The sequence below is a fragment of the Stenomitos rutilans genome (assembly GCF_059505485.1).
Genome location: NZ_JCACKR010000159.1, coordinates 115,343 through 173,013, shown reverse-complemented (window position 1 = coordinate 173,013; position 57,671 = coordinate 115,343). Strand labels below are relative to the sequence as shown.

44 protein-coding genes (1 of these 44 cut by a window edge) are annotated in these 57,671 nt (G+C 50.6%); 26 read left to right on the top strand and 18 right to left on the bottom strand.

What is annotated here, in order from left to right; translation table 11 throughout:
- Window positions 1-610 precede the first annotated feature (610 nt).
- From AC5JLP_RS32155 to AC5JLP_RS32080, 16 genes are all read left to right on the top strand, one after another.
- Window positions 611-1,081, top strand: coding sequence for a rhodanese-like domain-containing protein (locus AC5JLP_RS32155; protein WP_496071942.1), 471 nt, complete (start codon window positions 611-613; stop codon window positions 1,079-1,081).
- 561 nt (window positions 1,082-1,642) lie between these two features.
- Complete coding sequence (locus AC5JLP_RS32150; RefSeq protein WP_496071941.1) at window positions 1,643-1,975, top strand: DUF6658 family protein; 333 nt, start codon at window positions 1,643-1,645, stop codon at window positions 1,973-1,975.
- A 488-nt stretch (window positions 1,976-2,463) separates the two neighbouring features.
- The gene (locus AC5JLP_RS32145) at window positions 2,464-3,141 is read left to right on the top strand and encodes a hypothetical protein (protein ID WP_496071940.1); all 678 of its coding nucleotides are present in this window, start codon (window positions 2,464-2,466) and stop codon (window positions 3,139-3,141) included.
- 112 nt (window positions 3,142-3,253) lie between these two features.
- Window positions 3,254-3,775, top strand: coding sequence for a DUF2231 domain-containing protein (locus tag AC5JLP_RS32140; protein ID WP_496071939.1), 522 nt, complete (start codon window positions 3,254-3,256; stop codon window positions 3,773-3,775).
- A gap of 228 nt (window positions 3,776-4,003) precedes the next feature.
- Window positions 4,004-5,101 carry a glycosyltransferase family 9 protein gene (locus AC5JLP_RS32135; protein ID WP_496071938.1) on the top strand — a complete coding sequence of 366 codons (1,098 nt, stop codon included), beginning with the start codon at window positions 4,004-4,006 and terminating at the stop codon, window positions 5,099-5,101.
- The gene (locus tag AC5JLP_RS32130) at window positions 5,098-6,372 is read left to right on the top strand and encodes a PucR family transcriptional regulator (RefSeq protein ID WP_496071937.1); all 1,275 of its coding nucleotides are present in this window, start codon (window positions 5,098-5,100) and stop codon (window positions 6,370-6,372) included. The genes AC5JLP_RS32135 and AC5JLP_RS32130 overlap by 4 nt, the downstream gene beginning before the upstream one ends.
- Window positions 6,373-6,463: 91 nt before the next feature.
- On the top strand, window positions 6,464-7,456 hold the full coding sequence (locus AC5JLP_RS32125) for a glycosyltransferase (protein WP_496071936.1): 993 nt from the start codon (window positions 6,464-6,466) through the stop codon (window positions 7,454-7,456).
- Window positions 7,453-9,399 (top strand): glycosyltransferase, encoded by a 1,947-nt coding sequence (locus tag AC5JLP_RS32120; RefSeq protein WP_496071935.1) that lies wholly within the window; start codon window positions 7,453-7,455, stop codon window positions 9,397-9,399. The genes AC5JLP_RS32125 and AC5JLP_RS32120 overlap by 4 nt, the downstream gene beginning before the upstream one ends.
- Before the next feature lie 26 nt (window positions 9,400-9,425).
- Window positions 9,426-10,154 carry an SDR family oxidoreductase gene (locus tag AC5JLP_RS32115; protein ID WP_496071934.1) on the top strand — a complete coding sequence of 243 codons (729 nt, stop codon included), beginning with the start codon at window positions 9,426-9,428 and terminating at the stop codon, window positions 10,152-10,154.
- A gap of 178 nt (window positions 10,155-10,332) precedes the next feature.
- A complete protein-coding gene (locus tag AC5JLP_RS32110; RefSeq protein WP_496071933.1) occupies window positions 10,333-10,968 on the top strand; it encodes a D-glycero-alpha-D-manno-heptose-1,7-bisphosphate 7-phosphatase in 636 nt (211 codons plus the stop codon).
- Between the two features lie 175 nt (window positions 10,969-11,143).
- A complete protein-coding gene (locus AC5JLP_RS32105; protein ID WP_496071932.1) occupies window positions 11,144-12,217 on the top strand; it encodes a bifunctional heptose 7-phosphate kinase/heptose 1-phosphate adenyltransferase in 1,074 nt (357 codons plus the stop codon).
- Window positions 12,214-13,449, top strand: a complete 1,236-nt coding sequence (waaF, locus tag AC5JLP_RS32100) for a lipopolysaccharide heptosyltransferase II (protein WP_496071931.1) — start codon at window positions 12,214-12,216, stop codon at window positions 13,447-13,449. Before AC5JLP_RS32105 ends, waaF begins: the two co-directional genes overlap by 4 nt.
- Window positions 13,446-14,276 (top strand): glycosyltransferase family 2 protein, encoded by an 831-nt coding sequence (locus AC5JLP_RS32095; protein WP_496071930.1) that lies wholly within the window; start codon window positions 13,446-13,448, stop codon window positions 14,274-14,276. Before waaF ends, AC5JLP_RS32095 begins: the two co-directional genes overlap by 4 nt.
- Window positions 14,277-14,283: 7 nt before the next feature.
- Entirely contained in the window at window positions 14,284-17,187 is a 2,904-nt protein-coding gene (locus AC5JLP_RS32090) for a glycosyltransferase family 9 protein (RefSeq protein WP_496071929.1), read from the top strand.
- A gap of 83 nt (window positions 17,188-17,270) precedes the next feature.
- A complete protein-coding gene (locus AC5JLP_RS32085; protein WP_496071928.1) occupies window positions 17,271-18,500 on the top strand; it encodes a glycosyltransferase family 4 protein in 1,230 nt (409 codons plus the stop codon).
- 148 nt (window positions 18,501-18,648) lie between these two features.
- Window positions 18,649-18,855 (top strand): high light inducible protein, encoded by a 207-nt coding sequence (locus tag AC5JLP_RS32080; RefSeq protein ID WP_496071927.1) that lies wholly within the window; start codon window positions 18,649-18,651, stop codon window positions 18,853-18,855.
- A gap of 103 nt (window positions 18,856-18,958) precedes the next feature.
- On the opposite strand, the gene AC5JLP_RS32075 is transcribed toward AC5JLP_RS32080, so the two are convergent.
- Window positions 18,959-20,095 (bottom strand): glycosyltransferase family 4 protein, encoded by a 1,137-nt coding sequence (locus AC5JLP_RS32075; protein ID WP_496071926.1) that lies wholly within the window; start codon window positions 20,093-20,095, stop codon window positions 18,959-18,961.
- Window positions 20,096-20,532: 437 nt separating this feature from the next.
- Between AC5JLP_RS32075 and AC5JLP_RS32070 the strand changes: the two genes are divergently transcribed.
- From AC5JLP_RS32070 to AC5JLP_RS32055, 4 genes are all read left to right on the top strand, one after another.
- Entirely contained in the window at window positions 20,533-21,552 is a 1,020-nt protein-coding gene (locus AC5JLP_RS32070; RefSeq protein ID WP_496071925.1) for an SDR family oxidoreductase, read from the top strand.
- A 108-nt stretch (window positions 21,553-21,660) separates the two neighbouring features.
- Complete coding sequence (locus AC5JLP_RS32065; protein WP_496071924.1) at window positions 21,661-22,377, top strand: SRPBCC family protein; 717 nt, start codon at window positions 21,661-21,663, stop codon at window positions 22,375-22,377.
- Window positions 22,378-22,445: 68 nt separating this feature from the next.
- On the top strand, window positions 22,446-22,820 hold the full coding sequence (locus AC5JLP_RS32060) for a hypothetical protein (protein ID WP_496071923.1): 375 nt from the start codon (window positions 22,446-22,448) through the stop codon (window positions 22,818-22,820).
- 69 nt (window positions 22,821-22,889) lie between these two features.
- Window positions 22,890-23,282, top strand: coding sequence for a hypothetical protein (locus AC5JLP_RS32055; protein WP_496071922.1), 393 nt, complete (start codon window positions 22,890-22,892; stop codon window positions 23,280-23,282).
- A gap of 106 nt (window positions 23,283-23,388) precedes the next feature.
- Here AC5JLP_RS32055 and AC5JLP_RS32050 read toward each other — a convergent pair whose 3' ends face one another.
- The 3 genes from AC5JLP_RS32050 to AC5JLP_RS32040 form a co-directional block, all read right to left on the bottom strand.
- Complete coding sequence (locus tag AC5JLP_RS32050; RefSeq protein ID WP_496071921.1) at window positions 23,389-24,129, bottom strand: LmeA family phospholipid-binding protein; 741 nt, start codon at window positions 24,127-24,129, stop codon at window positions 23,389-23,391.
- Between the two features lie 53 nt (window positions 24,130-24,182).
- A complete protein-coding gene (locus AC5JLP_RS32045) occupies window positions 24,183-25,382 on the bottom strand; it encodes a PAS domain S-box protein (protein ID WP_496071920.1) in 1,200 nt (399 codons plus the stop codon).
- 818 nt (window positions 25,383-26,200) lie between these two features.
- Window positions 26,201-32,896: a HAMP domain-containing protein gene (locus AC5JLP_RS32040; protein WP_496071919.1), complete on the bottom strand. Its 6,696-nt coding sequence runs from the start codon at window positions 32,894-32,896 to the stop codon at window positions 26,201-26,203.
- Window positions 32,897-33,351: 455 nt separating this feature from the next.
- Between AC5JLP_RS32040 and AC5JLP_RS32035 the strand changes: the two genes are divergently transcribed.
- Window positions 33,352-33,678 (top strand): hypothetical protein, encoded by a 327-nt coding sequence (locus AC5JLP_RS32035; protein WP_496071918.1) that lies wholly within the window; start codon window positions 33,352-33,354, stop codon window positions 33,676-33,678.
- Window positions 33,679-33,723: 45 nt separating this feature from the next.
- Here AC5JLP_RS32035 and AC5JLP_RS32030 read toward each other — a convergent pair whose 3' ends face one another.
- The 8 genes from AC5JLP_RS32030 to AC5JLP_RS31995 all read right to left on the bottom strand — a co-directional run bounded on the left by AC5JLP_RS32030 (window position 33,724) and on the right by AC5JLP_RS31995 (window position 43,949).
- Window positions 33,724-36,198: a hybrid sensor histidine kinase/response regulator gene (locus AC5JLP_RS32030; protein WP_496071917.1), complete on the bottom strand. Its 2,475-nt coding sequence runs from the start codon at window positions 36,196-36,198 to the stop codon at window positions 33,724-33,726.
- Between the two features lie 11 nt (window positions 36,199-36,209).
- The gene (locus AC5JLP_RS32025; protein WP_496071916.1) at window positions 36,210-38,354 is read right to left on the bottom strand and encodes an ATP-binding protein; all 2,145 of its coding nucleotides are present in this window, start codon (window positions 38,352-38,354) and stop codon (window positions 36,210-36,212) included.
- Window positions 38,351-39,358, bottom strand: a complete 1,008-nt coding sequence (locus tag AC5JLP_RS32020; protein WP_496071915.1) for a SpoIIE family protein phosphatase — start codon at window positions 39,356-39,358, stop codon at window positions 38,351-38,353. Before AC5JLP_RS32020 ends, AC5JLP_RS32025 begins: the two co-directional genes overlap by 4 nt.
- A 110-nt stretch (window positions 39,359-39,468) precedes the next feature.
- A complete protein-coding gene (locus tag AC5JLP_RS32015; protein WP_496071914.1) occupies window positions 39,469-39,849 on the bottom strand; it encodes an anti-sigma regulatory factor in 381 nt (126 codons plus the stop codon).
- 4 nt (window positions 39,850-39,853) lie between these two features.
- Window positions 39,854-40,264, bottom strand: a complete 411-nt coding sequence (locus tag AC5JLP_RS32010; RefSeq protein ID WP_496071913.1) for an STAS domain-containing protein — start codon at window positions 40,262-40,264, stop codon at window positions 39,854-39,856.
- A gap of 15 nt (window positions 40,265-40,279) precedes the next feature.
- On the bottom strand, window positions 40,280-41,134 hold the full coding sequence (locus AC5JLP_RS32005; RefSeq protein ID WP_496071912.1) for an STAS domain-containing protein: 855 nt from the start codon (window positions 41,132-41,134) through the stop codon (window positions 40,280-40,282).
- Between the two features lie 45 nt (window positions 41,135-41,179).
- Window positions 41,180-41,425, bottom strand: coding sequence for a hypothetical protein (locus AC5JLP_RS32000; protein WP_496071911.1), 246 nt, complete (start codon window positions 41,423-41,425; stop codon window positions 41,180-41,182).
- Window positions 41,426-41,516: 91 nt separating this feature from the next.
- Window positions 41,517-43,949: a galactose oxidase-like domain-containing protein gene (locus AC5JLP_RS31995; protein WP_496071910.1), complete on the bottom strand. Its 2,433-nt coding sequence runs from the start codon at window positions 43,947-43,949 to the stop codon at window positions 41,517-41,519.
- Window positions 43,950-44,407: 458 nt separating this feature from the next.
- On the opposite strand from AC5JLP_RS31995, the gene AC5JLP_RS31990 reads away from it, so the two are divergent.
- From AC5JLP_RS31990 to AC5JLP_RS31980, 3 genes are all read left to right on the top strand, one after another.
- Complete coding sequence (locus tag AC5JLP_RS31990) at window positions 44,408-45,760, top strand: cytochrome P450 (RefSeq protein WP_496071909.1); 1,353 nt, start codon at window positions 44,408-44,410, stop codon at window positions 45,758-45,760.
- A 157-nt stretch (window positions 45,761-45,917) separates the two neighbouring features.
- Window positions 45,918-48,110, top strand: coding sequence for a type I DNA topoisomerase (gene topA, locus AC5JLP_RS31985; protein WP_496071908.1), 2,193 nt, complete (start codon window positions 45,918-45,920; stop codon window positions 48,108-48,110).
- Window positions 48,111-48,407: 297 nt separating this feature from the next.
- Window positions 48,408-48,545 (top strand): hypothetical protein, encoded by a 138-nt coding sequence (locus AC5JLP_RS31980; protein WP_496071907.1) that lies wholly within the window; start codon window positions 48,408-48,410, stop codon window positions 48,543-48,545.
- A gap of 25 nt (window positions 48,546-48,570) precedes the next feature.
- On the opposite strand, the gene AC5JLP_RS31975 is transcribed toward AC5JLP_RS31980, so the two are convergent.
- The 6 genes from AC5JLP_RS31975 to AC5JLP_RS31950 form a co-directional block, all read right to left on the bottom strand.
- On the bottom strand, window positions 48,571-49,329 hold the full coding sequence (locus AC5JLP_RS31975; protein ID WP_496071906.1) for a lipase family protein: 759 nt from the start codon (window positions 49,327-49,329) through the stop codon (window positions 48,571-48,573).
- Between the two features lie 138 nt (window positions 49,330-49,467).
- Window positions 49,468-50,694, bottom strand: a complete 1,227-nt coding sequence (locus tag AC5JLP_RS31970) for a catalase family protein (RefSeq protein WP_496071905.1) — start codon at window positions 50,692-50,694, stop codon at window positions 49,468-49,470.
- A gap of 7 nt (window positions 50,695-50,701) precedes the next feature.
- Window positions 50,702-52,150 (bottom strand): Dyp-type peroxidase, encoded by a 1,449-nt coding sequence (locus tag AC5JLP_RS31965; protein ID WP_496071904.1) that lies wholly within the window; start codon window positions 52,148-52,150, stop codon window positions 50,702-50,704.
- Between the two features lie 141 nt (window positions 52,151-52,291).
- Complete coding sequence (locus AC5JLP_RS31960; RefSeq protein ID WP_496071903.1) at window positions 52,292-53,602, bottom strand: hypothetical protein; 1,311 nt, start codon at window positions 53,600-53,602, stop codon at window positions 52,292-52,294.
- 130 nt (window positions 53,603-53,732) lie between these two features.
- A complete protein-coding gene (locus AC5JLP_RS31955; RefSeq protein ID WP_496071902.1) occupies window positions 53,733-54,173 on the bottom strand; it encodes a hypothetical protein in 441 nt (146 codons plus the stop codon).
- A gap of 87 nt (window positions 54,174-54,260) precedes the next feature.
- Entirely contained in the window at window positions 54,261-55,178 is a 918-nt protein-coding gene (locus AC5JLP_RS31950) for a hypothetical protein (RefSeq protein WP_496071901.1), read from the bottom strand.
- Between the two features lie 524 nt (window positions 55,179-55,702).
- On the opposite strand from AC5JLP_RS31950, the gene AC5JLP_RS31945 reads away from it, so the two are divergent.
- A complete protein-coding gene (locus tag AC5JLP_RS31945; RefSeq protein ID WP_496071900.1) occupies window positions 55,703-57,475 on the top strand; it encodes a peroxidase family protein in 1,773 nt (590 codons plus the stop codon).
- Between the two features lie 139 nt (window positions 57,476-57,614).
- A protein-coding gene (locus tag AC5JLP_RS31940; protein ID WP_496071899.1) for a tetratricopeptide repeat protein crosses the window boundary here: on the top strand, window positions 57,615-57,671 show its beginning. 1,218 nt of this gene lie beyond the right edge of the window; the window shows 57 of its 1,275 coding nt (coding positions 1-57); its start codon is at window positions 57,615-57,617; its stop codon lies off the right edge, out of view.

Genomic DNA, 57,671 nt, shown 5'->3' with positions numbered 1-57,671 from the left:
TGGGTAACTTTCCATTAACCTGGCAATCAAAGATCTGACGCTGATTGGCTGACAAAGGTCTTGAAAGGCTGATGGCTTCATTACTCATCCGCTCGTGATTAGAATCCGAGCTAATGGTGCGAAACCCGTTTTGTTAGCCCGCATTTTCATTGCAGGGTAGGTGATCGCTAAAAATTTTGTCAATCAACCAGCTAGAGCAAGTAAGCCTAGCGTAAGAGTTTTTAAAGTGCCTTAGTTTTTTTACTGAAAATCACTAGCCGATGAAAACTTTGGTCAAAAGTCGTATTTCAAAAAAATAGGCTGGTATATCTTACCAGCCTAAATAGATACGGATTTTATGAGCTTGTTGTGCGATCGTAGTTGCACAAGATTATCGTAATGATGGCTAACCACTTTCTCATCAGCCAATTTAGTGATAGAGCACGACCTAATGTAAAACATTAAGGTATCTAGCAATACATAGCTTTGTTTTAAAGAAACACTTAGCTTGAGAATTTATATGCTTTTAATGCATATCCTAAAAGCGCTTCATTCCATAGGAAGACAAAGTCGCTGTGGTTTTTTTGTTACATTCATCAGTGATGCCATAAGTTAAAAGTTGGAGAACATCATGGAAAATATCCAAGATACGATTAAAGACGCAAAAGACGCACTGCCAAACGTTACGCCTACACCACCTGGCCTGAAGGCTGAGTCTTCCGCACATGATCTAAAATCTCGCTTGGAATGGGGTGAGCCTGCATTAACGATTCTCGATGTTCGCGATCGTGAATCGTTTAACAAAGGTCACATTATGGGAGCAATGCCCATGCCTCTAGATCGGTTAATTGACGGCGCACAAACTATTGACAAAGTGCGCGACATTTATGTCTACGGCGAGACAGAAGAAGCTACCACACAAGCAGCCTCAAGGCTGAGCGAAGCAGGTTTTCGCAATGTGGCAAAGCTGAAAGGTGGCCTTGAAGCTTGGAAAGCGATCGCTGGTTCTACTGAAGGTACAGAGGAAATTTCCCATCCTGGTTCTGAGGCTTATAACGTCGTTTCTCGTCTTGCACACCATCAGCAAACTCAGCACAAATAGAGTACACATACTCCGTTATGCTGAGCAGGAAGCGACTGGCGACTCAACGCTCTTTTACTAGCCTTTTACAAGGTAATCTACAATGATTACCTTGTAAATTGCAGCGATCGTTAAGGGCTTTGTAAGAGGTCTGACATGTGCCCAATCGTGTCTAACTCTGCATCTCACCTAAGTAACTGGTCTCCACAGTTAGGGCACAACCTCACTTAATTTAACATCTAACTTGAGTGAGAGGTAGCAAACGTATTTGAACTGTAAGGTTCGGAAATGTAGACGATGCGACTTTTTGGAGTGCGGTTAACGCGAGTGCTTATTTCGTTGTTTATAGACACTTTAGACTGCTCACCCATTTATATGTCATGCAATAGTCATACATCGCCTCGCCTGCTTTCTTATTTTCCCGTTCTCTGTAGTGCTAGAAAAGTAATTTGTCGGCAAAGTTTTGTGCTTATCGCATCATGTTGTGCTGGATGGGTTAACTAAGGCAGATGAGCTATTTGAAAGGTAGAGTCGATTTGAATCGCCTGCTTTTCAATTTAGCTGTTTAACTTAAGTGTAGAAATGGGAAACGATTTCATGAATGCGCTAGTCTCTTTTTGTAAAAAGATACATCTCGGTAGAATTTTTGCCGTTCTTGCAGCAAGCTTTGTTCTACTTCTAAATGCCGCCTGTAGTAACGGAAATGCGGTTGGTGCTCGCCCTAATAACCCACCTGTTCAAATGGGAGGACAGAATAATCCTCACAAAGTTGGTGGTGATGGCTATAGCGAGTATCAGATGTCTACTGATCCTGCTGTTACTAAGCGCGATCGTGCTAGCGCTTCAAAACATGGTCAGTTGATTCAATCTCTGATGATGAGCGCTCATTTTCAGATCGCGACGCCCAAGGTTTAGATGTAACTGGAACCTTCTCCAGAAATATAAATAGAGATCCACTGAAAGAGGCGAGGCAAATACCTGAGCAGCCTCAGACGGTCATTGATCGAAGTAATCTAAATGAAAGGATTTTGGAGAAGACAGGCCGAACATTTGAAGAAGCTTCTAAGCATTTAGCAGGTTCAACCGATCAGTCAATTGAGCAATCAGGAGCGGTACAGCAAGATTTGAACCACTAGGGCGGTTTTAAAACCCTCGGAAGCCCCCAACTCCCAAATTTTGGAGCCTACAAACCAGCTTCAAAGTCCCCTAGCATTGGGTGGTTAAGGCCCTTTGGGCATACAAGGAAAGGGGGCAGAAGCTATCAGCAATGAAACGATTGAGGTTTTAAAACACCGCCTAGCGTTTTCATTGCACTTTTAACAGCGTAATGTAAAGGCTCACGGACAATTTTTCCACGCTGTTAAGGATGGTTGACTCAGTACCAGTTGTAAACATTGACCAGCATGATTAACAAACAATGGAGTGACAGAATGAACAAGGGTTTTTCCTTCTTTAAGGATATCCAGTTGGAACGGATTTTGATAACTGCAGCGGTTAGTGTGCTGATGCTGTTTAGTACTGCATGCAGCCGTGCCACTGCGACTGATGCCGCATCAGTAAAAGCTCCGAGCGGTTCTAGTCCCAATCCTCCTGGGCAAGTGCAGCCTTACAAAGGTGGAATGAACAACTTTGATGATGTTGATCCCACCCGTTCAGATAAAAGCAGCGTTGATGCAAAAGCAAAAGCGTTAAAGGATCAAGTAGAACGTAACATCAACGAGAGGGGCATTGACAGCCCTGAGCAATACGTTAAAAACTATCGCAGTGGTACACCCATCAATGAGCGTGTTGAGAACATCGGTAAAGACTTAGGCAAAACTGCTGCTGATGTTAAAGAAAGCCTGCAAGAGGTTGGGGAGCGTGGCTCTAAGAACCTTGAGCGCAATGTAAAGAGCGCACCTGGACAGGCTTCACGCACGTTTGACCAGGCTAAACAAAACGTGAAAGCAGCCGGTGATGACGTTTCTCGTGGTGTTAAGGAACCCGTCAACAAAGCTGACAAAGTACTTGATCGCGCAGGTGAATACGCCCAAGATAAGGCAGATGATGCGGTTAACGCGGCTGCTCGTGCAGTTAATTAATTACCCTGAAACCACATCTTCTAAAGGTAATCCCCTTTAGGAGTAAGAGCTTTGAGGCCGGAACCTGAAGAGGCCAGTTTTTAACCCGATCGCGATTCTTTGAGGTAGAACTATGACCCAAACACCGAACATTCCGCCTGTGATTGAAAGCGATGAAAAGGAATATCGTGATAGCGGTGTGCCCAGCACAGTGGCGATCGCAGGACATCCATTTCATCCATTAATTGTTACCTTTCCCATAGCGTTTTTAACGGGTGCTTTGGGAACTGACGTTGGCTACTGGCTTACAGGTGATGCTTTTTGGGCACGTGCATCGTTTTGGCTCATTGGTGCAGGTATTGTTACAGGTCTTTTAGCGGCCGCAACAGGCATGCTAGATTTTTTGAAGATTGATCGTGTCCGCGAACATCAGGCAGGTTGGGTACACATGGTAGGCAATGTAGCTGTGCTTGCCTTATCACTGGCGAGTTTTGCTCTGCGGTGGGGCAACCAGACAGGAGCAATTCTTCCGACAGGGCTTGTCATTTCACTATTTGTAGCAACGTTGATTGGTATTACTGGTTGGTACGGTGCTGAACTGGTTTATCGCCACAAGGTTGCTGTGATCGGTTATGGCAGTAGGCACAGACCTTAACGATCGACTTCAGTCTGGCTGACAAAACTCAACTCATTAGTCGCCAGGAAAGCTGTTTCCTGGCGATTTATCATAAACAGATGTGACTGGGCTTGCCTTTGCTGATCACTAAGCACGTTTCAATCGTCCGCATCCATCAAATTTAAATCTACAGATAGATGTGAAAACCCCGTGAAACCGCTAAGCTGCTGAACATCTAGCGAATGAATTGAATTGAATAAAGCGATTATGCCCTATCGAATGCCTTCAAGAGGCGCAGTTTTCAACAGCGATGCTCTTGCTAATTTTAGACGTATTGCAGTGGTGCGATCGCTTGAGGGCCTGGGTGATTTCCTCTGTTTGATCCCGGCGCTGCGATCGTTGCGTGCTGCTTTGCCACAAGCACACATCACGCTAGTGGGATTGCCACAGACGCAAGCATTGGTGCATCGTTTTCATCAGTATCTTGATGCCTTGCTGGCTTTTCCGGGATACCCAGGCTTGCCAGAGCAAACACCTCACCTTCAGCAGCTTCCATCGTTCCTTGCAGCAGCACAAAATCAACGCTTCGACCTGGCGCTACAACTGCATGGTAGTGGCCTGATTACGAATCCATTGACCGTCTTGCTTGGTGCAAAGCATACGGCTGGCTTTTTTCTGCCTGATCAATATTGCCCTGATCCAAAGAGCTTTTTGCCGTATGTTGACAACGAGTCAGAAGCACGGCGTTATGTGCGGTTAATGGATTTTTTGGGCTTCCCTTCTCAGGGTGAAGCGTTAGAATTTCCACTCGACGAGGATGATTATCGGGCAATGGCTGCGATCGAATCAATTGCTTTACTTCGTCAGGGCCATTACATCTGCATTCATCCGGGTGCCAGTACTGCCGATCGTCGTTGGTCTCCAAAACGATTTGCGCTGCTGGCGGATGTATTGGCGCGGCGAGGGTATCAAATTGTGCTGACTGGATCGTCAGAAGAATTGCCATTAACGCAAGCAGTTGCCAGGTTTATGCAAGCTGCGTCGATTAATGTTTCAGGTTGTACCAGCTTAGGTGCGCTGGCTGTTCTACTCAAAGGGGCTTGCTTGTTGGTTTGCAATGATACAGGCGTTTCACACCTGGCAGCAGCGCTTCAAGTACCTAGCGTGGTAATCTTTACAGCTTCTGATCCAAAGCGGTGGGCACCATTAGATCGTACTCAGCATCGGGTGATCGACACTTCTAACGGTGGGACATTGGAAGATGCGATTGTTCAGGCAGAAATACTTTTACAACGGTCGTCTGTTTTTAGGAATTCCCCTTCTACAGCATCACACCTGGAACAGAACAAAGGAGTATCCGTATGACTCCTCCATTTGAGCAAGTTGCAACTGCCATTGCAGAACGGTTAGCTCAACTCTTAGCAGCAGAAGTTTCAGTGTTGAATGCTCAAGGTGAAACTGTGACAACCAGCAAACCCAATGAGTTGTTAGGTTCACCTCATACGATCGTCGCCACTAAGGACGTCAATACTCTGTGCATTCCCATTCATTTCAACGGGCAGGAGGGGAAGGTACTCATTACCCCTTCGGCAGAAAGTGAAGCCATTTCGTTTCGTCCGGCGCAGATGTTAGTAGAGTTGATGCTTCGCCAAGTGACCACAACAGCGCAACTCAATCAGCATGAGCTTAAAAATAAATTTATTCATGATCTATTACGTGGGTCAAACGCTAGTGAAATGGATCTGCTGCGAGAGGGGCAAATCCTGGGGATGGATCTCTCTCGTCCGCGTGCTGTCATTCTAATTGATGCTGCAGACTACATTCTGTCTACGATCGCGCTCAGAGAGTTTGAACCATCAGCCCAAATTTTGCGACGGGCACAGCTTGTCATCAGTAGCATCGTGCGCTTTTTTCACCTACCCAACGACACCATTTGTGCGTACATTGGGGATGGCGAAATTGCTGTGCTGAAAGCTAGCAGTACGCAAGATTTAGCTGCATGGACGAGTCGTGACGATGAGCCAAAGCACGTCGATCCATCCTGGGCCAATCTTATTGCGTTGAAACGGGCTGGAGCGGCTTTACTCGATCGCTTGCGCGGTGAGACGCAAACCACCATCAATATTGGGATTGGTCGTTATCATCCCACATTGAAAGGGTTGGCAGCTTCATACCAGGATGCACGAGCGGCTTTATCGTTGGGAAAGCGGTTCTCTGGTCAAAATCAGGTTCATTGCTTAGATGGCTTAGGCATTGCAGCGTTTGTTGGTCTTTCCCACGAACGTACCAAAATTGATCTGGCTAAATACCTGCTGAGTCCGCTTGATCAAGAAATGGAGCTGCTTGAAACGTTGGATGTCTTCTTTTTTGAAAATTGTTGTCTTTCCACAACAGCAAGTCGGCTGACAATTCACCGCAATACCTTGAGTTACCGCTTAGAAAAAATTACCTCGCTTACCGGGCTTGATCCACGTCGTTTTGATGATGCTATGCAAATTCGTTTGGCGCTTTTTTTGCGATCGTTTCAGGGTGATGCTAGCAAGTTGTGCAAATGCACAGTCGTTGAACACTGGGATCACTCGTATCTTGGGCAAACATCCGATGAATCTTGTCATGCAGCCGTTCATCATAAATAGTAACGATGAACTATGCAGTGAGGTTTGGTGACGGATCAACTGCGGTTCGCCCTGCCTTTAAAGTCAACAATTATTGATTTGGATGACATTCATGCGCCCACTACGCATTTTAATCTGGCATGTACATGGGAGCTATCTTTACTATTTGACTCAATCCCATCATCAATTTTATTTGCCTGTAAAGCCAGGTTATCCCGAAGGTTACGGTGGGCGCTTAGCAGGCTTTCCGTGGTCTGACACGGTGCATAATGTGCCTGCTGAAGCAGTACGTGATCTGGAGTTTGACTGTGTGCTGTTTCAATCGCGCAAAAACTATCAGGAGGATCAGTACGACATTCTCTCGGCAGCCCAACGTCAGCTTCCGCGTCTTTATTTAGAGCACGATCCTCCGCAGGAACATCCCACGAACACACGCCATCCAGTTGATGATCCAAACGTCCTATTGGTTCACGTCACACCGTTTAATGCCTTGATGTGGGATAGCGGTCGCACACCCACTTGTGTAATTGAACATGGAGTTATGGTGCCAGAGGTGCCGTATACGGGTGAACTCGATCGCGGTTTAGTCATTGTCAATGGGCTGCGATCGCGCGGTCGTCGGTTGGGTGCAGATATTTTCGAGCGTGTGCGACAGCAGGTGCCCCTGGATTTAGTCGGCATGGGCACCCAGGGTGATGGCTTGGGTGAAATTCCCCACGCTCAATTGCATGCGTTTCAAGCGCAGTATCGGTTCTTCTTTAATCCCATTCGGTATACGAGTCTGGGGTTAGCGGTCTGTGAAGCCATGATGATTGGCATGCCGATCGTCGGTTTAGCGACGACTGAGATGGTCACGGTGGTTGAAAACGGTGTTTCTGGCTATGTGGATACAAACGTCGATCGTCTAATAGAGAAAATGCAGCAATTGCTGGACGATCCAGCAGAGGCGCACCGTTTGAGCCAGGGTGCTCGTCATTATGCGGAAGCACGGTTCAACATCCAGCGCTTTACGCGTGAGTGGAATGCTGCTTTTGCGCTAGTGACCGGGCAGGGAGAACGGCAACTTGCCTCAACAGTCCAGACGTTAGTACGAGGTGGCGTATGAAAAGGCGACTTGCATTGATTAGTGAGCACGCTTCCCCGTTTGGTGTGCTGGGTGGTGTGGACAGTGGTGGGCAGAATGTCTATGTTGGGCAGCTTGCAAAGCATCTAGCTACAATGGGATACGCAGTGGATGTCTTTACACGACGCGATCATACGCTCTTGCCAGACGTGGCTGATTGGGTTGATGGCGTGCGCTTAATTCATGTGCCTGCGGGGCCAGCAACGCATGTTCGAAAAGAAGACTTGTTGCCCTATATAGCAGAGTTCACGGCGTATGTGCTTCAGTTTTGCAAGCGCCAATCAACACCCTATGACCTCATCCATGCCAACTTTTGGATGTCGGGCTTGGTGGCGGCTGATGTCAAGCAACAGCTAGGCATTCCCTTTGTGATGACGTTTCATGCTCTGGGACGAGTGCGGCGTTTGCATCAAGGCAAAGCGGATGAATTTCCCGATGAGCGCTTTGCGATTGAAGACCGGATTGCGGCTGAAGCGGATGCCATCATTGCCGAATGCCCTCAAGATGAGGATGATTTATGTCGTCTTTACCAGGCTGATCCCAATAAGATCGTCATCATTCCCTGTGGTTTCAATCCAATGGAGTTTGAGCCGCTCAGTAAGCCATTAGCCCGTGTTGCTTTAGGATTGCCTGCCGATGAGCGTGTCATTTTGCAATTGGGTCGTATGGTGCCTCGCAAAGGAATTGATACCGTCATTCGAAGTCTGGCGTATTTAATTCAGGAACACCAAACCCCTGCACAATTAATTATTGTCGGGGGCGACGCAAACGATTTTGACTCGCGCATTACGACCGAAGTAACACGGTTGAAAACGATCGCCGTTGAAACAGGAGTGGCCGATCGCGTTACGTTTGTGGGTCGTCAGGGCCGCGAGGTGCTGAAGTACTACTACAGCGCAGCGGATGTGTTTATCACCACGCCCTGGTACGAGCCATTTGGCATTACGCCGATCGAAGCAATGGCGTGTGGCACACCCGTGATTGGTGCGAATGTGGGGGGCATTAAATTCACCGTGCGGGATGGCGAAACGGGATATCTGGTGCCACCCAACGAGCCGACCGCGATCGCAGAACGGTTGGCGTATCTATATCAACAGCCTCAATTGCTCGCGACCTTTCGGCAGCAAGCCATTAAGCGTGCCAATGAACTGTTCACCTGGCAAACGGTTGCAACCGCAATGGCAAGTCTTTATGAGCGCGTCATTGTTGAAAACCAGCCAGAGCAGCAGTATGCTACTCATGCATTAGCATTGATCGATCGCGGCTTCGATGGAGCATTAACGGCACTGCGAACCTCTCGACAAACACTACAGGGTTCCATTTTAGAGGCGGCCGCCCTGTTAAGTGAGTGCTTTCAGCGGGGCGATAAAGTGCTGCTTTGCGGAAACGGGGGCAGTGCGGCAGACGCTCAACATTGTGCAGCAGAGTTTGTGGGTCGCTTTAAGTGCCAGAAGCGACCGGGCTTTCCAGCAATGGCGTTGACGGCAGATAGCGCTGTGTTAACGGCCTGGTCAAACGATGTGGGTTATGAAAACGTCTTTGCGCGTCAGGTGGAAGCCTTTGGTAAAGCGGGTGATGTGCTGATTGGCATTAGCACCAGCGGACGATCGCAGAATATCGTGCAGGCGGTTGCGGCTGCGAAAGTACAGGGAATGCATACAATTGCCCTTTTGGGTGGAGATGGTGGTGACGTGCGATCGCTGGTAGATCACTGCCTGTTGGTGCCATCGTCAGAACCGCAACACATTCAAGAGGTACATATTGTGATGATTCACCTTCTCTGTGAGTTGGTGGAAGAATGGTTTATCACAGAACCATCAACGGTTGTAAACCATCAGCCTTCACCTCATATTTTTGAGGCAGTGGAAAGGCAGCTTGGTAAGGCGATCGCGCCGGATCAATTCTCAGCCTCAATTGGCTATTGACAAGCATGACTAGTGAAGGAACCGACATGATGAACGAATTAACCGGAAAAGTTGCTTTAGTGACGGGTGGTGCGCGTGGGTTGGGTGAAGCCATTTGTCGCATGCTGGGTGCTGAAGGCGCGATCGCGATCGTGGCGGATCTGCGTGAAGAACTGGCCGAAACCGTTGCATCAGAAATTCAGGCCGATGGTGGCAAAGCCAAAGCCTTACGGTTAAATGTCTGCGATGAACAGCAGGTAGACGCCGCTGTTGAGCAAATTATTCAGGAATTTGGGCATCTGGATATTTTGATTAACAACGCGGGAACTGATGTGACCTTGCCCGTCGATGAATTGACGATCGCAGAGTGGGATCGCGTTCTAGCCGTCAATTTGCGTGCGCCCTTTGTCCTCTCAAAGCAGGTGTTACCCACCATGCAGCAACAAGGCCGGGGACATATTGTCAACATTGCTTCCACTGCATCAAAGCGTACCTGGGCAAATGCCTCTGCGTATCATGCAAGCAAATGGGGGCTTTTAGGCTTTAGCCATGCTCTGCATGTGGAAGCCAGACCGCATGGCATTAAAGTCACGGCTGTCATTGCGGGTGGGATGCAAACACCTTTTATTCTCGATCGCTTTCCCGATACGCCCCTAGACAAACTTCAAGATCCTAAAAATGTTGCCGATACCATTCGCTATGTGCTGTCTCAACCCGATGGAACGGTCATTCCTGAAGTGATGGTATTGCCGATGCAAGAATCATCCTGGCCTTAGAGGGGTGAGGCGTAAGGGGTGAGGCATGGGGAGAGTTGTGAGTTTTTAGTTGTGAGTTGTGAGTTTTTAGAAGTCAGAAGTCAAGAGTCAGGAGGAAACTCTACGCTGATGGCTGATAGCTGAAGTGAGGGATGAAGGATGAAATGGGTGGAATGCAGATGGGGATGAATGCAAGACGATGATGAATCAAGCGGTGTTTTTGGATAAGGATGGGACGTTGATTGAAGATGTTCCATACAACGTTGATCCGGCACAGATGCGTTTAGTGGCAGGTGCAGGGATAGGACTACAACAGTTGCATCAGATGGGATATCAACTGATTGTCATCTCTAACCAATCTGGTGTGGCACGCGGTTACTTTTCTGAATCGGCGTTAGCAGAAGTAGAACAGCGTTTGCAGGCGTTGTTGGCACCGTTTGATGTGTCGTTGGATGGCTTTTATTACTGCCCTCATCATCCAGATGGTACTGTGATGGACTATGCGATCGCCTGCGAATGCCGTAAACCTGCCCCTGGCTTGCTCATGCAAGCGGCTCGTGATCATGGGATTGATCTAACTGCTTCCTGGTTTATTGGCGATATTCTCAACGATGTGGAAGCGGGTCGTAATGCTGGTTGTCAGACGGTGCTGCTGAATAATGGGAATGAGACGGAGTGGCTACTATCAGTCGATCGCGTACCTCATTACATGACGGCGGATTTGGCTGAAGCGGCAGCAGTGATTGAGAAGGTAGGAGTCAGAAGTCAGAAGTCGGAATACCGCAAAGCAGAAGCAAGCTACAGGAGTCGGGAGGCAAAATTGGTAGGTTTTTAATGACCACGAATATCATGCTCGGAGTTAAAAACTAACGACTTAGGACTTACGCAGTCGCTCCCTGAATCCCCCAATCCTGGGGTACTTTGAGTCCTTGTGCCTCCAGTTTGGGGGTTGGGGGCTAGTTTTGCGAGAATTTGCGTAAGTCCTACAACTAACAACTAAAAAAGCTTTCATGGAAATGACTCTGCCTGCCTTAGTTCATTCTTTTACCGATCGCCGTGTGGTGGTGCTGGGTGAAGCGATGCTGGATAGCTACTTGATGGGTAGTGCTGATCGCCTGTGTCAGGAAGCACCTGTTCCGGTGGTGACGTTGAGCGATCGCCGGGATGTTCCGGGTGGAGCGGCGAATGTTGCGGTTAATCTTCGCGCATTAGGAGCGCAAGTGTCCTTTCTCTCGGTTGTTGGGGAAGATGAGAATGGCGATCGCTTACGACAAGCGTTAGCACACTGTGGGGTGAAAATAGATGATCTTCTCGTGCAGACCGATCGGCAAACGTTGGTGAAACAACGCATCATGGCAGCGTCCCAAATGGTTGTGCGGTTGGATCAGGGCAGCATTGAGGCGATCGCGCTTGAGATGGAACAGCAACTCATTGACCGACTGCACAAACTGGTTCCATCTTGTGATGCGATCGTGATTTCGGATTACAGCTATGGCCTGCTGACTCCGCGTGTGCTGGACGCGATCGCCGCACTGCAAGCCACCGCACCAAAATTACTGGTGGTCGATTCTAAGCGGTTGGCAAGCTATCGATCACTGGGTGCTACGGTGGTCAAACCCAACTATGAGGAAGCCTGTCGCCTGTTAGCTGATCCAGCAACAACATTGACAACGGCTGTGGAAACTCGGCTTGAGTTTATGGCGCGGCATCGTGAACAACTCCTAAACTTGACCGGAGCCGACATGGTGATTGTGACGCTGGATACCGAGGGTGCCGTGATTTTGCAGCGACAGCAAGCACCACAGCGGATTCAGGCGAAACCCACAACGTGCAGGCAAGCGACAGGTGCGGGTGATACCTTCATTAGTGCGTTGACACTGGCATTGGCAAGCCATGCTCCGGTGACGATCGCGGCTGAACTGGCAGTCACGGCTGCGGCTGTGGTGATTGCGAAGGAAGGCACCGAAACGTGTTCTGCTGAGGAACTACAGACAATACTGAACACACCGATGATGCACAGGATACCTACATCTGTGTGGAACAACGATGCTGAAGGCAATCCATCAACACAGGAGGTTGCATGATGTCTCATGTCACAAATGCACTTGATACTGATCAACTGAATCAATGGCAGCAAGCCAAAAGGATTCTGTGTATCCGCCTGGATGCGATCGGTGATGTGTTGATGACGACTCCGGCAATCAAAGCATTGAAGCAGTCAGGCGATCGTCACATTACTCTACTGACATCCCGTTCAGGAGCCGAAGTAGCGGCGTTAGTGCCAGAGATCGATCGGGTGATGACCTACGATCCACCCTGGATGAAGGCAACGACACCCAGATTAGACAGTGGCCCTGAATTGGCAATGATTGAAACGTTGCGTGAAGGCAATTTTGATGCAGCCGTGATTTTTACGGTGTTCAGTCAAAACCCTTTGCCGTCCGCCCTGATGTGCTATTTGGCAGACATTCCACTGCGGCTGGCTCACTGTCACGAAAATCCCTATCAACTTCTCACTAGTTGGGTGCTTGATCCCGAACCCAGCAGCGGTATTCGTCATGAAGTACGCCGCCAGTTAGATTTGGTCGCAACAGTTGGATGTCGTCTTGAAGATGAACGTCTTTCCTTGCAAGTACCCGACAGCACCTATCAACGCGTGTTTCATCAGCTACACACGCTTGGCCTTGAGATTGAGCAACCGTGGGTGGTCATTCATCCTGGTGCTACAGCACTATCACGGCGGTATCCGGCAGATGGGTTTGCGGCTGTGGCGCGTCGTTTGTTGATGGATGCCAATTGCCAGGTGGTGTTTACAGGGACGGCACCAGAGCGATCGCTGGTCGAAAGCATTCAAGCAGCGATGGGAGCCGCATCTTTCTCTCTAGTGGGTAAACTGGATCTGGCGGAAATGGCTGCGCTGCTGGCGATCGCGCCCCTTCTCATTGCTAATAATACAGGGCCAGCGCATCTTGCGGCGGCTGTTGGTACGCCTGTGGTTGACCTGTATGCGTTGACCAACCCACAGCACACACCCTGGGGCGTGCCGAGTCGCGTGCTATTTCATGATGTGCCGTGCAAGTTCTGCTACAAGAGCCTCTGCCCTGAAGGCCATCATCACTGTTTAGAGTTGGTGACACCCGATGCAGTCTTCAAAGCGGCCTGTGAACTGTTGGATCACAGCAATACATCCGCGATCGCTTTAGAGCCAGTGGCAGATGTCTTCACACAACCAGCGTTGACGATCGCTTCTGGTCAGGAGTACCCGTCAGCAGTCATTCCATCAGCAAGGCCATCAGCAAGAGAGGTATGGGGATGACCGCTGTTGATGTGTTGATTCCAACGTGTAACCGTCCTACTGCTCTGGCAGTGACGCTCACCAGCTTAATTGCTCAGACGTTTCAGAACTTTCGCATTATTATTTCTGACCAAACAGAGGATACCAATCCGTTAGAAACGGGTGAAGTGCAGGCAGTGCTGCGAGTGCTGGCAGCGCATGGACATGAGGTTGTGCTGCACAAACACTTACCGCGTTTGGGGATTGCAGAGCAGCGTCAGTTCCTTCTGGATCAGGCATCAGCGACCTATGTGCTTTATCTGGATGATGATTTAATTCTAGAAGCAAATCTCACCCAGCATTTAGTCAGAACCATTCAAACTGAAGGCTGTGGGTTTGTGGGCAGTGCGCCTCATGGACTGAGCTTTCGTTGCGATGTGCGCTCTCACGAGCAGGCGATCGAGTTCTGGCAGGGAGCAGTACAGCCAGAAGTGGTGAAACCAGACACGCCTCAATGGGAACGATGGCGACTGCATAACGCTGCAAACCTCTACCATGTGCAGCAGCGCTTAGGGTTAGCGGCGGCTGATCCGCAAACATACAAAGTTGCCTGGGTGGCAGGCTGCGTGCTGTACGACCTGGAAAAACTTCGCAGCATTGGCGGGTTTAACTTTTGGCGCGACCTGCCACCAGCACACGGGGGCGAAGATGTACGGGTTCAGCTTCTATTAATGGCACGCTATGGTGGCTGCGGTATCATTCCATCCGGTGCGTATCACCAGGAAGTGCCAACAACCATTCGCGATCGCGCAGTGGCGGCCGATCATGCGATCGACTGGTCAAGCGTGCAGTCGGTTTCCAGGAGGTGAAAAAGGCGTGCAAACGATTTTATTCATTGAGTTGCTAGGCGGCCTTGGGGATGTGCTGATTGCTCTATCCGCAATCCAGGCACTGGGACGTGCGTATCCCCAGGCAAAACTCACGGTTTTAACCTTTGCACCGGGGGGAGAACTCCTTCAGCATGATCCCCTCATCCATACCGTGATAAGTATGCCTCCTGAACAAAAACAGGTGCCTCACGCCGCCCGTAATGTCATTGAAGCCCTGCTCGAACGCGTTCCCTTCGACTTGATCGTGTCGGATACAACCTATGACGGCATTGATGCTTTGATTGAGCAGAGCCATACGCCGCGAGTCATCACCAACCTCTGGCGATCGCCACCGCCGCATGAGAAAGTCAGCGATCGCTTCTTGCACATTCTGCAAGCCGAAGGATTGATTACGCCTGATCACATTGCACCCGCACAGCTTCATCTCCTGCCTGCTGAACGTGAAGCCGCTCGACAACAGCTTGACGGTATGGCTCAGCCGTTGGTGATTCTGTATCCCGATGCGGGCATGGCGATTAAACGTTGGTCAACAGCAAACTTTGTGCAGGTTGGCAAAGCGTTGCAGCAACATTACAACGCCACGATCGTCGTGCCTGTTGGTGCTGATGTAAAACAGTCCACACAGATTGCTGAAGAAATCGGCGGTACTGCAACGGTTTGGGCACAGGGTACCTTGCGAGAACTGGCGGGACTTATGGCAAACGCCGCGTTAGTGATTGCCTCGGACACCGGCCCTGCCCGGATTGCAGCCGCACTTCACACACACACCATCACACTCTTTGGCCCCTCCTGGCACGATCGCTACGGGCAACCTGCCCCGCATATCAATCTCCAGGGCTATCCCGATTGCCCTGAGCGCAATATCAGCAACTTCACCACACAGCACTGTTGGTATAGCGGCGCATGTCCCTTCGATCGCTGGCAAACCTGTCTGGAAAATATCTCACCCGCTCAAGTTCTGGCTGCTGCCGCTCCCGTTCTACAAGCTTCAGCCTCTAGTCATCGATCGTCCTCTGAACATGAATCACTTAGCTCAGAGTGGAGTCAATCCATCCCCGAACCTAGACGAATTAGCTCAGAAGTCGCTCACCTCACCTCCAAACTCAAACCACCTAGCTCAGAAGTCGCTTATCCTAGCTCAGAACTCACTCATCTGACCTCAGAACTCACTCATCTGACCTCAGAACTCAGCGCACCCATCTCCGAACTCAGCGCACCTAGCTCAGAAGTAGCCCATCCCACCTCAGAGCTCACTCATCTGACCTCAGAACTCAGTGTACCTAGCTCAGAACTCACTCATCTGACCTCAGAACTCACTCATCTGACCTCAGAACTCACTCATCCTATTTCTGCACTCGAAACGCCCAGCTTAAAACTCAAACCATCAAGCTCTGAACTCGAACCCTCCAGCTTAGAACTCCATCACTCGACCTCTGCACTCGAACTGTCAAGCTTAGAACTCGGAATACCAAGCTTAAACCTCGAACTGTCAAGCTCAGAACTCCACTATGTAACCTCCAAGTTTGAACGATCGAGCTTGAAACCAAACCCGCCAAGCCTGGAGCTTAAACAATCAGACTCCGAACTCCGAACTCCGGACTCCGAACTCAAAACTCAAAACTCAAAACTCTCTAGCGTAGCGGCGCAAAGCGCTACTCAAAACTCAAAACTCAAAACTTCCCTCCCCCCTCCCCTCTCCCCGCGCGCCCCACACCATACACCCCACACCCTCTCTCCCCCTTGGTCACTCGCCCGCAACATTCTAGTCATGCGCCTGGACAACATTGGCGATGTCTTAATGACTAGTCCTGCCCTGCGTGCCATTAAAGATGCTCTGCCAACCGCTCGTTTAACGCTCATGGCAAGTCCCGGTGGGTCACAGGCCGCTGCACTCTTGCCCTGGGTGGATGAGGTTTTACCCTGCCGTGCACTGTGGCAAGACTTGGGTAAGCTGGCTTTTGATCCCAATCGAGAAGCATCCTTGATCCAAACCCTGCGCGATCGCCAGTTTGATGCAGCCATTATTTTCACCAGCTTTAGCCAAACGCCCCATCCAGCAGGCTATCTGTGTTATCTGGCAGGCATTCCCTTGCGATTGGGGCAGTCCAAAGAATGGGGTGGCTCTGTATTCACAACCGAGGTCAGATCAGGACTCGACACGATGCATCAGGTCGAGCGAAATTTGCGCCTCGTCGAAGCGGTTGGTTTTCCTGTACGCGATCGCAGCTTGGGAATTCACATACCTACCGCTGCTCAACACAGTGCCGCCGCAAAGCTACTGGAACAGGGATTAAAACCTCATGAGCCGTATATCGTGCTCAATCCCTGGACAAGCTGCCAGTCACGCAATTACTCGACGGAGCGTTTTGCGATCGCCGCCCAAAAACTGGCGCAGCAGACGGGCTATCGCATTGTGGTCACAGGGGTTGCTGGCGATCGTGCTCAGAGTGCTTCTTTAATGGAATACTTGGGTTCAGGTGTGATCGACCTCATTGGGCAGACTAATCTTGCGGAGCTAGCCGCGCTGATTGACAAGGCAAGATTGATGGTGAGCAATAATACATCTACAATGCATCTTGCTGATGCGATGCGGACTCCTAGCGTAATTCTGTTTGCGGGTACAGAATACGAATGCCAGTGGCAACCGCGTCATACGGCTGCACGGCTACTGCGGCAACCAACGGACTGTAGCCCCTGCTATGCGTTTACCTGCCCTTTCAATCTGGAATGCTTGGATATTGCACCGGAGCAGGTGGTTGAAGCTGGCTTAGCGCTGCTACAAACCTCGATCGTGTACGCACGATCGAGCTTCGTTGCTAGTCCTGATCGGGGGACTTCCCCCCGCGCCCCCGCCATGTGGAGGCCTAACTCCCCCACGCCCCTCGAATAAGAGTATGGCTGGCTGCTATGCGATGTTGCTGAATGAAGGGAAATATGTATGCTTTCTAGAGATTCACCCGTCTCGTAATCCTTATGTTTCACGTCACGCTGATTGCAGGCACTTATAAGCCGACCCGTTGTGGTGTGGCCCACTATACTGATCGCCTCCGCATGCAGCTTGACAAAGTGGGTGTGCAATCAACGGTGCTGACGACACACCCTGCTGCAAAAACGGCGGGTCAGTCAGATATTATCGGGGCTGTACAGAATTGGCGCTTGGCAGCACTCATACCACTGGTGCGATCGCTCCAGATGACCACAGATATTCTGCACATCCAGCATGCAGCAGGCACCTATGGTTTTGAACGGGCGATCTTTTTGCTGCCGTTGCTATTGCGGCTAACGGGTTGGCGTAAGCCGATCGTCATCACCGTGCATGAGTACGGCTGGTGGGAATGGCAACCCCGTTGGCTGCCAGCATCGTTCTTAGAATGGCTGAAGCAATGGGGACAGCAACGCGGCTGGTGGGATCGAGAAGATGGCTTTTTGCTGACCCTTAGCGATGCCATCATCACGACCAATGGCGATGCCGAAAAAGCTTTACATGAGCGGTTGCCAACCTTTCACGATCGCATCCATCGTCTGGCGATCGCGCCTAATATTGATGTTGCGCCGATTGACAAAATCACTGCCCACCAAGGCTTGCGTCAGCTCTGTGGCTGGGCAGACGATACGGCCGTGATTGCCTTCTTCGGTTTTTTACATCCCGTCAAGGGATTAGAGACGCTGCTAGCGGCTTTCAAACAAGTTTTGGTGGAGCATCCACACGCCCGATTACTGCTGATTGGAGGTGTGGAAAGCTTAGCGCTGGTCGGTGAACAAGCAACTCATTATTGGCAGACATTACATACGCTAGTTGAAACTTTAGAGCTAGATGCAACGGTGCATTTCACAGGATATGCGGATGCAGAAACAGCATCTCATTATTTATCAGGTGCCAATTTGGGTGTACTTCCATTCAATCATGGGGTCACACTAAAAAGTGGGTCACTATTGGCGCTTCTAGCACATGCGTTACCTGTCGTGGCAACCCAAGCAAAGCCATCCGATCGCGAACTAGATGATTGCCTGTCGCTTGTTTCTCCCCGTGATGTGAATGGTTTAGCGATCGCGCTTACCAAGCTTTTGAACGATCGTGCAAAACGAGAGCAACTGTGTCAGGCAGGTCTTTCCTTGGTTCAAACAATGGGATGGGACGCGATTGCAACTACACATTTAGAGATCTACCAATCAACGTTGCTCACATTCAATGCGGTGAAATAGTGAAACACTGTGATGCACTTTACTATGCAGCATCTCGATCGTTCTTACGAAGGGCGTGGCTGACAATGGAATGATCTGTCCCTTTCGACAGAGTAGCCATACTTTATCAATCGTTACAGTAATGGCATGAACTGAAGGACATACATTCATGCAATCACCCTCTGAAAAAGCAATTTTAGATGCCACGACAACCGCGCCTGCATATAACGGCAAAGATCGAAACGCTTTCTTGTTTGGCTTTACACCTCAAGCCGAATTGTGGAACGGACGACTAGCTATGATTGGTTTTGTCGCATACCTGCTATGGGATCTCGCTGGCTATAGTGTCGTTCGCCTACTGCACTTGGCTCCATAAAGCGTTTCTACTTGTCACTACTCTCAGTTTCCAAGCAAGCTATAACCCCTGCTAGCATCAACCCTTATTGGATGGATGCTGGCAGTTTCTCGTCTTGGTATCATCAATCACGGGGGCGTGGGATGGATAAGCGAGGCGATCGTGGAATGGACAAAACCTTTTGCCAAATCTCTTCATACCGCTTCGCCATTTGTGATGCTGTAAACTCCGCCATTGCCACATCACGTCCACGTTGACCCAAGCGATCGCGCAGGGCAGGATCATCCTTTAAGGAACGCAGAGCAGCCGCCAATCCATCAACATCACTTTTTTCGATCAATAGTCCCGTTTCACCGTGAATGACCGCCTCGGCAATGCTACCGACCCGCGTAGCAATCACTGGTCGCGCCGCTAACATGGCTTCAACGATCGCCAGTGGAAAGCCTTCAGACCGAGACGGTAAGACGAAAAGGTCATAGTTGGGCAAGCGATCGCGTGGTTGCTCAATCCATCCTGGCAGGCTCACGCGATCGCCAATGCCCAACTCAACAGCCAGTGTTTCTAAAGCGGCGCGTTGCTCCCCTTCACCCAAAATTTCAACCCACACGTCTTCGACCTGCGCGATCGCCCTCAATAAAACATCGTGGGCTTTCATCGCGTCCAACCGTCCCACACTCCCGACTAAAAGCGTTCCATCGGGTTGCCTGGTTGTTGCTATCTCGTGCATGGATGGCTCCGGTACCCCATTTGGCACGGATAAAACCGTGTGGCGACCCAGGGCATAAAAGTCTTCCATTCGCCTTGCCGATGCGTCTCCCACTGCAACATGGGCATCCACACGCAATGATAAAGCTCGCGTCCGCCAAAGTTCGATCGCATCAGTAGTGCGTAAAGGTAATTGATCCACCCGCACCACTCGTGAGTTGGGTAACGAGAGCGCTGCAACAAGACCGATCGCACAAGCCCACGGTGTGCAGAGGTTGAAGTGGACAATTTCTGGTTTCAATCGATGAAATGTTGCAATGTGCGCAACCAATGATTGAAAACCCGTTTCAGGCAGCACAATTCTTTCTGTACAGGGGCGCTGAGCGGCGATCGCGTCTACAACCTGCGGTGAAACACCGACAACAGTTACAGCAATGTCACTCGATACATTGGCAATAAGATGCCCAAGGCTAAGCTCTGCGCCACCAATCCCCATTGCATCGGTGTACACCATCACCTGAAGTGAAGAATATGCACTTGATTCAAACAGTGCCATAGCTGAAATACATCTCTATCAATCTTCGATTCATACAGCATGCAGCCTTTCAATCTTGATAGACCCTATGTCTGTCAAGGAAGTTTAATGAGACTTACGTAAAAGCGGCCATCTTTTGCCCCCTAACCCCAATTCTAGGGGAACCGAGTCAATTAAAGCCCCAATTCTGGGGGCTTTGAGGGCAAATGCGTAAGTCCTATTTAATTGACTTTGGTGAACGTCAGTGCCCACTATAACGTCAATACCAATAACCTTAATAGAGGCTCTCTCTTTTGACGTATAAGGTTCTGCCTCATGATGGACGGATGGGACATTCATTGTCAGTAGCTTTAAGAGGAAATCGCATGAGTGAACACGCTTTAACGTGTTTGTTTGGAACTGATCGCTAAGAACGGTTATGACCAGAGCCGTTAAGGTTAAAAAATTAAGGAGCTGAAATGCAACTAAAGCCAATAGAGCAGCAGGTTGTTGCGATCGTTGGAGCCTCCAGTGGTATTGGACGTGAAGCGGCGCTTCGTTTTGCACAACGCGGTGCCAAAGTTGTAGTGTCAGCACGAAGTGAAGCAGGTTTAAACTCACTCGTAAATGAAATCCATCAGCTCGGTGGAGATGCAACCGCAGTCGTAGCTGATGTCTCTGATTTCGAGCAGGTACAGGCGATCGCGGATAAAACTATTGCCGTCTATGGGGGGCTGGACACCTGGGTTCATTCCTCTGCAACGGCTGTTCTCGCGCCCTTTGAGCAAGTGACTCCAGAAGAATTCAAACGAGTCATTGAAGTGACGTTGCTGGGACAGGTCTATGGTGCAATGGTCGCGTTGCCCCATCTCAAGCGTGAAGGACGAGGTGCATTAATCCATATTTCTTCAATGGAAGGACGGCGGGCACTGCCTCTGCAAAGCTCCTACTCATCAGCAAAACATGGCGTAGAAGGGTTCCTTGAATCGCTACGGGTTGAGCTACAGCATGAAGGCAGCGAAGTCAGCGTCACCAGCATTAAACCAGCAGTCATCAATACCCCATTTTATAACAATGCGTTGACTAAATTGGGTGTCAAGCCAACCGGACTGCCACCCTATTACGCACCAAGCCTAGTTGCTGATGCCGTACTTTATACCGCCGAGCATCCTACACGCGATTTCATTGTGGGCGATGTGGGCAAGATCCTGGATATTTTGCAACGACTTTCACCTGCACTGGTTGATTCCTTTTTGGTGCTAGCAGGCTTTCAAGGTCAGAAGACCAACGAATTGAAGTCAGAAGATGCACCTCATAATCTTTATGAGCCAGTACCAGAACACGATCGCGTCGAGGGTGATTTTGGCAATCTTGAAGTACCCAGCGTTACAGATTGGCTCGATCGCCACCCTGCGATTGGCTGGGGCGTTGCTGGCACGGCTGTAGGAGCAGCAGTTTTAGCGATGTTAGCTGCACAAGCGTTCAATGGTGATATGTAGCGTGAAGGTTCTTGAGGCCGTGACAAATCAGAACACGATGACTGTTCTCATTGCCTCAAATCAAATCCTTCAACAAATGGAATACTGATTGCAGGAGGATTCTAAAGCATGGAAGAAGTTACAACAGTACAAAACTCCCAACCATCAACTTCTACGCCAAGTGATGCCGAGCGTTGGGCATCTGTCATTGGTGGCAGTGCTCTAGTTTTGTTTGGGTTGCAGCAGCGATCGCTGCGTGGCGTGCTTACCGCAATAGCCGGAGGAAGCCTTGCTTATCATGGTCTTCAGGGTGAAAAAAGCATTCCAGATGCCGTCGGTGAAGCCGTTGGTTTGAACAAAGTTATTCGGGCTGAAAAAACTGTCACGATCAACAAGCCTGCTGAAGAGCTTTACAGCTATTGGCACGACTTTGAGAAACTGCCCGCTTTTATGAAGCATATTCAATCGATTCAGGTAGTGGATCAGCGGCGATCGCACTGGGTTGCAAAAGCACCGATGGGACAAAGTATCGAATGGGATGCCGATATTATCGATGATCGACCAAATGAGTTAATTGCCTGGGCTTCGATCGAAGGTGCAGATGTTGATCACTCTGGCTTTGTCCGTTTTAAACCTGCTCCTGCTGATCGGGGTACAAAGGTAAAAGTTGTCACAGAATATAACCCTCCCGGCGGTGTTTTGGGCGCTGCACTTGCCAAACTCTTTGGCGAAGAACCAGAGCAGCAGATCGGTGATGAACTCAACCTCTTTAAGCAGTTGATGGAAGCAGGCGAGATTGCCACTACCGAAGGTCAACCATCTGGCAGAAACCAGATGAACGGTTAAAAGGGTCTTTCTTCTAACTGCTAAGTAACCCGTTTCAAATCTTAAATTTTTCAGGAAGGAGCATTTTTGTGATTCGTGTAACTCAATTACGCAAGCATCTTAGCGCTGTTTTAGTTGCTGTCGTACTGCTCCTAGGCTCTATCGGTTTGTTTGCTTTTCAGCCTGCGGCGATCGCGGCACCGTTGACACCTGAAGCGGCTGCCTACGAAATTGATCAAGCCAACAGTCCGGATGAAGCTCATGCAAGGGTTGAGCAGAAAGCTCAGAACTACAAAAAAGAGTTGCGAGACGACTCGGCCTATACAAAGCAAGCTGCCAGGAACGCAACTGCAAACACTAAGAATGCTCTGGAACGTGCGGCTGATAACGTTCGAGACAAGCTCAATCTGGATGAACCCGTGCCTCAAAGCACCAAAGATTTCTTGAATGATATCAAGCCATAGGTGCATGGTTGCTTCATCACCGTGACGTTTGAAACAAACTCCATTTCTACTTCTTTACAGGACAACATCATGTTACAGGACAAAATCATGAATCGTATTGCTCAATTACGCAAGTTTTTTACTGTTTTGCTACTTGCTGTGGCGCTGTTAATGAGCACAGCCTTCAGCCACGTAGTGCCTAGCGCTTTAGCAGGCGACACCCACGAAACAAACGAAATTTCTAACTTCAAGGGTGATAGCAGCAATGTGAATCGGTCTTACCATAACCTGCAAGATGCGGCTCAGGAGTTTCGGGAAGACTTCCGAACGGACATTACTAGCGGTCGCCGTAGCCCCATAAATGATCAGGCGTATGATCAAACGAATAGCCCTAAGCAAGCGGCTAAAAACATTGGCAAAAATACTCGTGGCGCTTTTGGACGTGCGGTAGATTCTGTTCAAGACGCAGTAGATCCTAGCTAACGCGTTCATCAACGCATTTAAGTTAAGACAGGCTTGAGAGTCCGTTTAGGCAGTGCCTAACGGGCTCTCAAGCCTGCTGGGGCATATATTCGCCCCTACGTATAGGTCACACAGAAGGGATTTGTACAATTTCTGTCAGTGCATGAATGACTAATTTATCCTTCTGAGCTTCCAACGTCTGAAGTTTCATTGAAGTGCCTGATAGATCAAAGTTCCGTAGATCTAACAGATGCGTAACCTGCTCAAAAATGGCGGTGATAAGTTCCTGCGTTACATCCTGCCCTTCAGCCGATAATATTTCTAAGACAATGCATTGTCCATCCTCTTCAACCCTTGGAACAGCGGTAGCAACGAGTTTTTTGTTTTCGCCTGGCTCAAGTAGCAGAAAATCGGCATTCACAATAATTTGATTGTCTCCTGGTAGTTCAATTTCTGCTTTCTCCACACTCATCGTGACCGGTTTACCTTCCAGTTGCATTTTTAAGCCACGTAATTTTGCCCGGATATAATCAGAGCTGAAGGCCCTATTCATATCACTTTCTAGCAAAACAAAGCGTGCTTCAGCATTGGTTGGATGGGTCAGCTCGACATTGCCCAACACAGCGTGCAGAGGATTGATGGATACTTGATCAGTATTGATTTCTAGAGTCTCAAGCCGTAGATCTCGTTTCATCACCAGACCTTTGCCCACGATCGCAACCGAATCAACATTTCCTTGCATTAATTTTCCTGGATCGGTTCGAATATCCACATCCATTGCTTCAGCATGATCCAGTTGACTTGACAAGCCGACTTCAACAACTTTGCTGAGTGCTTTTTCTCCCAAGTCAGCATTCCCTTCTGCCATGTATTAAACTCCTACCGTTTCCGTTACGTATTGAGATTTAGCGGCAGCCTACTTTAGTTGAGCCGCTTCGATTTTGAACAGGCATCCTTCCATATCAGATGGTTTTTGTCATCTTGAAGCAGTTTGCCTTGTTCTTGCAATTTGCCCAGTACACGAGTTACCGTCACGCGGGTTGTTCGGCAGGCCTGAGCAAAGTCTTGGTGAGTAAGGCGTGCCTGCAAGCGAATACCTTGTTCTATAGGTTGCCCCAGCGTTCGTTTAAGCAGCGTCAGAAGACTCGTTAGTCTTTCTTCCACATGAATATGTCCGTTGATAGCAAGTAGGCTTTCTGTCTGCTGGAGCCGTTGCTTTAACGATCGCAACAAAGCCTGAGCAAGTTGAGGCGATTGAGCAACCTCTGAAAGTGGAATGGCAGCTAGTTTTACGTCTGACAATGCGATCGCCTGATAAGTTTGCAACGCCGTCAGACTAGACCCAAACACCATTGGTTTTCCCAACAGCCCAACAAGCATCTCTTCGCCCCGCTCAGAGAGCGTCGTCACTTTAACCACTCCATCGGTTATGAGCCAGACAATATGAGGTTCTAGAGGAACATTTTCGCCCTTACTGTAATGCACCAACGGACGATCGAGACCAGGATTGTAGTGAGGATCATCCAGAGCGGCCTCGGCGCGCTTGCGTTCAGTATTGTCCCGCAATAACCACTGTATGTACAAGATTTCGCCGTTGTGATGACGCCGTACATTTGCCGTCAGGGTTGCATGAAAAAGACTACCTGTCTGTCGATAGAGTCGAACCGAGAAGTTGATGCCGTTGCCGACTTGAGACTTTAGCAAAACTTGAGACAGTCTGACCTGGAACAGTGGTAAATCTTCTGAATAAATCAAGCTTGTTAGAGGTTTGCCAATCAAACTTTGAGACTGTGCAAGGGTAGTAGCGCCCGCTGGATTGACATCTAAAATGACCGCTTGTGCGTCTGTCACTAGGCACCCATCGGTAACAAACTCAAATAAATTTAAGTAGCGTTGACGTTCAGTGTCTAACTCCATCTGAGCGCTTGCTAATTGCTCTGATTTTTGAGTAAGTTCCGCGATCGCCGCCCCCATCGCTTCAGATACAACGCCAAGCTCTATGAGCGCTTTTGCTAAGAGTTCGGGTGAAACCGAGTTAGACGCATGAATAGATCGGCATAATTCGGACGATCGCTCACTGGCTAATTGGGCACGTCGTTTAAGAGAAATGAGATTGCTCATATCTTGCTTGCTTTGTACTGGCTAAACAATAGTCCTGCGCCATACATAATTACACTCTCTGAAGACATAGAAAGAACGTCTTTCGATCGCAATCTTACTGGAGTGTACTAGCGGCTGTTTTTGCCCTCTTCCACATCAGGAAGGTGGAAAGATGACGTTAATGCAATGCCTTTCAATCAAGGCCTAAAGGAATGGGTTTTGGTTGTTTTAATTTTGGTTTTTCACAAGAGTCTATAGTCGTCCACATTTAGCAATTAATGTCACTTGTTAGTAAGGCAAAAGCTCAATCTAAAAGTGCGGACAGTGCTTTCGCTGTAACGCTAATCGTGATCAATAAATTTGACGCAGAAAAATGATGATAACAGCATAAGAACAGGCTCTATATAGCGATCTAATTTGAATTGTGAGCAAGGCTTTACGCAGAAGTCTTTTCTCACAGAGCCTCTCAATCTCACAACTGATTTAGAACTGCTATGTAATGTTTGCTGCTGCTGACGTGAATGATGGCAAGCAAGAAATTGCTCTCGATCAGACGCTAGCAGCGAGAGCAAATAATCCTCTCTATTAACCTCTTGATGGATTGATTGACCGACTGCGCCAAACCAACCTATAAACCTCAAGGGTTTCAAGAGCTTTATCAGTCAAGTAACTTGATATAGATAAACCACTGGACAGAATCGAGAGCTGATTTTCGGACAAGGCTGCATACTAACAAAATAGCTGACCTTAGCAGCGAGTTCAGTACGGTTTTAGACGTAAAGCAGCGCGACTTCTGCTAACAATGAGTCTTCGAGGCTCTATCACGAACGCTGACGTTGCTATTCGTAGAGCCAAACCCGCAGGAGTGACAATAACTGTTCCATATCAACGGGTTTTGTGATGTAATCGGATGCACCAGCTTCGATGCACTTTTCGCGATCGCCTTTCATGGCTTTAGCCGTGAGGGCAATCATGGGCAAGGTGCGGAACGCCTCTAGCTGGCGAATGGCATGCATCGTTTCATAGCCGTCCATCTCTGGCATCATGACATCCATCAAGACTAGATTGATGTCAGGGTCGTTTTGCAGCATGGTGATGCCATCACGTCCATTTTCGGCATACGCCACTTGCATTTGATAGCGTTCCAGCATGCTGGTGAGTGCAAAGATGTTGCGCACGTCGTCATCCACAATCAGCACTTTCTTCTGCGCGAGAACGGGATCGGTTTTCTGGAGTTGCTCCAGCATCAAACGCTGTGACGCAGGCAGATTTTCCTGCACCCGATGCAGGAATAACGCCGTTTCTTCCAGCAAACGTTCGGGCGATCGCACATCTTTCACGATAATGGTGTCGGAAAGACGTCGCAGTTCGGTCTCTTCTTGAGCGGTGAGTTCTTTGCCCGTGTAGATGATGATGGGGAGGCGCTGAAGATTTGGTCTTTGTTTGATTTGTTCAATCAGCTCAAAGCCCGTTACGTCAGGCAGTCCGAGATCCAGAACTAAACAGTCAAAATGACCTGACTGAAGTGCTTCTAAGGCATCTGCACCCGTACCGACGGCTGTACTTCTCACGTCACTGTTGCCAATAAGCTCAACAATACTGTGGCGTTGAGTTTCATCATCTTCAACCACCAGGAGATGCTTAACTGGACGTTCAACAAAACCTTTGATGTCGCTGAGAGCCTGTGAGAGCGTTTCGCTGCTAGCAGGTTTTTGCATGAAGGCGATCGCACCCAGTTGGAGACTACGCTTCTGCCCCTCTTCAACCGACATCATATGGACAGGGATGTGTCGCGTGGCAGGGTTGTGCTTGAGCCGATCTAAGACCGCCCAGCCTGTCATGACGGGCAATCGCACATCCAACATGATGGCCGTTGGTTTCAACTCTTGCGCCATTGCCAATCCCACATCACTCCGAACGGCCACCAATCCCTTGAAACCTTGCTGGCGCGCCATGTCTAGAAGGATCTGAGCAAACGTAAGGTCGTCTTCAATGATGAGGAGGACGCAATCACTGGGTTGAATAGTGTCGCGATCGTCGTCGATCGTGGGATCAGCAAGGAGGGACGTGAGAAGCGGTTCCTCTAGTGCCACCGATAGCTGTCCGTCTTCAAAAGATGGCGTAGGCTGCCAGGCCGACGGTTTTACCAGGTTACCAGGTTGTATCCTAAAGTCAGCCAGCTCTGCCTGGGAAGGGGCAAACGGTTCAGTGCGATCGTCAACTGCAACATAAGACTGCGGTAGATATAGCGTAAACGTGCTGCCATTGCCTGCTTCACTTTCTAGCTGAATCTCACCACCCAACAGTTGCGCAATCTCACGGCTAATGGATAGCCCTAAGCCTGTTCCGCCATATTTACGGGAAGTCGTGCCGTCAGCCTGTTGGAAGGCTTCAAAAATGACCCGTTGTTTCGCTAATGGAATGCCCACACCTGTATCGCGCACCGCAAACGCAATCACCGTTTCTGCCTGATTTAGCAGTTTCTGATCTTGGCTCCAACCGTGCGTAGCCACGCTGACTTGTAAATTAACATCCCCTTGCTCAGTAAATTTAAATGCATTTGCCAGCAAGTTCTTCAACACCTGCTGAAGACGCTTTGAATCGGTGTACATGAAGCGGGGCAGCGATTCATCCAGGTGAATGTGGAAATCCAGCCGTCTGGTTTGCGCCACCTGACGGAAGGTACGCTCCATATGTTTGCTGAGGTCGGTAAAGAGGGTTTGGTCAATCTCTACCGACATGGTGCCCGACTCAATTTTTGCGAGGTCGAGAATGTCGTTGATGAGGGTGAGCAGGTCGCCACCAGAGGCATGAATAGTGCGGGCATACTCAACTTGTTTAGTGGTCAAGTTGCCATCACTATTGTCGCCCAGGAGTTGCGCCAGAATCAACAGGCTGTTGAGCGGCGTGCGTAGCTCGTGGGACATATTTGCCAGAAACTCAGACTTGTACTTGGAGGTCATTGCCAACTGCGTGGCTTTTTCTTCTAAAGACTGTCGGGCTTGTTCAATTTCTCGGTTTTTGCGCTCTACTTCCTGGTTTTGCATTGCCAACAGTTCGGCTTTTTCTTCCAACTCTTCGTTGGTTTGCTGGAGCTGATCTTGCTGGTTCTTAAGCAGTTCTTCCGATGCGGTTAGGGATTGTGCCTGTTGCTCCAATCGTTGGTTGGTTTCGGTGAGTTCCTTCTGCTGGGTTTGCAGTTCTTCTGCCAAGGATTGCGATTGCTTCAGGAGTTCTTCGGTTCGCATACTGGCGGCGATCGTGTTGAGGACGATCGCGATACTTTCGGTCAGTTGGTCAAAGAACGTCAGGTGAATTTCGCTAAAGCGTCGGAAGGAGGCCAGTTCAATGACCGCCGTGACCTGACCTTCAAACAGCACAGGTAGAACGACGGCATTCAATGGAGTGGCTTCACCCAAACCAGAGCTGATTTTGATGTAATCGCTGGGCACTTCGGTGATGAGAATGCGCTCTTTTTCCAACGCGCACTGTCCGACCAGCCCTTCACCTAAATGAAACTGGTTCGCCAGATGCTTACGCTCTCGGTAGGCATAGGTGCTGAGCAGCTTGAGGTATGGGGGATGGAGTTCGCTGCTTTCCATCAGGTAGAAGACCCCGTGCTGTGCCGAAACCAGCGGTGCCAGCTCCGACAGAATCAGCTTGGAAACGGCTTCCAAATCTCGTTGCCCCTGAAGCATTCGGGTGAACTTCGCCAGGTTGGTTTTGAGCCAGTCTTGCTCGGTGTTCTTCTGAGTTGTTTCCCGCAGGTTGGCAATCATCTGGTTGATGTTGTCCTTCAGGATGGCGACTTCCCCTTCGGCTGCCACGGAGATCGATCGGGTCAGGTCACCCTTCGTCACCGCGGTTGCCACCTCTGCAATTTCGCGCACCTGAGTGGTGAGATTTGCCGCCAGCTCGTTCACGTTGTCGGTCAGGTCACGCCACGTTCCTGATGCACCCGGCACTTTTGCCTGACCACCCAGCTTCCCTTCAATGCCCACCTCACGGGCCACCGTTGTCACCTGATCGGCAAAGGTCGCCAGCGTGTCAATCATCTCGTTAATCGTATCCGCCAGGGTTTCAATTTCACCCTTTGCTTCCAGCATCAGCTTCCGTTTCAGGTCGCCATTTGCTACAGCGGTCACGACTTTGGCGATGCCTCGCACCTGCGCTGTCAGGTTGCCTGCCATGAAGTTCACCGAGTCGGTCAGGTCTTTCCAGGTGCCTGCGACCCCGCGTACCTCTGCCTGACCACCCAAAATCCCTTCGGTTCCCACTTCTCGCGCCACCCGCGTTACCTCAGAGGCAAAGGAGTTAAGCTGATCCACCATCACGTTAATGGTGTCTTTCAGGTCGAGAATTTCGCCCTTCACATCCACCGTAATTTTTTTAGAGAGGTCGCCGTTGGCTACCGCTTTCGTCACTTCGGCAATGTTTCGCACCTGCGCTGTGAGGTTCCCCGCCATTGAGTTTACGTTGTCGGTAAGGTCTTTCCAGGTACCCGCTACGCCTCGCACATACGCCTGCACGCCTAGCTTCCCTTCCGTACCCACCTCGCGTGCCATCCTGGTTACCTCAGAGGCAAAGGAACTAAGCTGATCCACCATTGTATTGATGGTGTTTTTCAGCTCTAGAATTTCGCCCTTCACATCCACCGTGATTTTTTTGGAGAGGTCGCCATTGGCTACAGCGGTCGTCACTTCCGCAATGTTTCGTACCTGTGCGGTGAGTGAGCCTGCCATAAAGTTCACGGAATCCGTCAGATCTTTCCAGGTGCCTGCAACCCCGCGTACTTCGGCCTGTACGCCCAGCTTGCCCTCCGTTCCCACTTCGCGCGCCACCCGTGTCACCTCAGAAGCGAAGGAATTAAGCTGATCCACCATCGTGTTGACGGTGTTCTTCAGCTCCAGAATTTCGCCCTTCACATCTACCGTAATTTTCTTCGACAGGTCACCGTTCGCAACTGCCGTCGTGACCGCCGCAATATTCCGTACCTGGGCGGTCAAACTGCCTGCCATGAAATTCACCGAATCCGTCAGGTCTTTCCAGGTGCCTGCAACCCCACGGACATCGGCCTGCACGCCCAGTCGCCCTTCGGAACCCACTTCGCGCGCCACCCTGGTTACCTCAGAGGCAAAGGAACTGAGTTGATCCACCATGACGTTGATGGTGTTTTTCAGCTCTAGAATTTCGCCCTTCACATCCACCGTGATTTTTTTGGAGAGGTCGCCATTGGCTACAGCGGTCGTCACTTCGGCAATGTTCCGTACCTGGGCGGTCAAGTTGCCTGCCATCGAGTTCACGGAGTCGGTCAAGTCTTTCCAGGTGCCTGCTACGCCGCGTACTTCTGCCTGCACACCCAGCTTGCCCTCCGTACCCACTTCGCGCGCGACCCGCGTTACCTCAGAGGCAAAGGAACTGAGTTGATCCACCATGACGTTGATGGTGTCTTTTAGCTCCAGGATCTCGCCCTTTACCTGCACGGTGATTTTCTTGGAGAGGTCGCCATTGGCTACAGCGGTCGTCACTTCCGCAATATTTCGTACCTGTGCCGTCAGGTTGCCTGCCATTGAGTTCACGGAGTCCGTCAGGTCTTTCCAGGTGCCTGCTACGCCTTTCACGTCGGCCTGTACACCCAGCTTTCCTTCGGAACCCACTTCGCGCGCCACTCTGGTGACTTCCGAGGCAAAGGAGTTGAGCTGATCCACCATGACATTAATGGTGTCTTTTAGCTCCAGGATTTCACCTTTCACATCCACGGTGATTTTTTTGGAGAGGTCGCCGTTGGCTACAGCGGTGGTCACTTCGGCGATGTTCCGCACTTGCGCCGTTAAGCTACCTGCCATGAAGTTCACGGAGTCCGTCAGGTCTTTCCAGGTGCCTGCTACGCCTTTCACGTCGGCCTGACCACCCAGCTTGCCTTCGGAACCCACTTCTCGCGCCACTCTAGTGACTTCCGAGGCGAAGGAATTGAGCTGATCCACCATGATGTTGATGGTATTTTTTAGCTCTAGAATTTCACCTTTGACATCCACCGTAATTTTCTTGGAGAGGTCACCGTTGGCGATCGCCGTTGCCACCTCTGCAATATTTCGCACCTGTCCGGTCAGGTTGCCTGCCATCGAGTTCACGTTATCCGTCAAATCCTTCCAGGTACCTGCCACGCCTCGGACTTCCGCCTGCACGCCCAGTTTGCCTTCCGTACCCACTTCTCGCGCGACCCGTGTGACCTCCGAGGCAAAGGAATTGAGCTGATCCACCATTGTGTTGATGGTATTTTTTAGCTCTAGAATCTCACCTTTCACATCCACCGTAATTTTTTTGGACAGATCGCCATTGGCTACGGCGGTGGTCACTTCGGCGATGTTCCGTACCTGTGCCGTTAGGGAGCCTGCCATGAAGTTTACGGAGTCCGTCAGGTCTTTCCACGTACCAGCCACCCCACGGACTTGTGCCTGACCACCCAACTTACCGTCTGCGCCCACTTCGCGCGCCACCCGCGTCACCTCAGAGGCGAAAGAGTTGAGCTGATCCACCATGATGTTGACGGTATTTTTCAGCTCTAGAATTTCGCCTTTGACATCGACCGTGATTTTTTTGGACAGATCGCCATTCGCTACAGCCGTGGTCACTTCGGCAATGTTCCGCACCTGTGCCGTCAGGTTGCCTGCCATCAAGTTCACGGAGTCGGTGAGGTCTTTCCAGGTGCCCGCCACGCCTTTTACTTCTGCCTGCACGCCCAGTTTGCCTTCCGTGCCTACCTCGCGCGCGACCCTGGTGACTTCCGAGGCGAAAGAGTTAAGCTGATCCACCATCACATTGATCGTGTCTTTTAGCTCCAGGATTTCACCTTTGACATCCACCGTGATTTTTTTGGACAAATCGCCGTTCGCTACAGCGGTCGTCACTTCGGCGATGTTCCGGACTTGTGCGGTCAGGTTGCCTGCCATCGAGTTCACGCTATCGGTGAGGTCTTTCCAGGTGCCCGCCACGCCTTTTACTTCTGCCTGTACACCCAGTTTGCCTTCCGTACCCACTTCGCGTGCGACCCGCGTGACCTCAGAGGCGAAGGAGTTGAGCTGATCCACCATCGTATTGACAATGCGTGCCGTTTGGAGGAACTCCCCTTGCAAGGGTCTGCCATCGATTTCGGTGGCGATCGTCTGTGACAAATCCCCATTCGCTACCGCCCGAATCACCCGCGCCGTTTCTGCGGTCGGCTGCACCAGGTCGCTAATGAGCGTGTTCACAGAATCAACGCTGGCTTTCCAGGAGCCTTTCGCACTGCCCAGAGAGGCGCGTTCATTGATTTTGCCTTCTTTACCCACCACCGTACCAATATGCTCTAGCTCGCTGGTGAGTCGCTCATTCATATCAATGATGTCATTGAGCGTATCGGCAATTTTGCCCGCAATCCCTGTCTGGTCGATCGACATGCGGACTGAAAAATTACCTTTTTTAATCTCTGTCAGAATATTTAAGAGCTGCTTTGGGTCGAGATTATCTGTATTGGCAGGTACTTGTGCAGTGGGCATGGCAAAATCCTTTTCACAGGAGAGATGGCTGTTACGAATGCTGGCAATCATGTGTGCCAATGGCAGAGCAACAATCAACCTGGGGCAGAACCGCAGGAAGCATGATAAGTACTCATTATGGTTGAGGTGTATCTCGAAGGGGGTCTGTCTTAAGGTAGAGGATAGATGGCGATTGGTTAACTTCAGGACTTATACCAATTTGAATTGAAAATGCGACACATCCTGTAGGGGCAAGGCATTGCCTTGCCCCTACCCACCGATTGATCTGTAGCCGTCATTCTTTAAATCGGTATTACGCAGTTACCCCCTTTTCTTGTATGCCCAAAGGGCTTTAAGCCTCCAATTCTGGGGGACTTTAAGTGCTTACTCCCCCAAAGTTGGGGGTAGGGGCAGTTTTGCGAGAATGTGCGTAAGTCCTGAACTTAAATCTTGTACCATTCTCAAGAGAACGTCTTTTGCCCCCGACCAGCAACATGGATGATGTAGAGCTAAAGCTTGATGATTTGATTGATACCGTCGTTAAGGCGATCGTGAGTGCCTATCAAACTCAGGACTTGGACAATGCTCTGGTGATCCGAGATGAATTACAGCGACTGCCCAGTGCCTTGACCACAGAAGTCATTAACGGGGTGATTCTTCGTCTGGTGCAGACCGATCCCGATCTGTGTCGCTGGTTTCTTTTGGATGTCTTTCTTCGTGAAGCTGACCCCGATGGGCGGGCGGATGTGGCAGAGCGCATCAACCTTCTCATGGCAGATCTAAAGACACAGCAAGATCGGTAGAGGTTCAATGTCAGGCGATCGATCGAGCTTCGACGTTGCTACGCGCTAGGAGTATTCCACAGTACGAACCTTGCCACGCGTTTCCATAAACGTCCTGATCGTTTGCATCAGGAGTTCTGGCTCCACGGGTTTCGTCAGGTGCTGCTGAAAGCCAGCGGCAAGCGCTTGCTTCTGGTCAATTTCGCCTGCATAGGCCGTGAGCGCGATCGCGGGAATGCTACTGCCCTGCTCAGCCGTTTGCGCTCTAATCTGACGCATTAAAGCATAACCGTCCATTGTAGGCATTCCAATATCGCTAATCAGCAAATCAAAGGTGGTGTCTCTCAAGCTACTCAGGGCTTCACTAGCTGAGGCAACTTCCGTCACGCTGGCTCCATATTGTCTGAGCAAAAAGGTAATTAACTCGCGCGAATCGCGATCGTCATCGACAAACAGCACGTTCAAATCATGCAGATCCAGATGGGAGTCATGATGAGACACGGTATGCTCTGGATGTAGTTTTGCCACCGTCATAATGGGAAGCTGGACGACGAACGTTGCGCCCTGGCCGTCTCCAGGACTGGTGACACAAACAGTACCACCGTGTAGCTCAACCAGATGACGCACGATCGCGAGACCCAGCCCTAAGCCGCCAAAGCTGCGCGTCGTTGTACTATCGGCTTGGCGGAAGTAGTCAAAGACGTAAGGCAAGAAGTTGAGAGCGATGCCTTTTCCCGTATCCTTGACAGTGATCTGAGCGTAGGAAAGGGAGTGGAGGGTGAGGAGTGGAGAGTGGGGGGACGTTTGCGTAGCGGCTCCGAATGCATCAGGGTGGGTGACATGTAACGTTCCGTGTTCCCCCACCCGTTGCCCCATGCTGATAGCCTCTTGTGCATTCTCGACCTCGACCTGCTCTAGCCGTACCTCAATGTCACCTCCGTGAGAGGTAAATTTTACGGCGTTGGTAAGCAAATTCCACATAACCTGTTGCAGACGGCTGGAGTCGCCCAATACTTGCCCAACCTCTGGTTCCAGCATGGTGTGGATTTGAATGTTTTTTGCCTCAGCCGCAAGGCGCACCGTTTCAAGCGCCGCTCTGATGGTAACCGCTAAACTGATTGAACCTTTGTTTAAGCTCAACTTGCCTTGCAAAATGCGGGAGACATCCAGCAAGTCTTCGATGAGTTGTGCCTGTAGTTTGGCATTGCGCTCGATCGTCTCCAGGGCGTACTGCGTTCTGGCTTCGTCCTGCTGGCTTGTTTGCAAAATTCTGGCCCAACCCAAAATGGGATTGAGGGGCGATCGCAGCTCATGGGACAATACCGCCAAAAACTCATCTTTGATCCGATTGGCGGTTTCAGCTTGCTCACGGGCAGCTTGCTCACGCGCCAGCAATTGGTCACGTTCAGCGTCTGCGTATTTTTGCTTTGTGATGTCGCGCGAGATTGCCAGGAGTTGAGTTACCTGTCCAGAGGCATTCTGCACGGGCGTGACAATGCTGTCCCACCATTTGGGTATGCCCTTGTGAGTAGGGAGGTAGCCTTGAAACTGTCCGGTATGGCCTGCTCTAGCTGCCGCGATCGCCGTCTTCGCCTTTTCATGATCCTCGCCTTGCCAAAAGTCAAGCCAGGGAGCGCCCAAAATGAGTGTTGGGTCTTCAATCTCCAAAAGCGATAGTCCGCCTGCATTGATATAGGTAATTTCGCTGTTAAACGTTAAAACTTTAATGCAGTCTTTACTGCTATCGAGGATGCGTTGCTTCAGTTCTTCACTTTCTCGCAACGCCGCTTCGGCCTGTTTGCGATCGGTAATATCTGTCAGGATAAAAACAGCTCCAGTAAAGGTACCATGCTCATCCAAAACGGGATCCATTGTTTTGGCAAACCATCGTCCTTGCGCCTGAAATTCTACAACTTGGCGCTGCTGTGTTTCTTTGGCGAGGCGAAAGCAGGTACCACTTCCCATACCTAGCGTTGCTGCCATTGACTCATAGTGAACCTGACCTAAGAGGGCATCGCAAGGCTTGCAGAACAATTGGCTCATGGCCTGGTTGCAGCGTAGAATTTTACCTGCCTGGTCAACCAGGCATACACTGTCATTGATCGAGTCAAACGTAGTTTGCCAGCCTCGTGCAGATGACAGAGCCGACTCCTCTGCCTGACGAATGCGGAGCAGCGATCGCACCGTAGCGACCAGTTCAATGGGGTCAACGGGCTGCGCGAGATAGGCATCTGCACCGCTATCTAAGCCTTGGGCTTTATCATGGCTTTGGGTAAACGTAGCCGAAAGGTGCAGCACTGGGATAAAAGCTGTTTCAGGGTTAGCTTTGATCTGGCGGCACACTTCAAAGCCGCCTAAGTCGGGCAATTTCACATCCAGAATGACTAAGGCTGGCTGATGCTCGGCGATCGCGGCCAACCCTGCGGCCCCGGTTGCGGCCTCCACAACGACAAAGCCTGCCTGCTGCAAAATCCGCGTAACCACATACCGATTGGCCTCGTTGTCATCAACGTGCAGGATGGTTAACTGTGGCTCAGGCATAACCGTTCTCCTTACGCATCTAAAACGAGTCCTGCCCTAACCAGCGCCGCTCGAAGGGGTGTTGTTGCGCCTGCCTGAGCAGTCGTTTCTTTTGACAGAATGGCAATACTCTGTGCCGCTAAGCGACGTTGCGCTTCTGCATCCAACTGCTCTGCATCCAATTGTATAGAGGAGTGAATGATCACGGGAATCGATCGAGTCGTGGCGGTTTCCTTAAGGCGATCGAGGACAGCCAGTCCATTCACATCTGGCATTTCGAGGTCAAGCAAAATGGCTTCTGGCTGTTCGCGTTCTGCCAGCGCCAACCCTTCCTGTCCGTTTGCGGCTTCTAAAATCTGCAAGGGAGTGCTTGCCAATACCTGTTTCACCACATATCGGTAGGCTGGATCATCATCAATGAGTAAGAGCGTTTGGGCGTTGCCCTGCTTAACTAGCGTATTGATCTTGTTGAGCAAGGGCAATCTCTCTACAGGCTTAATTAAAAAGCCATCTGCTCCCAGTGCCAGCGCCTGCTTCTCGTTATCAACGACTGTAATAACCAGGACAGGAATCGCGCGAGTGGCGTCATCGCTTTTGAGTTCGCGCAAAAATGTCCAGCCGTTTTGCCTATCAAGCAGAATGTCGAGCACGATCGCCGCCGGGCGCAGTTGCTGTAGGGCTTGCCTCGCCTCTGCTAGCGTTCGCGCTGCAATGAGCTGATAGCGTGACTCTTGTAGATGCTTCTCGTAAATAAAGAGCGTTTCGGTATGGTCTTCAACGGCGAGAATGGGTAGATGGGTTGCTTTGAGCGGGGTGGGTGGTTGCAGAGGAGGGCGCTCCGTTACATGGGGGTAGACGATCGGCAGCGTCACGGCAAACATAGACCCCTGCCCTGGCTGGCTACGCACCGAAAGACTGCCACCCAGCAGCTCTGCCAGCTTCCGAGACAACGGCAAGCCCAATCCCGTCCCTTTCACCTGCTTTTGCAGATGAGACTCAATTTGCACAAAATCTTCAAAAATGCGCTCTTGATCGTCAGGCGTAATCCCAATTCCGGTATCAGACACCGAGAGCGTGATCAGATGGTCGGTCTTTCGGGCGCTCACTCGCACCTCTCCCTGCTCCGTAAATTTGAGCGCATTGGAGATAAAATTCCGGATAATTTGAGCGACTTTGCCCTCATCGCTGTAGAGCGTTGGCAAGCCATCGGGTTCCTCAAAGATGAGCGCTACCGATGCGCCTTCGACCAATAAGGGGCGCAGCATACCTCTCAAGGTGCCAAATAAATCGCTGACTGCAAAGGCACTGGGACGCACCTCGGTTTTGCCCGCCTCGACCTTAGCCAGATCCAGCAGATCGTTCACCAGTTCCGACAGGCCATCTGCCGCATGTTGAATAAAGGTGACTTGCTTTTCTTGTTCTGCGGTCAGGTCGCCATCCATCCGAGCCAGCAGCATCCGAGAGAGCGACAGGACAGAGTTAAGCGGTGTGCGAAACTCATGGCTCATATTGGAGAGAAAGCGGGTTTTTAGCTCATTGGCCTGTTGCAGGGCGTTGGCCTTCTCATCCAGTTCGGCATACAGAGCCACCACGCCGCGATTAGTGTCTTCTAATTCTTGATTGAGCTGGGTCAGTTCTTCTTCTCGCTTCCGCAAATCTGCCATTGCCCGCAGCAGTTCCTGGTTTTGCCGCTGAATTTCGTCGTAGGGGTTTTGGGGCGATCGCGCCATCACCGCCTCTCGAAGCTGCTGCAAGTGTGAAGCGGTTAAAATGGGTGCCTGCTTTGGCAACCACTTACCCACGATCACGGTCGTTCTCTCGTCTGGCGGCGATTCAATCTCAAAGAAATCTACGAGTCTGCGAGTGCCGACAATGCCCACACCTATTCCTGTGGAAGAGGCATAGCGCCCCTCCAAAACGTCATCACGATGGGGAATGCCCACCCTTTGATCTTGCACCCGCACCAGAAACATTTGCGGATCGCCTTCTACGCTATAGGCAACGGTGCCGCCACCCGCATACTGAAACGCATTGCGGGCAAGCTCTGACACAGCGGTTGCCAGTCGCACCTGGTCTTGAGTTTCAAAGCTCAACTGCTCGGCAAGTTCGCGCGTTCGCTGCCGAGACTGCACCACATCCTGTTCATAGTGCACGGTAAGGGTGAAGAGGGTTGTCATAGGCCCTTTCCTTTGGCGACTACTACGGTCACATCGTCGCGCTCTCGGTGAAAGTCTCGGTACAGCACCCCAGCGATCAGGCTGGGATGTTTTTGGCTCAAGCCTGGGTAGCGATCGAGCTTCCACTGAGTGCCCAAACCATCAGAATGCATAATCAAAAGTCCCTGCTCGTACCAGGGGTAGGTAAACTCTTGAATTTTACGCACCTCATGCCCGACTGTACCATTGTGAGAGACTAAGCTGCGGTGCTCCGTGGGAGAAGACAAACTCGCTGCAATATTGCCAATGCCAGCAAAGCGAACCGACTGGTGCTCAAAATTGATTTCAGCGATCGCCAGTGCGGCACCCCTGGTACTGCGTAGAGCCGCGTGGGCGGCTTCAATCATCAGATGGGGCGATCGGTGATGCTGCTCCTGAAATACTCTCAAGGCGGCAGCCGCAGCGCTGGCAGCAGCAGGCCCATGCCCCAGGCCATCGACTACTAACAGCAAACAACGGTGATGCTCTCCCTGGCACGTCCAGGCATCGCCCGAAACCGTCTCGCCCCGCTTTGGTAGACACACGCCACTCACCTCTAGAGCCTTCTCGGACGGATGGTGGGTTGCATCTGCCCAAAGTTGGGCCAGGATAGCTGCTCCCTGCGTGGGAGGGGCATAGATCTCAAAGAAGCTAGAGAGGCGATGAACCGCACCCAGCCCATTGCCTGCGGTGCCATTAGTAGAGAAGCCGTCTTTCAGGCACTCATCGACATCGATCATTCCCCGGCCTTGATCGAGCGCTAAGATCTCGATGCCAAGGATGGACTGTTGCTCAATCGCTTGGAGTAAGACCATACCGCCGCCCCCATGCTGTACGAGATTGTTCGCAAGCTCAGTGACTACAAGGCTCACTTTGCCCCGCTCTAATGCATTGAAGCCAAGGTGAGCGACCAACACCAGCGCTGCGCGTCGGGCTTCGCCTATTTGACTTGATTCAGTAATGGCAATGGCGATCGATTCTTTCATGTATTAGTCATCGCTTATCCCTCAAAACACTTAACTATGTACGCTATCGATCATAGACCGAGTTTGCCTGCTTGCTCATCCCTCTAATGCCGCATCTCTTTTACTTCCCGTCACTTCCAGCGGACGATCGTGACCCGTGTGCCTTTTCCCACAGCGGACTCAAGCTCAAATTCGTTGGCGAGACGTTTGGCACCGCTCAGCCCCATCCCCAGGCCGCCCCCTGTGGTATACCCATCCTTAAGCGCCAGTTCAAGGTCAGGAATCCCCGGCCCCTCATCTTCAAACGTGAGTCTAATGCCCCGGCGGCTCCCTTCTTGAAGGGTTTCTAGCTTCATTAAACCGCCACCACCATAATCCAACGTGTTGCGGGCTAACTCGCTAGCGGCTGTCACAATTTTGGTTTGGTCTACCAGGCTGAAACCGAGCGCAACCGCAACCTGCCGCACGGCTTGCCTTACTAAAACCACGTCTCCCGACGACTGGATGCTCATGTTTTCAAGCTTCTCCATCGTCATCTGCATCTCCTTGAGCGGCGACCTGATGGGTGCTGTCACCCAATGACGATCGCAACAGCGCCATGCCCTTCTCCATGTTGAGCGCGGTGCGAATGTCTGTCAGCGTCAGCCCCAGTTCTACCAGCGTGATCGCTACCGCAGGCTGCATACCGACTACAACCGTCTCAGCGCCCAGCACCCGCGACATTTTAGCGATATTACCTAAAATTCTACCGATAAACGAATCCACAATTTCTAGCGCCGAAATATCAATTAACACCCCGTGAGCATAGGTTTGCGTAATGCGATTGGTCAGATCATCCTGCAAAGACATGGCAAGCTGGTCATGCATATCGACCTGAATCGTGACCAGCAAGAATTCGCCAATTTGCAGTATAGGAATGCGCTCCATTCGTTTCTCCTGTCCTTACTTGGCGGGTAAGCGATTGATGGCCGCTCCCACTTGCTTGAGTGCTACCAGCAAGGCATCAGCCAGGGTCGCTTTGGTAATCACCCCCGTCAAATCGATACCGAGATACACGATCGTCTGGGCAATTTGAGGACGAATGCCGCTGATAATGCAATCGGCTCCCATCAGGCGGGCGGCTGTCACCGTTTTGAGCAGATGTTGAGCCGTTAGAGTATCGACCGTTGGGACTCCAGTAATGTCAATAATGGCGATCGCTGACCCCGTTTCAACAATCTTCTGCAACAACGACTCCATGACCACCTGAGTACGGGCGCTATCCAGCGTGCCAATGATGGGCAGTGCGAGAATACCGTCCCAAAGCTTCACAACGGGCGTCGATAATTCCATCATCTCTTCCTGCTGCCGCAGAATAATTTCCTCCCGTGTCTTCTGATGCGCTTCCACCGTCAGTAAGCCAAGCTGATCGAGCAAGACGGTTGCTTCCCAAATCACGTCACCCAGTTCAATCGGGTCTTGCAACTGCTGCCGCAGGCGCTTAAATAACGGTTGCTTGAACGAAAAGACGAAGACAGCCGTTTCAGACGGGGTGAAGCCTTTTTGCGATCGCGTCCGCGAGACGCTCATCAGCATTTCCCGTACTTCTTTCCAAGCGGTTGCCTGCACATTGGTCAAGTCGCCCTGCTGCACGGCGATGCGAAGCAGCCTGAGAAATTCACGGCACTCTTCCTGTAACTCGGCCTCCTTAATCAACCCTTTCCGAGCGTTGCTCGCGGCTAACTCCTGGTGCCACTCTGCCAGCAAATCTGCTTCATAGGTTTCCAGTATTTCGGGTATTTTGCTTCCGCTCATCATCTCTACAGGGCAACCCCTTTCATCGGTGCAAGATTTAGTTTATGTCTACTTCGGCCCAACTAATACCAGTTTTAAGTTTTGAATTTTGAGTAGCGCTAGCTCCGAAGGAGCCACTTCGTGAATGCGCCGACAAGCTAGAGAGTTTTGAGTGTCCGCACCTGCGTAGCATCGCTGGTTGAAGTGCATCATCTGTAGCTCAATGAAAGGAAATGGTATAGAGAGTTTAAATTGACCAGATTTGCGATACAAAACCACCTGCTTTCCGATGTGTCGAAAAACAGGTGGTTTCATTTTGAATCAAAACCTCGGAGGTTTAAGCGACCGCATCTGGTGACAATGCTTGCTTCCTGGTTCAAATCTCCGAGGTTTGCGTTAGTCCTACTTAAGTGAGATGTACCCAGCGTGCGATCGACGGCACACCGTTCCGATCCGTGAGGAACAGCATGTACCAGCCCGGAGGAGCCAGGTTCGGGTTATTGGTCACGCGCACTTGCAGGGTTCCACCCGCTTGAGACAGGATCTCGACATCTACCAGGCGTTGACCGCTATCAAACGAATGGGTGGTGACACCGTTTTTGATCAGGCTGACCCAGCGAATGTTGCCAGCTTGAGGCGATTGCAGCGTCAGGGTTTGCCCGTATTTCCACTCGTTTGGTGGAGGGGCGATCGTCGGTCGTGGCCCTTTAAACAGGTATGGCGGGTTGAAGATTTCTAACCGCATTTCCTCTTCTTCATCGGGGGGTTCCCAGGTAACCGATTTGCCGCCTTCGGGGTTGCCACCCGCTGCCACCACGCGCCCATCTGGCAACAGCAGTGCAGTGGAGTGGTACAGGCGAGGAACGGTCGCTTCTGCCATCAAACTCCAGGTGTTGGTAGCTGGGTCGTAGATTTCTGGTTGTAGTCGTGCCAGCGGTGTGTCTTCTTGTTTAAGCGAGCCGCCTGTAACAAAAACGGTGCGATCGGGCAACAGCACCGCGTTCAAGTGCAGTCGGGGCAGCTGCATCGGAGCCGCCGCTTTGTAAACTGGCTTTGCTGCCTTCAAATCGACAATGCTCACTTTATCAGTAGCATCGGTCTTGTCTTCCTTCCCAACGGGGCCACCGCCAATGATCATCACCTTCTGATCCTGCGCTGGAGGCAACAGCACGCTGGCTGACTGGTTCCGCAGCACAGGGTCAAGCAAGTCAGGAACAGGCTGAGTCGGTACCGGATTTTTGGTCAGGTCAAAAATGCACGGCTCTACCTCCATGGGGTCATCCATGCGACCACCGGAGAAGAAAATCCGGCCATCCTGCATCAAGAACAGGTGCGCATAGAGCGGTAGTCCAGGGAATCCGGGTGCAAAATGCTTCACCTGCCAGGTATTGGTCGTACCAGAGTAGATTTCTAACGCCTGGTTGTGATCGTTCCCCGCTTCGTTTAAGCCCGTTGTGGCAAGCACGCGTCCATCGCCCAAATTGGTCAGGGTTGGGTACCAGCGTCCGTGAGCCATTGGTTTGACAAACGCCCACTGCTGCGTCTGCGGATCGAACACCGTGGCATCATTGCGACCCATAAAGGGGTTGTAGTGGGAGGTACCACCCGCTGAAAGCAGCAGCCCATCGGGTAAAAACGCATCGCCACCACAGAAAAAGTCGAAGGGTTTACCGTTGGCAGCCCGAATTGTTTTGGGATGGGCAAAGCTCGCGCCCGCTTCCCAATCCCACACCACACTGGTGAAAATGCCTTTTGCTTCATTGCCAAAGTCCTGGCTAGCAAACCGAACGGCGCTACTACCAGACCCCGCAAAGAAGAGCACTTTTCCCGTCGGCAGTAAGGCTGCATGCACCGCTAGAACGCCTGAATGGAAAGGCAACAATTCCCATTTCCCTTGTGCTGTGGGATCGGGGTCGAGATCCAAAACCTGGTAGAGACCTGCGTTTAAACCTGGTGGATTGTCCACCATTAAGGTCACCAATTTGTGTTTGCCACCGATCGCAGTCACCGCAATACCGCCACCCTGGTTTTCCCAGCCAAACCAGTTGGGAATGCCCTGCCAGTTGCCCCAATCACCCGCGATCGCCCCATTGGCTTGCAGCCGTTTCCCAACGCGATAAAACGCCTGGTTTTGCCCGATCGCATTGTCAATGTGGAAGATGACGAGATCAAGGTTGCCTGTGTTTTCCAGGTCGGCGATCGCAACCCCTGCGCCTTGATTTTCCCAGGAGAACCAATCCGGCACATCGATCCAATCAGTCCAACCACCCGTCACAATGCCGTTAGCGTCTAACCCTTTACCAATCCGAAAAAGGCCGCGATTCAGTTCGGGTGCATTGTCGATCGTGAACACCACCAGATCGGGGGTGCCATTTTTATCGAGGTCAGCAATGGCAATGCCCACCCCCTGATTTTCAAACGAAAACCAATCAGGCACAGCAATCCAATTACTCCAGCCACCCGTCACATTGCCATTGCCGTCCAAATCCCGACCGATTTTATAAAACCCCTGATTTTTGCCCGGTGGATTATCCACCATGAACACAACCAGATCCAATTTGCCGTTTTTGTTGACATCCGCGATCGCCAACCCTGCCCCTTGATTTTCAAACGAAAACCAATCAGGAATCGCGATCCAATTTCCCCAGCCAGCCACCTGGTCGGCTGCACTCAATCCCTTACCAACGCGATAAAAGCCTTGATTCTTGCCCTGTGGATTGTCCACTTTCAATACGATCAGGTCTTTCTGCCCAGTGTTGCCTAAATCTGCAACCGCAACGTTCGCTCCCTGATTTTCAAACGACTCCCAGTTTGGGATGTTAACAAAGGCGTTTGCCATGATTGATTATTCCTGTGTGACAGATTTGCAGCGATCGAACGTAGTTGATCCAGCAGCTTGTTCTGAATCCTGATGAAGCCTCATACCCGATGCTTAACGTTGCCGCGTAACCACACGAAACCTCGAAAAAAACGGTGCGAGAGCATAGCAAACAACTCAACGATGGGTGCCACAATGGTTTTCAACAAATGGGGTTTTCAACAAATGGGTTGCAGCCAATATCGTCAAACGGTCTTCGTCCAACCCAACGTAACTGTGATTACAGCGATTGAAGGTACCCATCAGGGTGATTTTTTAGTTGTGATATAAAAATGTTGCGATCGCTACAGTTGATTTGCCGTAGGAACCTTGCGGGTAACGTTCCTACAAACGAAAACAACCTCTTTGGAAAACCACTCAATCTGGAGTTGCCGATACGGTAAAGTGCAAGAGTCACCACTCCAGGCATCTCTACTGCCATGAGCAACGGTTTACACCAGTTTCCCCGACCCAAAGGCTCACTATTACTGGGCAACACCTTTGATTTTGCAAAAGATCCCCTTGGCTTTCTGACCCACTGCGCTGAAGACTACGGGGAACTTGTGCCCTTACGCTTTCTCTTCTCGTCTGCCTGCCTGCTCACTCAACCTGAGCACATTGAGCATGTATTGAAACACCCAGAACTGTTTACGAAAAATACACCAGCGTGGCAAGCGGTTCGCAGTCTAGTGGGTGATGGCTTGCTGACGAGCGAAGGGTCGTTTTGGTCTCGTCAACGCCGACTCATGCAGCCTGTATTCCATCAACAGCACATTGCCGCCTATGGTGAAACGATGGTGCTGTATGCCGATCGTATGCTTCAGACATGGCAAGAGGGCGATGTATGCGATATCCATCAAGCCATGATGCAATTAACGTTAAACATTGTCACCAAGACGTTGTTCAATGTGGATATGGCTGGGGCAACCGCACAAACCATCGCACAGACCCTAGAAGTGGCGATGGAATGGTTTAGCAGTCGGCGACAACAAGCTTTTCTGCCGCTCACCGGGTTGCCGACACCGATCAATCGTCGCTACAAACAGGCACTTCAAACGATGGATCAGGCCATTTATGCTCTGATTCAACAACGTCGCCAGAGTGGGGACAATCCAGGCGATCTGCTTTCCCTTTTGTTGCAGGCTCAAGATGAAGACGGTAGCCGGATGAGCGATCGCCAACTGCGAGACGAACTGTCCACTTTGATTCTGGCAGGACATGAAACAACCGCGAATGCTTTGTCGTGGGTCTGGATGCTATTGGCACAAAACCCGCCTGTCGAACGCAAGCTGATGGGTGAGTTGGGAACCGTGCTGGGCGATCGTAGCCCTACCCTGGCCGATCTGCCCCAGCTCCGTTACACCGAGCAGATCATCAAAGAAGCCTTGCGCCTTTACCCACCGCTCTTTTCCTTGGCGCGTTCTCCCATTCAAGACTACGACCTGGATGGCTATCACATTCCAACCGGATACATTCTTCTCTTTAGCCCCTGGGTCATGCATCGCAGTGCGCGTTACTTTACCAATCCACTGCAATTTCAGCCTGAACGATGGGAACACGATTTGGAAAAACAGTTGCCTAAAGGCGTTTACTTTCCCTTTGGTGATGGGCCGCGTGTTTGCATGGGTAAGAGCTTTGCCTTGATGGAAGCCGTCTTGTTGCTCGCCACGATCGCCCAAAAATGGCAGCTCACCCTGTTGCCTGATCAACTGCTGGCACCGTTGCCATCTATGACCTTGCGCCCAAAAGCAGGGATTACCGTTCGGCTCACAAAGCGCATAGCAACGCACTAAGCCACCGCAACATCTTCCTTGCACCTGCTGACGATCGAGGGCATGTGCCAAAGCTTGAGGCTTCGATCGGCCACAAAATGGGTCATGTCCTTTTAATTTAGATCGTTTGTACTATAAAATACCTGTACTATAGAAGGACTGATCTGGCATTGACCGCATGGCAAACCTGCTGCTGATTGAGAGTCCGGGCAAATCAAAAAAACTGAGTCAGATTCTTGGCCCCGGTTGGATTGTGAAAGCCAGCATGGGGCATGTGCGGGAGTTGGCAAACGATGGCGAAGATGCGCTGGGCTTTGATCTGCTCGACCAACGCATTGAGTGTCGCTACGAGCCGAGGGATGCCAGAGGTCAAAAGGTGCTAGCAGATCTGCGGCAAGTCGTGAAGCAAGCGGATGCTGTCTACATTGCCACTGACCCCGATCGTGAAGGCGAAACCATTGGCTGGCATTTGCAACAGGCATTGAAACTCAAACAGCCGCGCCGAGTAGTCTACAGCGAAATTACACCCCAGGCTGTGAAAGCCGCGATCGCCCAGCCTCGTAGTCTCGATCAGGCCCTCATTGCGGCTGGGCGTGCACGCGATTGCCTCGATAAGCTGGTGGGCTATAAGGGCAGCAAGCATGTGGTGTGGCGGCTCAACATTGGTGCCAAATCGATGGGGCGAGTGCAGAGCGCCACCTTGCATCTGCTGTGTGTGCGCGAAAAAGAAATTCAAGCCTTTAAGCCTCAGGACTACTGGAGCGTTTGGGTGGAGTATCAAGAAGGGTTCAAGGCGTTCTATCAAGCAAAGCGAAAGGCCAACGCGTCAGCCGATCGAGAAACCCCCGATGATGCCAAAGAAGGCAGGGATGGGCAGGAATCCGATCGCGTGACCACTCAGGCAGAGGCCGATCGGTTAGTGGCGATCGCGCGTACCCATCCGCATCACGTGACCACCGTCGAAGGCAAAGTCGCACAGCAAGCCCCACCTCCACCCTTCATTACCTCATCCCTGCAACAGGCCGCTGGAGCCAAACTGCGCTTTAGCCCCGACAAAACGATGAAAGTGGCGCAATCGCTGTATGAAGCAGGCCATATTACTTACATGCGCACCGACTCCGTGACCTTAGCTGCACCCTTTTGTGCTGCCGTGCGGCAATACCTGGAGCAGCATGATCCCACCAATGTACCCAGCAAAACAACCCGACATCGAGCCGTCAAAGGTGCCCAGGAAGCACATGAAGCGATTCGTCCCACACATGTGACGCACCTACCTGCACAACTGACCGTGAGTGCCGACGAAACCAAACTGTATGAGTTGATTTGGAATCGTGCCGTGGCTTCTCAATGTTACCCTGCCCGGTTGCGGAAAACACGCGTCGTCACGACCTCTGGCTCGGTGCAATGGGAAGCGAAAGGACAGGTAGTCGAGTTTCCGGGCTACACGCGCTACTGGAATAACCTGAGTGCCGATACCCAACTGCCTGCATTGCAACAAGGACAGCCACTCACCCTGAAACAGGCCACCGCCGACAAAAAACAAACCCAACCCCCACCGCGCTATACCGAACCCAAGCTGGTGCAGTTGATGGAACGCCGAGGCATCGGGCGACCTAGCACCTATGCGCCGACGATCAAGACGCTGAAAGATCGGGCGTATGTGCAGGTAGAGAAAGCAACGCTACAGCCGACTCCCCTGGGATTAGCCCTGGATGAGGCGTTGGCAACCCTACTGCCAGAGTTGATTCAGCCGGAGTTTACCGCACAAATGGAAGCAGCCCTGGACACGATCGCCCAGGGTAAACAAGACTGGCAGGCCTATTTAACCGATTGGCACCACACCTACTTTGCGCCCGCGTTGGCGAAGGCCAGTCAACTGCTGCACACCCAAAGCGCTCAAGGGTTGCCTGTCGATGGAGTACGACGCTCACAAGGAGCCACTGCACAAACGTCCACTGCCACCCCTTCCAAAGCGCAGGCAACGGTAACAAAAACCCCCTGTCCCAAGTGTGGCGAGGCCATGCAAAAAGTCCCATCGCAATCCAAGAAGCTGAAGGCAAATCATTTTCTCAAATGTGGAGCGACAGGCTGTGGCACGGTGATGTTCTGGAATCCTCAAGGGAAGCGCTATGAGTTGCCCTATGCTCAGCGATCGCCCGATCCAGAAGCCTTTACAGATTTGCCCTGTCCCGTTTGTGGGGCGTTGCTAGAGCGGTACCGCTACACCAAAGAGGGTAAGGAAAAAGTCATGTTGCGCTGTTCACTGCTGGAGCATCGTCGTGGCAAATGCAAAGAGGTCGCGTTCTTTCAAGGGCACGATGGCTTCTGGTCACCAAAGTTTGGGACGCTGAAGTTGGATTTAGTGCAGTAAGGGAACTGGTAACAAATAAAATCCCAGGCTGAAGGGGGTGAATGGGTAGATGAGTGGATGAGCGGTGGGATGTCATTTCCCAGCAAGTCCCTAAAACAGCGATCGTCAGTCCCTTAACTTTGAGAGGATGTCTTAAAAGTCAGGATTGTCGCCCAAATCGCCCCCCTAGCCCCCCAAATTTGGGGGAAATTGGCTGGAAAGTCCCCCAAATTCGGGAGATTGAGGGGGCAAAGGCAGCATCTTTCCGCTTCTCAGACATCCTCTGAGGGACGTATAGAAGCCTGTGACACAAAGTCTTTGAACTCTCAGCCTGTTCATGCCGATGATGGATGCCTGAAGGTCGGCACAAGGGTTAAAGACGATGCCCAGATATTCTCGGTAGGCACAAAGCCTGGCATCTTAACCTCAAAGGCGATCGCAGCCCTTGAAGGCTGATCAATAGGATCTGGATCGAGGGTGATCAGGTGGCCTGTTTTTTCAAGGCATCCAGGTAATTTGAGATGGCGTGATCTTTGAAGCGTTGGGTCAAAAAGTTGAGGCTGAGACGCGGGCCAAGCCTGTATTCAGCATCCACATGGCTATAGCCCTGCCACGGTCTGGGCAAGGCTGGCACAATGTCCATACCATAAATAAACCGATAGCTCTTGGGTACGCGCTCGTTAAACGATTTGCAGAACCCGCTGTTGCCGACTCTGGGCGCGCCAAACGTGTAAAGCTCGATCGCGATCGACGAAAAGTTGTACTGTACATCAACGGCGCAGAGAGTCGCCAGAGCGCCACCCAGGCTATGCCCTGTCACAGTGACACGGGTCGTCGGATGATCGCGCAAGTAGGTGTGAATTTGCTCTCGCACAGAGAAGTAAGCATCCACAAAACCCTGATGCATTTTTGCGCCAGAGCTACTTTTAGCCGCGTAAGGGTACACTTGCGCCCGGTTCTGCACAATTTGCTGTTCAATCACGGCTTGCTGAAAGTCTGCCTCTTTTTGAGAAAACTCAAAGTTGGTGTGCCAATCCAATCGTTGCTCACTCCCTCGAAACACGATGTAGAGAGAGGAGTCATTCCCATCAACCAGAAGGGCACCCTGGGTATCTGTCGTTGCCTGGTTAATCCACGCGGGCGTAATGTCAGGAAAATCAGCAAACTTAAGCTGCGTAAAATCATTGTAAATTTCTTGAGATAGAAGGGCGCATTTAATTGCTTTCAAGTTATCCATCATTGCTCTCTTGCCGATTGGCAGTTAAATAGGGTTTGTATAAACTAAGCGATCGTACTTTTGGATTTTAGTCTGTGAATCTTTTGACGATTGCTTTTTACGATTGACAACCGCGTGGGTCGATCGTGCCACCAGAAGCCATTATTTAAACACTTCATCTCCCGTTGGTTCGTAGTGAGGCACAGCATTCATCGACTGTCGCAGTTTGGAAAGTTCTGCATACATTCGTCGTCGCGCCCGACTTTGATTGCCCAAGGGACGATGCTCAGGAATGCAGTGCCACGGATTGTAGGAGAGACGTTTGGCAAAGTCCATTTGTGCAGGCGAGTCAAAGATCTGTTGAGGGAGACGCAGCGTTGCGACGGATACACGGGGTGACAACCGTTCAGGCCAGAGAACCGCGTTGTTTTCGATCGGCATCAGGTGTGGGTCGGTTTGCAGTTGCAGTCGAATGTCAAACTCCACATCGTCTTCTGCCAGTGCAGAAACCATCGCCTCACGCAGATAATCATCAGGCGGACGGCATGGCAACTTTGGAATCGGAGTCCGCTTCCTGGTTTTGGGCCACACCGAATACTGCATGGCCTGCCCTTCCCCCAAAAGATAGGGAACGCAGCTAAAATAGGGTGCTTCAAACGGGCTGCTTTGCGTCTTAATCCACAGCGACTGCATGATGAGATCCAGGATGTGGGGTCGATCGAAATTCACGAAATAATATAACTGTGCGTTCTTCAAACTCTCGATCTGCAACTGAGCATTCGCTTTCGTATCAGGTGTCACAAAGGTCGGTGTGGAAACGCCAAATAAATCTTGCGTGAACGCCTCCTCATCCATCAACTTTGGGCCGGGCACACCCATCAACTTAATGCTGATACTCATAAAACCCACATCGTCGATATCTGGTGTGACGTAAGGGCCAGGGCCAGAAAACCGCACCCAGGCAGGAAATGTCTGTGGTTGCGCGAAGATACCGTGTCGAAATGCATCAGGCAGATCATCGTGAACCATAAACTCGCCGCGTACAATGCCGTGGGTTTTCGTATTGCCACCCCGCTCAAAGCCACCGGGTTTCCACAGTCCACGCATTTGCTTTTCAAAGGTGGTGATGATCGAGTTGAGAAAGTCCTCTTCATCGGGAAGCGGCTTTTCCTCGGCAAGCTTCAAGCCTTCGTTGGGGCGCTTCAGGTTGATGAGTGCAGTGGTTAGATTCGCGATCGGATCGCGCAGCACTGCATCAAACGCAGGTCGAATGCAAGGGTCAATTCGCCGTTCCATCTGCAACAGGAACGTTGCTGTGTTGCTGACCCAGTTTAAAAAAGCAGAGCCAGTATTGGCAGGTGGCACCGGACGACTGGTGTTTGAGTTCATGGCGGGTTCAGATGGAAAGGGATGCGAGATAGCGGCAGGCACGGATGCTTGGCAAGAAAAAGTAAGCGCCTCCCCGCACCACCACAAAGTTAGGAAGCCCCATTACACGGTTTCTCACGGGTTGGGCCTGTGCGGTGAAAGCGTTTGCGGTTCCAACACCACCAGGAGCACGATCGCCCACTAATGGATCGGTATCGCTATACAACCCATTGAATTTAGGATTATTGAGCCAGGTTTGTTGGACGAATTCAAACTGACGCGCAATGTTGGCACTGATGCAGATAAAGTGAATGCCTCTTTCCCCCGTCTCCTCAGCCTTCAGCATGTCCTGGGGATTCAGAGAGTCTGCCACTGGTTTTCCATAGGTGCGACCGCGCCGTAACAGTCGATGGGTTTTATTGATCGCGATCGACTTAGGTGTACCTGGTTGAGGATCGAGCGAATCACGGGGATTGGAACGCCGAATATGAGCACCTAGCGGACATTTAAAGCCGTGAGGATCAGCGTGATGATACGCAAACTCATTCTTATCTCCAAGCTTTGACTGATCGCGATCGGGCGCTTGTACCAACGGTGTGCCACTGGGCCAACGTCCCACAATCTTAGACGCTAACTGCACGCGAGCCTTTGGATCGCTGGTGCCATCACTTTGTTGAGTGACACCATCCAAAAACTGCCAGAATGCCTGTACTTTCTGCCCCAATTGCCTGAACACAACATAGCTGCCGTTGCGCCCCAGATCATGCTCTTCAGGGCCATTCTGCCCCTCCGGCAAAAGATTCTGGCGATCGCGCTGAGCGCTCACCGTGGGAGTCTCTGTCAACAGTCCATACTCATTGGGATAGCCCAAAATAAATTCACCTGCTTTGATTGTGTTATCGGGTGAACCTGTTTTGCTCAGTCCTTCTACAATTGGTTGCCCGATCGCATCCCGAAACCCAAAATGTTCCCGAAAGCCACCGTGTTCATCTTTCAACATGAACGTGTCTAATTTACGGATCAGGGCTACGCCACCACTGCCAAAGGCGTTTGCCAACTCATCATAGAAGGATATGAGTTTACCCTCATCGGCGGCATACAACATAAGCATGATGTGGATAGAGGGCGAGTGAATGCCGCTACCCCAATCCCATAAAGCAGGTGCATTATCGCCGTGATCACCCAATACACGGCTTTTATAGGGTGGTGTCATGCCTTCCCGAAACTCAGTTGAGAAGGTATCCAGTGTCGCTTGATCCAGTCCCAATGCCTTTAGACCATCACAGGTAAAGGCAAGATTTAAACAGGTGTCTGAAGGTCGATCGTGCCCATTCTGAATCCGATCGACCAGCGAACCAAGCCAGTGTCGGGCCGACACCGCGTTCTGAATACTCAGTAAGACAAAACTGGCCGCTTCTAGATTAGAGTAACCCCGGACGATAATGCCCTGGATATCCTGGAGTTCAAGGGTAGACATAGCGAGTCAAACGGGTATAGGGTGTAGGAAAGGGTATAGGGCGTGAGGTATAGGGTGTAGGAAAGGCTATGGGACTGTGTTTCTGAAACGAGTACTTCTGAAACGAGTACTTCTGAAAATAAGCGTCGGGCGATCGCTAGCTTACAATCGACGTAGCCATGCATCCGTTTCTGATGGATTTAAAGGCTTGCTCAATCCAGCCCGAAGCGCCGCATTGTTGCTCAAATTAACCGCTGTAAGCTGTGGGTAAGCCGTATACCAAACCTGAGTCACCATTTGACGTTGGCGAAGGAACGCCTTAAAGGCCTGTTCATCCTTTGCGCCGTCCAGCACTAGCCAGCGCGTTTTGGGATACCCCACTCCATTGCTAAAGACAGCATTCAAGCCCCAGGCAACCTTATTAATAAAATCATTCATGTAGCTTTCCAGGCTGCCGTCATAGTTACTCATAAACAACACCCGCCGCCCTTCATCAATGACGATCCAGCGTGCGAAATGAATGGTATCGACTCCATCCAGGTTGAGCAAGGGCACGCCAGCAAGGTTGCCATGATTGAAGATATGACGCGCCGTGAAATTTACAAGCCATAGCAGCACTCTTACCGTTGTGATCCGAAAGAAGCCAGGTTTAATTAATCCCACGGCGCTAAACTGATTCTGCACCACGTGATCTTCCCGGATGGCGAGTTCATCACGCTCTTTACTGCTCAACCGGAGCCGATCGTGCTGGGCATCCTGTGTTTCCTTACGGCGTAAAATGGCTACATAAATGGGAGAGAATGGTAAAAAGGCTAAACCCAGCATTAGAATGAGTAACAGTCCCCCAATGAGATGGATGGTTTCGCCAAGACGCCAGACCAGGCTGGGAGATGGAACAGGTGCTAAAGACCAACTGAGCGATCGCTCCCCTTTGAGATAGGTTGGAATCGCCTGCCGCACTTTGAGGCTATTCCAACCAATCCATGCCCATTTAGCCTGTTGTTGATCCGCAAAGACTTCAATCTGGTCACGCAGTTTTGCCTCTTGATGGATCTGCGGCACCGTTCGATTGATTGTATTTACATAAAAGGCCTGAACCTTGACCTGATGGGCCTGAAGATAGGCCAAACGGTTTTGCCGAGTGCGATCGTCTGGAGATGGATATCCTACACAGTGGCTATAAATCTCATCCAACCCATCCCCAGCAATATCCACGAGATCATGGAAATACCGTTCTAATGGCGCATCAATTTCACTGGAAAAGGCGAGGCTGGGTTGAATCACTTGATTGTTTAAATCACGAGACTCTTCCAAAACCACAAAGCGGGCAAAGTGAACCTGAGTGAATCGCGTAAAGGGAAGGATTGCATTCGAGCCAACATCTTTGCTCATTAGCTCAAGCGATCGCTTAAGCTGCTCCATGCTGTCAGGCTTTATCTTGGTAATGATGGTAAGTGGAACTTGATGTACCATGATCCATAACTCAGTTTCAATAGGATTTGATTCATAGTTGTGATGATACAGCGCTGATCATCTCACCATCGTGCATTCATCTTGATCCATCTTTGCCTCTGTAGGACACAAGACCTTGTGCTCCTACTCTTTAGAACTCAAGAATGAAATTCAAAACTCTTGTTTTACCCCAATATGCCTGCCCTAGATAAAGCCCTGGTGCCACTTCTCGGATTTCATCTCGGATTTTATGTGCCACAAAAGACGTTTTGGCATAGTCCAAGACGATCGCGTCTCCACCATCAACCCAGCTATCACCTTTGTAAATTTGCGCCTTCACTAGCTGGATACCAAAGGGAGACACTTTATTGAACAGGTACTCCTGATCTCGATGAAAAACTTTTCCTTTCCAGGCCAATCCCTTGATCAACGGCATCAGCACCTTGCTCAACCAGGAACCTGGAAGCACCATTGCCGTACCCTGACTATCGCCATCAGGTAGAGCACCTGCGGGACTTTTCTGATACAGATCATCGAGTTCGGCTTGAGACATGTTGGTCATGTCGGCTGTTGTCACTGTTGTTATGGTCATTCCATCACCTCATTGGGTTGAATGTTTAGGTTTTGAGTGCTGAGAATGCATACAAGCTTAAATCAACAATTCCTGATTGCCATACATTTATTGACTACGAAAGCGCTGATGTCTAAAGAACAAGCGTCGATCGCCATAGTCAGATGACACAAATTCTGATGTCGTTTCGATCGAGCCAATGAGCTGAGCTTTTTGTCGATAGTCTGCTCGATCAACGTCGTCATTCCCCGTTGCTGGCTCAACCCCATACACTGAAAACAGCGGTGTTCCTGGTGAGATTGTCGCTAGATCAGTTCTAAAATCATGAGGCGTTTCGACAAACTGCACCGATGGATTAGGCACTAAAAAAATACGTAAAGGATAATGAGGCGCTTTCTCTGCCCGCCCATTTTGATCAACGGCTCCTAAATTTTGAAGATCAAGCTTTGTGGGAAAGCGAGAGGCTCGCCTAAAGATCAAATTAATCAATTTTGGGCCAAGATGATTGACCACAGGCACAATATTGGAAAACTCGTGAGCAAAAAAGTTATAGTTTCTACCCTGTCCATCCAGCGATACCAGCGCTGAAAAATTGGCTGATGGTTGCCCATCAATCAAAAATTTCACTGCCAGACCCGGTGCAAAACCACGATCGTCGGGTTTTCCAGTAAGAGATAAGCGCAAAAGTCCATAATCAGCACCCTTAAACAATCCTGTGAAGGGCATATCTGGCACTGGCACAAATTTAATTGTTGCGACGCTGGCATGAGCGTGAATGGCTTTTTTCCAATGCCGTGGCGCTTCATCAGAGGTGCAATCCATCTTTGCGTTGAGAACCGTGAGAAATAAGCCAATGACATCAATTTTCTTAAGTGCAGGCAGGCGATCGTATTGAGAAGGCAGAATGCGTTCATGCCACAAGAACCTCTGCTTTTCGTCAGCATTCCAGGCTGTGTAATCACTCGGTAGAGCATCATTAGCCTGAATTGCCTGATCAAATGGTGTAATTTTCTCAGAGCTTTGCATTGGTATGATCTTTAGCAATAAGTTTTATTGAGCGAATATAAACAACTGCCTGATTTTTGAGCAGTAGCACGTTAGATAACGGTAGTATTTCGTCAGAAAGCGGCTCGATCAGTCCTTGAGTGATCCTCACTAGTACATCGTCAGGAGGCACCACCAGCACTTGAATAAGCAATGACGCAACGAAGCACTAGCGACGACCTTTTGATTTTTCTCTCAGTTGATTCATGCACGCTATTCTACAAAGCTCATGCAAAATCTGATAGTACCCGAAAGGGTGCTGCCTCCCTCTATGGAAGTTGCTAGAGTGCTTCTGCTGGGGCGCGTCATCAATCAAGCTCAGAAAGCTTGAGGTATCGGCATAATCGCGCCCGTCCTAACAAACGAGACTAGGGGCTAGAATCTCTGCTGCAAGCCATCTGCATGAGTCATTGATGACAGCCCCTAGTGCTTTCAACAAGTATGTTGACGAAAAACTAACTTGTTAATTTTTTTATTGTTAATGGTCTTCGTGAGGCGATCGCACAATGTCTAAAAAACTCTGGCATCAGCTACCTACCCCTTTAGCCTTGCTCGAATTATTTAAGTTTCGTCAAGTGTTACGAGACAAAAATCTTCATGACACATCCCAATTACCGCAAAAAGACAAATTGCCGCGCCCTCCTGCACCAAGTGCCGATGGTCACCACTTAATGGCTCGCACAGCAGATGGCAGCTATAACGACCTTGAGCATCCAGAAATGGGCATGGTAGGCACTCGCTTTGGGCGTAATGTGCCTTTAAACGATGCGATCGTCGATGAGGCAAATTTACTCAAGCCAAGCCCCCGTTTGGTGAGTAGCAAACTACTGGCACGAGAGGAATTCAAACCCGCTACGATCTTAAATTTGTTAGCCGCTGCGTGGATTCAGTTTGAAACGCATGATTGGTTCAGTCATGGTAACAACCAGCCTGATCATAAAATCAATGTTCCTTTAACACCCGATGACCCTTGGGAACAGGAACATCACCAACCGCTGGCGATCGACAAGACGCTCGATGATCCCACCCGTACAGGTGATTCTAACCATCCTGCAACCTTTATCAACCACGAAACTCATTGGTGGGATGCGTCCCAAATCTACGGTAGTAGCCAGGAGCGGATTGACGAGCTACGTTCCCATGTAGATGGGAAGATGCAGATTGGAAAGGATGGATTACTGCCCATTGATCCAACTACCGGCATCGATCGCGTGGGCAATCCAGGCACCTGGTGGTTAGCAATGGGATTGCTACATACCCTTTTTGTCAAAGAACATAATGTGGTTTGCGATCATCTAAAACGGGAATATCCAGATTGGAACGATGATCAACTGTTTAATCATGCGCGCTTGATCATTGCCGCGTTAACCGCAAAAATTCACACCGTCGAATGGACTCCCGCCATTCTGCCCCATCCTGCGACCAAAATTTCGCTTCATGCCAATTGGTGGGGCATTCTGGGGCCTGACTTCAAACGCATTTTTGGGCGCATTGGCGATAGTGAGATTCTGAGCGGCATTGTGGGCTCTTCCACCGATCATCATAGCGCTCCCTACTACCTGACTGAAGAATTCACTTCTGTATATCGGATGCATCCCCTGGTGCGAGATGAATATGAGTTCCATTCCATCAAGACGGGCAAATTGATTCAAACAAACACTCTGTTTGACCTGTTTGGTAAGCAGGCCCGTCTGCTGATGGAATCCATCCCGATGGCGGATTTATTCTACTCGTTTGGGTTGATGCATCCGGGTGCAGTGACGTTGCACAACTATCCCCACTTCTTGCGAAAGCTGGTGAAAGAGAATGGAGACGCGTTTGATCTAGCAGCGGTTGATATTTTGCGAGACCGAGAACGGGGAGTGCCACGTTACAATCGCTTCCGTGAATTGCTTGGTCGCGGACGCGTTAAATCGTTTGAGGACATTACTAGCAACCCAGTGTGGGCAAAGGAATTGCGCGAGGTCTATAACAACGATGTGGACAGTGTAGATTTGATGGTTGGTTTGTATGCCGAAGACTTGCCGGAAGGGTTCGGCTTTAGCGATACAGCGTTTCGGGTGTTTATTCTGATGGCATCTCGACGGCTGAAGAGCGATCGCTTCTTCACCAAAGATTACCGGGCTGAAGTGTATACCCAGTTTGGACTGGACTGGATTGAAAACAACACAATGCTCACGGTTCTGCGCCGCCATTACCCCGAATTGGCCCCAGCTCATAGAGGGATTGATAATGCGTTTGCACCTTGGGGCGTATTGATGCATTCATCAGGAGCTTGAAGCGTCTACTGCACGCACCTTCACACCGCTCATCTGAGCAAGAAAGTCTGGTGAATGCAAAATACCGTATTCCGACCGAATAATCGTATTATGTGTTAACCTGATCCGGTGTTGGAGTTACGGGCGTTAGATATTTTCTATGCTTAAAGATATTCAAGACCTTGCGGTCACCAGCGTTTCGCCGATCGCGATCGTT

Bases quoted from the DNA above. Each gene is read 5' to 3' on its own strand.
- AC5JLP_RS32025 (WP_496071916.1), bottom strand. From the start codon at position 38,354: ATGACAACCCTCTTCACCCTTACCGTGCACTATGAACAGGATGTGGTG.
- AC5JLP_RS32005 (WP_496071912.1), bottom strand. From the start codon at position 41,134: ATGATGAGCGGAAGCAAAATACCCGAAATACTGGAAACCTATGAAGCA.
- AC5JLP_RS31970 (WP_496071905.1), bottom strand. From the start codon at position 50,694: ATGAACTCAAACACCAGTCGTCCGGTGCCACCTGCCAATACTGGCTCT.
- AC5JLP_RS32115 (WP_496071934.1), top strand. From the start codon at position 9,426: ATGATGAACGAATTAACCGGAAAAGTTGCTTTAGTGACGGGTGGTGCG.
- topA (WP_496071908.1), top strand. From the start codon at position 45,918: ATGGCAAACCTGCTGCTGATTGAGAGTCCGGGCAAATCAAAAAAACTG.
- AC5JLP_RS31945 (WP_496071900.1), top strand. From the start codon at position 55,703: ATGTCTAAAAAACTCTGGCATCAGCTACCTACCCCTTTAGCCTTGCTC.
- AC5JLP_RS32120 (WP_496071935.1), top strand. From the start codon at position 7,453: ATGAAAAGGCGACTTGCATTGATTAGTGAGCACGCTTCCCCGTTTGGT.
- AC5JLP_RS32125 (WP_496071936.1), top strand. From the start codon at position 6,464: ATGCGCCCACTACGCATTTTAATCTGGCATGTACATGGGAGCTATCTT.
- AC5JLP_RS32015 (WP_496071914.1), bottom strand. From the start codon at position 39,849: ATGAGCATCCAGTCGTCGGGAGACGTGGTTTTAGTAAGGCAAGCCGTG.
- AC5JLP_RS32140 (WP_496071939.1), top strand. From the start codon at position 3,254: ATGACCCAAACACCGAACATTCCGCCTGTGATTGAAAGCGATGAAAAG.
- AC5JLP_RS31965 (WP_496071904.1), bottom strand. From the start codon at position 52,150: ATGTCTACCCTTGAACTCCAGGATATCCAGGGCATTATCGTCCGGGGT.
- AC5JLP_RS32130 (WP_496071937.1), top strand. From the start codon at position 5,098: ATGACTCCTCCATTTGAGCAAGTTGCAACTGCCATTGCAGAACGGTTA.
- AC5JLP_RS32155 (WP_496071942.1), top strand. From the start codon at position 611: ATGGAAAATATCCAAGATACGATTAAAGACGCAAAAGACGCACTGCCA.
- AC5JLP_RS32040 (WP_496071919.1), bottom strand. From the start codon at position 32,896: ATGCCCACTGCACAAGTACCTGCCAATACAGATAATCTCGACCCAAAG.
- AC5JLP_RS32020 (WP_496071915.1), bottom strand. From the start codon at position 39,358: ATGAAAGAATCGATCGCCATTGCCATTACTGAATCAAGTCAAATAGGC.
- AC5JLP_RS31990 (WP_496071909.1), top strand. From the start codon at position 44,408: ATGAGCAACGGTTTACACCAGTTTCCCCGACCCAAAGGCTCACTATTA.
- AC5JLP_RS32105 (WP_496071932.1), top strand. From the start codon at position 11,144: ATGGAAATGACTCTGCCTGCCTTAGTTCATTCTTTTACCGATCGCCGT.
- AC5JLP_RS32110 (WP_496071933.1), top strand. From the start codon at position 10,333: ATGATGAATCAAGCGGTGTTTTTGGATAAGGATGGGACGTTGATTGAA.
- AC5JLP_RS32080 (WP_496071927.1), top strand. From the start codon at position 18,649: ATGCAATCACCCTCTGAAAAAGCAATTTTAGATGCCACGACAACCGCG.
- AC5JLP_RS31955 (WP_496071902.1), bottom strand. From the start codon at position 54,173: ATGACCATAACAACAGTGACAACAGCCGACATGACCAACATGTCTCAA.
- AC5JLP_RS32065 (WP_496071924.1), top strand. From the start codon at position 21,661: ATGGAAGAAGTTACAACAGTACAAAACTCCCAACCATCAACTTCTACG.
- AC5JLP_RS32000 (WP_496071911.1), bottom strand. From the start codon at position 41,425: ATGAAACCACCTGTTTTTCGACACATCGGAAAGCAGGTGGTTTTGTAT.
- AC5JLP_RS32055 (WP_496071922.1), top strand. From the start codon at position 22,890: ATGTTACAGGACAAAATCATGAATCGTATTGCTCAATTACGCAAGTTT.
- AC5JLP_RS31995 (WP_496071910.1), bottom strand. From the start codon at position 43,949: ATGGCAAACGCCTTTGTTAACATCCCAAACTGGGAGTCGTTTGAAAAT.
- AC5JLP_RS32075 (WP_496071926.1), bottom strand. From the start codon at position 20,095: ATGGCACTGTTTGAATCAAGTGCATATTCTTCACTTCAGGTGATGGTG.
- AC5JLP_RS32095 (WP_496071930.1), top strand. From the start codon at position 13,446: ATGACCGCTGTTGATGTGTTGATTCCAACGTGTAACCGTCCTACTGCT.
- AC5JLP_RS32085 (WP_496071928.1), top strand. From the start codon at position 17,271: ATGTTTCACGTCACGCTGATTGCAGGCACTTATAAGCCGACCCGTTGT.
- AC5JLP_RS32045 (WP_496071920.1), bottom strand. From the start codon at position 25,382: ATGAGCAATCTCATTTCTCTTAAACGACGTGCCCAATTAGCCAGTGAG.
- AC5JLP_RS31960 (WP_496071903.1), bottom strand. From the start codon at position 53,602: ATGGTACATCAAGTTCCACTTACCATCATTACCAAGATAAAGCCTGAC.
- AC5JLP_RS32030 (WP_496071917.1), bottom strand. From the start codon at position 36,198: ATGCCTGAGCCACAGTTAACCATCCTGCACGTTGATGACAACGAGGCC.
- AC5JLP_RS32010 (WP_496071913.1), bottom strand. From the start codon at position 40,264: ATGGAGCGCATTCCTATACTGCAAATTGGCGAATTCTTGCTGGTCACG.
- AC5JLP_RS32145 (WP_496071940.1), top strand. From the start codon at position 2,464: ATGATTAACAAACAATGGAGTGACAGAATGAACAAGGGTTTTTCCTTC.
- AC5JLP_RS32135 (WP_496071938.1), top strand. From the start codon at position 4,004: ATGCCCTATCGAATGCCTTCAAGAGGCGCAGTTTTCAACAGCGATGCT.
- AC5JLP_RS31975 (WP_496071906.1), bottom strand. From the start codon at position 49,329: ATGATGGATAACTTGAAAGCAATTAAATGCGCCCTTCTATCTCAAGAA.
- AC5JLP_RS32150 (WP_496071941.1), top strand. From the start codon at position 1,643: ATGGGAAACGATTTCATGAATGCGCTAGTCTCTTTTTGTAAAAAGATA.
- AC5JLP_RS32050 (WP_496071921.1), bottom strand. From the start codon at position 24,129: ATGGCAGAAGGGAATGCTGACTTGGGAGAAAAAGCACTCAGCAAAGTT.
- waaF (WP_496071931.1), top strand. From the start codon at position 12,214: ATGATGTCTCATGTCACAAATGCACTTGATACTGATCAACTGAATCAA.
- AC5JLP_RS32070 (WP_496071925.1), top strand. From the start codon at position 20,533: ATGCAACTAAAGCCAATAGAGCAGCAGGTTGTTGCGATCGTTGGAGCC.
- AC5JLP_RS31950 (WP_496071901.1), bottom strand. From the start codon at position 55,178: ATGCAAAGCTCTGAGAAAATTACACCATTTGATCAGGCAATTCAGGCT.